At 37.9% G+C, this 57,671-nt stretch carries 55 protein-coding genes (1 of these 55 running past the window's edge); 18 read left to right on the forward strand and 37 right to left on the reverse strand.

All coding sequences use genetic code 11. The features are described from left to right. The 9 genes from AOB46_RS11445 to AOB46_RS11485 form a co-directional block, all read left to right on the forward strand. Positions 1-236, forward strand: a 236-nt coding sequence (locus AOB46_RS11445) for a hypothetical protein (RefSeq protein ID WP_131724359.1), incomplete at its 5' end; no start/stop codon positions are given. Positions 237-343: 107 nt separating this feature from the next. Further along, entirely contained in the window at positions 344-1,828 is a 1,485-nt protein-coding gene (locus AOB46_RS23840; protein WP_062699414.1) for a hypothetical protein, read from the forward strand. 73 nt (positions 1,829-1,901) lie between these two features. Beyond that, entirely contained in the window at positions 1,902-2,426 is a 525-nt protein-coding gene (locus tag AOB46_RS11455) for a DUF1697 domain-containing protein (protein WP_062699416.1), read from the forward strand. A 7-nt stretch (positions 2,427-2,433) separates the two neighbouring features. Then, the gene (locus AOB46_RS11460) at positions 2,434-2,763 is read left to right on the forward strand and encodes a hypothetical protein (protein WP_062699418.1); all 330 of its coding nucleotides are present in this window, start codon (positions 2,434-2,436) and stop codon (positions 2,761-2,763) included. Between the two features lie 66 nt (positions 2,764-2,829). Continuing rightward, positions 2,830-3,639 carry a 3-deoxy-8-phosphooctulonate synthase gene (gene kdsA / locus AOB46_RS11465; protein ID WP_062699420.1) on the forward strand — a complete coding sequence of 270 codons (810 nt, stop codon included), beginning with the start codon at positions 2,830-2,832 and terminating at the stop codon, positions 3,637-3,639. Positions 3,640-3,683: 44 nt separating this feature from the next. Next, positions 3,684-5,888 carry a TonB-dependent receptor plug domain-containing protein gene (locus tag AOB46_RS11470; RefSeq protein WP_062699422.1) on the forward strand — a complete coding sequence of 735 codons (2,205 nt, stop codon included), beginning with the start codon at positions 3,684-3,686 and terminating at the stop codon, positions 5,886-5,888. Positions 5,889-6,015: 127 nt separating this feature from the next. Then, on the forward strand, positions 6,016-6,396 hold the full coding sequence (locus AOB46_RS11475) for an HYC_CC_PP family protein (RefSeq protein WP_241489196.1): 381 nt from the start codon (positions 6,016-6,018) through the stop codon (positions 6,394-6,396). Between the two features lie 119 nt (positions 6,397-6,515). After that, on the forward strand, positions 6,516-6,989 hold the full coding sequence (locus AOB46_RS11480; RefSeq protein WP_062699424.1) for a DUF3347 domain-containing protein: 474 nt from the start codon (positions 6,516-6,518) through the stop codon (positions 6,987-6,989). Positions 6,990-7,078: 89 nt separating this feature from the next. Further along, positions 7,079-9,868, forward strand: a complete 2,790-nt coding sequence (locus tag AOB46_RS11485; protein ID WP_185113865.1) for a multicopper oxidase domain-containing protein — start codon at positions 7,079-7,081, stop codon at positions 9,866-9,868. Between the two features lie 159 nt (positions 9,869-10,027). Here AOB46_RS11485 and AOB46_RS11490 read toward each other — a convergent pair whose 3' ends face one another. From AOB46_RS11490 to AOB46_RS11515, 6 genes are all read right to left on the reverse strand, one after another. After that, positions 10,028-12,058, reverse strand: coding sequence for an alpha/beta hydrolase family protein (locus AOB46_RS11490; protein ID WP_062699426.1), 2,031 nt, complete (start codon positions 12,056-12,058; stop codon positions 10,028-10,030). 68 nt (positions 12,059-12,126) lie between these two features. Next, complete coding sequence (locus AOB46_RS11495; protein WP_062699428.1) at positions 12,127-13,242, reverse strand: FAD-dependent monooxygenase; 1,116 nt, start codon at positions 13,240-13,242, stop codon at positions 12,127-12,129. Between the two features lie 10 nt (positions 13,243-13,252). Beyond that, a complete protein-coding gene (locus tag AOB46_RS11500; RefSeq protein WP_062699430.1) occupies positions 13,253-13,747 on the reverse strand; it encodes a GNAT family N-acetyltransferase in 495 nt (164 codons plus the stop codon). An 11-nt stretch (positions 13,748-13,758) separates the two neighbouring features. After that, a complete protein-coding gene (locus tag AOB46_RS11505) occupies positions 13,759-14,358 on the reverse strand; it encodes a hypothetical protein (RefSeq protein WP_062699432.1) in 600 nt (199 codons plus the stop codon). A gap of 160 nt (positions 14,359-14,518) precedes the next feature. Next, positions 14,519-15,385, reverse strand: coding sequence for an RNA polymerase sigma factor RpoD/SigA (locus AOB46_RS11510; RefSeq protein WP_002979276.1), 867 nt, complete (start codon positions 15,383-15,385; stop codon positions 14,519-14,521). 211 nt (positions 15,386-15,596) lie between these two features. Next, positions 15,597-16,388, reverse strand: a complete 792-nt coding sequence (locus tag AOB46_RS11515) for a S1/P1 nuclease (protein WP_062699434.1) — start codon at positions 16,386-16,388, stop codon at positions 15,597-15,599. Positions 16,389-16,764: 376 nt separating this feature from the next. Here AOB46_RS11515 and AOB46_RS11520 point away from each other — a divergent pair, with 376 nt between their 5' ends. The 3 genes from AOB46_RS11520 to AOB46_RS11530 are packed head-to-tail and all read left to right on the forward strand — an operon-like array spanning position 16,765 to position 19,830. Beyond that, positions 16,765-17,706: a type VI secretion system baseplate subunit TssG gene (locus AOB46_RS11520; RefSeq protein ID WP_062699437.1), complete on the forward strand. Its 942-nt coding sequence runs from the start codon at positions 16,765-16,767 to the stop codon at positions 17,704-17,706. A gap of 54 nt (positions 17,707-17,760) precedes the next feature. Next, positions 17,761-18,663, forward strand: coding sequence for a TssN family type VI secretion system protein (locus tag AOB46_RS11525; RefSeq protein ID WP_062699439.1), 903 nt, complete (start codon positions 17,761-17,763; stop codon positions 18,661-18,663). 27 nt (positions 18,664-18,690) lie between these two features. After that, a complete protein-coding gene (locus tag AOB46_RS11530; protein ID WP_062699441.1) occupies positions 18,691-19,830 on the forward strand; it encodes a hypothetical protein in 1,140 nt (379 codons plus the stop codon). 130 nt (positions 19,831-19,960) lie between these two features. Here AOB46_RS11530 and blaIND read toward each other — a convergent pair whose 3' ends face one another. Further along, positions 19,961-20,680: an IND family subclass B1 metallo-beta-lactamase gene (blaIND, locus tag AOB46_RS11535; protein ID WP_062699443.1), complete on the reverse strand. Its 720-nt coding sequence runs from the start codon at positions 20,678-20,680 to the stop codon at positions 19,961-19,963. A gap of 378 nt (positions 20,681-21,058) precedes the next feature. Next, positions 21,059-21,712: a metal-dependent transcriptional regulator gene (locus tag AOB46_RS11540; protein ID WP_062699445.1), complete on the reverse strand. Its 654-nt coding sequence runs from the start codon at positions 21,710-21,712 to the stop codon at positions 21,059-21,061. Between the two features lie 85 nt (positions 21,713-21,797). Between AOB46_RS11540 and AOB46_RS11545 the strand changes: the two genes are divergently transcribed. Continuing rightward, positions 21,798-22,832, forward strand: coding sequence for a threonine aldolase family protein (locus tag AOB46_RS11545; RefSeq protein ID WP_062699447.1), 1,035 nt, complete (start codon positions 21,798-21,800; stop codon positions 22,830-22,832). 88 nt (positions 22,833-22,920) lie between these two features. On the opposite strand, the gene AOB46_RS11550 is transcribed toward AOB46_RS11545, so the two are convergent. From AOB46_RS11550 to AOB46_RS11585, 8 genes are all read right to left on the reverse strand, one after another. Then, complete coding sequence (locus AOB46_RS11550; RefSeq protein ID WP_062699449.1) at positions 22,921-23,421, reverse strand: hypothetical protein; 501 nt, start codon at positions 23,419-23,421, stop codon at positions 22,921-22,923. Between the two features lie 223 nt (positions 23,422-23,644). Beyond that, positions 23,645-24,202 (reverse strand): DUF4256 domain-containing protein, encoded by a 558-nt coding sequence (locus AOB46_RS11555; protein ID WP_062699451.1) that lies wholly within the window; start codon positions 24,200-24,202, stop codon positions 23,645-23,647. A 34-nt stretch (positions 24,203-24,236) separates the two neighbouring features. Next, the gene (locus AOB46_RS11560) at positions 24,237-24,638 is read right to left on the reverse strand and encodes a DoxX family protein (protein ID WP_062699453.1); all 402 of its coding nucleotides are present in this window, start codon (positions 24,636-24,638) and stop codon (positions 24,237-24,239) included. A gap of 16 nt (positions 24,639-24,654) precedes the next feature. Beyond that, positions 24,655-25,233, reverse strand: a complete 579-nt coding sequence (locus AOB46_RS11565; RefSeq protein WP_062699455.1) for a YdeI/OmpD-associated family protein — start codon at positions 25,231-25,233, stop codon at positions 24,655-24,657. A gap of 110 nt (positions 25,234-25,343) precedes the next feature. Beyond that, entirely contained in the window at positions 25,344-25,802 is a 459-nt protein-coding gene (locus AOB46_RS11570; RefSeq protein ID WP_062699457.1) for an SRPBCC domain-containing protein, read from the reverse strand. Positions 25,803-25,865: 63 nt separating this feature from the next. Then, positions 25,866-26,198 carry an ArsR/SmtB family transcription factor gene (locus AOB46_RS11575; RefSeq protein WP_062699459.1) on the reverse strand — a complete coding sequence of 111 codons (333 nt, stop codon included), beginning with the start codon at positions 26,196-26,198 and terminating at the stop codon, positions 25,866-25,868. A gap of 141 nt (positions 26,199-26,339) precedes the next feature. Continuing rightward, complete coding sequence (locus AOB46_RS11580) at positions 26,340-28,457, reverse strand: tail-specific protease (protein WP_062699462.1); 2,118 nt, start codon at positions 28,455-28,457, stop codon at positions 26,340-26,342. Between the two features lie 511 nt (positions 28,458-28,968). Beyond that, the gene (locus AOB46_RS11585; RefSeq protein ID WP_062699464.1) at positions 28,969-29,364 is read right to left on the reverse strand and encodes a VOC family protein; all 396 of its coding nucleotides are present in this window, start codon (positions 29,362-29,364) and stop codon (positions 28,969-28,971) included. 168 nt (positions 29,365-29,532) lie between these two features. Here AOB46_RS11585 and AOB46_RS11590 point away from each other — a divergent pair, with 168 nt between their 5' ends. Further along, positions 29,533-30,057 (forward strand): hypothetical protein, encoded by a 525-nt coding sequence (locus AOB46_RS11590; protein WP_062699466.1) that lies wholly within the window; start codon positions 29,533-29,535, stop codon positions 30,055-30,057. Between the two features lie 76 nt (positions 30,058-30,133). Here AOB46_RS11590 and AOB46_RS11595 read toward each other — a convergent pair whose 3' ends face one another. The 7 genes from AOB46_RS11595 to AOB46_RS11630 all read right to left on the reverse strand — a co-directional run bounded on the left by AOB46_RS11595 (position 30,134) and on the right by AOB46_RS11630 (position 36,279). Then, positions 30,134-31,813: an AlwI family type II restriction endonuclease gene (locus tag AOB46_RS11595; RefSeq protein ID WP_062699469.1), complete on the reverse strand. Its 1,680-nt coding sequence runs from the start codon at positions 31,811-31,813 to the stop codon at positions 30,134-30,136. A 6-nt stretch (positions 31,814-31,819) separates the two neighbouring features. Next, a complete protein-coding gene (locus AOB46_RS11600; RefSeq protein WP_062699471.1) occupies positions 31,820-32,731 on the reverse strand; it encodes a DNA adenine methylase in 912 nt (303 codons plus the stop codon). Next, positions 32,709-33,038: a helix-turn-helix domain-containing protein gene (locus AOB46_RS11605; protein WP_062699472.1), complete on the reverse strand. Its 330-nt coding sequence runs from the start codon at positions 33,036-33,038 to the stop codon at positions 32,709-32,711. Before AOB46_RS11605 ends, AOB46_RS11600 begins: the two co-directional genes overlap by 23 nt. A gap of 832 nt (positions 33,039-33,870) precedes the next feature. Then, positions 33,871-34,155, reverse strand: coding sequence for a bacteriocin-like protein (locus AOB46_RS23210; protein WP_062699476.1), 285 nt, complete (start codon positions 34,153-34,155; stop codon positions 33,871-33,873). A 428-nt stretch (positions 34,156-34,583) separates the two neighbouring features. Beyond that, the gene (locus AOB46_RS11620) at positions 34,584-35,174 is read right to left on the reverse strand and encodes a TlpA family protein disulfide reductase (RefSeq protein ID WP_062699478.1); all 591 of its coding nucleotides are present in this window, start codon (positions 35,172-35,174) and stop codon (positions 34,584-34,586) included. 13 nt (positions 35,175-35,187) lie between these two features. Next, complete coding sequence (locus AOB46_RS11625) at positions 35,188-35,724, reverse strand: TlpA family protein disulfide reductase (RefSeq protein WP_062699480.1); 537 nt, start codon at positions 35,722-35,724, stop codon at positions 35,188-35,190. A 150-nt stretch (positions 35,725-35,874) separates the two neighbouring features. Next, positions 35,875-36,279, reverse strand: a complete 405-nt coding sequence (locus tag AOB46_RS11630; protein ID WP_062699481.1) for a hypothetical protein — start codon at positions 36,277-36,279, stop codon at positions 35,875-35,877. A gap of 183 nt (positions 36,280-36,462) precedes the next feature. Here AOB46_RS11630 and AOB46_RS11635 point away from each other — a divergent pair, with 183 nt between their 5' ends. Next, the gene (locus AOB46_RS11635) at positions 36,463-37,251 is read left to right on the forward strand and encodes an XRE family transcriptional regulator (RefSeq protein ID WP_062699483.1); all 789 of its coding nucleotides are present in this window, start codon (positions 36,463-36,465) and stop codon (positions 37,249-37,251) included. A gap of 186 nt (positions 37,252-37,437) precedes the next feature. Here AOB46_RS11635 and AOB46_RS11640 read toward each other — a convergent pair whose 3' ends face one another. Together AOB46_RS11640 and AOB46_RS11645 are read right to left on the reverse strand one after the other, a co-directional pair. Beyond that, positions 37,438-38,448 carry a phosphotransferase gene (locus AOB46_RS11640; protein ID WP_062699485.1) on the reverse strand — a complete coding sequence of 337 codons (1,011 nt, stop codon included), beginning with the start codon at positions 38,446-38,448 and terminating at the stop codon, positions 37,438-37,440. Between the two features lie 179 nt (positions 38,449-38,627). Further along, on the reverse strand, positions 38,628-39,239 hold the full coding sequence (locus AOB46_RS11645) for a class I SAM-dependent methyltransferase (protein WP_062699487.1): 612 nt from the start codon (positions 39,237-39,239) through the stop codon (positions 38,628-38,630). Positions 39,240-39,410: 171 nt separating this feature from the next. Here AOB46_RS11645 and AOB46_RS11650 point away from each other — a divergent pair, with 171 nt between their 5' ends. Continuing rightward, the gene (locus AOB46_RS11650; RefSeq protein WP_062699489.1) at positions 39,411-39,902 is read left to right on the forward strand and encodes a hypothetical protein; all 492 of its coding nucleotides are present in this window, start codon (positions 39,411-39,413) and stop codon (positions 39,900-39,902) included. A gap of 67 nt (positions 39,903-39,969) precedes the next feature. On the opposite strand, the gene AOB46_RS11655 is transcribed toward AOB46_RS11650, so the two are convergent. From AOB46_RS11655 to AOB46_RS11710, 12 genes are all read right to left on the reverse strand, one after another. Further along, positions 39,970-41,490: a TSUP family transporter gene (locus tag AOB46_RS11655; RefSeq protein WP_062699823.1), complete on the reverse strand. Its 1,521-nt coding sequence runs from the start codon at positions 41,488-41,490 to the stop codon at positions 39,970-39,972. A gap of 5 nt (positions 41,491-41,495) precedes the next feature. Continuing rightward, positions 41,496-44,372, reverse strand: coding sequence for a TonB-dependent receptor (locus tag AOB46_RS11660; protein ID WP_062699492.1), 2,877 nt, complete (start codon positions 44,370-44,372; stop codon positions 41,496-41,498). Between the two features lie 395 nt (positions 44,373-44,767). Further along, positions 44,768-46,444: an assimilatory sulfite reductase (NADPH) hemoprotein subunit gene (gene cysI, locus AOB46_RS11665; RefSeq protein WP_062699494.1), complete on the reverse strand. Its 1,677-nt coding sequence runs from the start codon at positions 46,442-46,444 to the stop codon at positions 44,768-44,770. A gap of 39 nt (positions 46,445-46,483) precedes the next feature. Further along, positions 46,484-48,196 (reverse strand): sulfite reductase flavoprotein subunit alpha, encoded by a 1,713-nt coding sequence (locus AOB46_RS11670; RefSeq protein WP_062699496.1) that lies wholly within the window; start codon positions 48,194-48,196, stop codon positions 46,484-46,486. Further along, complete coding sequence (gene cobA / locus AOB46_RS11675) at positions 48,186-49,031, reverse strand: uroporphyrinogen-III C-methyltransferase (RefSeq protein WP_062699498.1); 846 nt, start codon at positions 49,029-49,031, stop codon at positions 48,186-48,188. Before cobA ends, AOB46_RS11670 begins: the two co-directional genes overlap by 11 nt. 23 nt (positions 49,032-49,054) lie before the next feature. Beyond that, entirely contained in the window at positions 49,055-49,966 is a 912-nt protein-coding gene (cysK, locus tag AOB46_RS11680; RefSeq protein ID WP_062699500.1) for a cysteine synthase A, read from the reverse strand. A 25-nt stretch (positions 49,967-49,991) separates the two neighbouring features. Next, positions 49,992-50,822: a serine O-acetyltransferase EpsC gene (gene epsC, locus AOB46_RS11685; RefSeq protein WP_062699502.1), complete on the reverse strand. Its 831-nt coding sequence runs from the start codon at positions 50,820-50,822 to the stop codon at positions 49,992-49,994. A 5-nt stretch (positions 50,823-50,827) separates the two neighbouring features. Beyond that, positions 50,828-52,066 carry a sulfate adenylyltransferase subunit 1 gene (locus tag AOB46_RS11690; protein ID WP_062699504.1) on the reverse strand — a complete coding sequence of 413 codons (1,239 nt, stop codon included), beginning with the start codon at positions 52,064-52,066 and terminating at the stop codon, positions 50,828-50,830. A gap of 99 nt (positions 52,067-52,165) precedes the next feature. After that, positions 52,166-53,074, reverse strand: coding sequence for a sulfate adenylyltransferase subunit CysD (gene cysD, locus AOB46_RS11695; protein ID WP_062699506.1), 909 nt, complete (start codon positions 53,072-53,074; stop codon positions 52,166-52,168). A gap of 12 nt (positions 53,075-53,086) precedes the next feature. Continuing rightward, the gene (locus tag AOB46_RS11700) at positions 53,087-53,800 is read right to left on the reverse strand and encodes a phosphoadenylyl-sulfate reductase (protein ID WP_062699508.1); all 714 of its coding nucleotides are present in this window, start codon (positions 53,798-53,800) and stop codon (positions 53,087-53,089) included. Between the two features lie 81 nt (positions 53,801-53,881). Continuing rightward, the gene (locus tag AOB46_RS11705; protein ID WP_082377081.1) at positions 53,882-54,298 is read right to left on the reverse strand and encodes an RrF2 family transcriptional regulator; all 417 of its coding nucleotides are present in this window, start codon (positions 54,296-54,298) and stop codon (positions 53,882-53,884) included. Positions 54,299-54,427: 129 nt separating this feature from the next. Then, positions 54,428-54,916, reverse strand: a complete 489-nt coding sequence (locus tag AOB46_RS11710; RefSeq protein WP_062699510.1) for a GNAT family N-acetyltransferase — start codon at positions 54,914-54,916, stop codon at positions 54,428-54,430. 144 nt (positions 54,917-55,060) lie between these two features. Here AOB46_RS11710 and AOB46_RS11715 point away from each other — a divergent pair, with 144 nt between their 5' ends. Continuing rightward, complete coding sequence (locus tag AOB46_RS11715; protein ID WP_062699512.1) at positions 55,061-56,455, forward strand: aminopeptidase P family protein; 1,395 nt, start codon at positions 55,061-55,063, stop codon at positions 56,453-56,455. Positions 56,456-56,468: 13 nt separating this feature from the next. Continuing rightward, positions 56,469-57,671, forward strand: partial view of a S9 family peptidase gene (locus AOB46_RS11720; RefSeq protein WP_062699827.1) — the 5' portion only. It continues 969 nt past the right edge of the window; only the first 1,203 of its 2,172 coding nucleotides appear in the window; it begins with the start codon at positions 56,469-56,471; its stop codon lies off the right edge, out of view.

Here is a 57,671-nt window from a genome sequence, read left to right on the forward strand (position 1 = left end):
AAAAAGCATATGCTTATCTGGTGAAATCCATAGAGCCTATTGATAAAAAATTCAATGTTTTCATCAAAGAGCTTCAGCAGATGGGTAAAGAAAAGGCGATGAAAGAGTCTGAAAACGTACAGAAAATAACCCCTTTCTACCAGTATTTATTTGATGTAATGGAGCCTTTTGATTCTACTTATTCCAAAGAAAAAGAAGAGCAGATCACTACAGCGATCATCAAAGCAACTCAATAAGATTTTTGCACTATAACATCATACTTTAAAACGGAACTTCGGTTCCGTTTTTTTATTATTGGCATTCCTGATTTTTAAGATTATATTTGTGACGCTAAAAATACACGATGACCGAGACTAAGAACAAACTTCCCATCTATGCCGCAGCTTTTACGGTAGTTTTTAAAATCTTTTTTTTACTGACCCATTATATTCAGGAGGATGCTTTTATTACCTGGAGAGTAGCACAGAACTTATTGGATTATGGCGTTATAGGCTTTAACGGAAATACGAAGATCTCGGCTTCCACAACACATCTGTATGTTTTTGTATCGTATTTATTCAACCTGATCTTTGGTAAAGAGAATTTTATTGAACCTATTTTAATCTTCAATTCATTACTCTTTACAATAGGGACAGTACTGCTTTCCCATCTGGTTCTTAAGAATCCGGTGCATAAAGCTCTTTTTATATTTCTGATTGGAATTTTGCCCCCTTCCATTAAAATTTCAATTTTAGGAATGGAATACGGTATCCTTTTCTTCCTTGAAATGGCCCTTCTGTACTATGGTTTCAGCAAAAATAAAAGATGGGCCCTGATTCTTCTGCCCATCCTCATCATGTTTACAAGAATAGATACGGTGATCTTCCTGGGAATTGTATTTTTAGTAGATGTTTTCTGGAACAGAAAGCTAAGATGGAGCTATGTACTGGGAGGAATTTTGGGACTTGCATCTGTGCTGTCTTTCAACTGGTTTTATTTTGGTGAACTGGTGAATAATACCATTACTGCCAAAAAGCTTCTGTACGGGCATGATTTTACTTTTCAACAGCATCTGGAATATTTTTGGGTAAGTTTCGGAAACTTCTGGGGAATGCTTAAGCTTCCCGGAAACTTTAATCCGATAACGATTATGATTCTTATTTTTGAGCTGCTTTGCTTTATTTACCTGATCAGACAGCGGGAAAAAAGAAACTACTTTTTGTGGATGATTTTCATTTTTGGATGGGTGAAGCAGATTATTTTTATTTCTCAAAAAAGTTTATTCGACTGGTATTACTGGGTTCCGCAATTGCTGCTTTTTGTTCCGGTTCTTATTTTTGTTTTGGAGCAGAAAGAGAGAAGGAAGTTATGGTTATCCCTGTTTATTATATTTTATATCCTTCCGATGTTTGCTTTTCAGACTGTACATTCTATAGCAACAGGAAACGGAGAGTGGTATTACCGCAGAACAATCGGTCTGTATTTGGGAACTTTTGAAAAAGATAAAAAACAATGGATACTGCTGGAGCCGGCAGGATATATCCCTTACTTTTCAGGATTAAAAACGATTGACGAAGTAGGACTGGTGGATAAGCAGATTCAGGAAGAAGTTAAAAAAGACAGGGCTAATTATTGGGTGAATACCGTTAAAAAAAGAAAGCCTAAATACCTTCTTTCCTACAAGAATCTGTTTGAAGGCAAAGATGCAGCCTATTATCAGGCTCATTACAAGCTGATGCAGGAATTCAGGGTGAAAGATCACCTGAAAAGCCAGAATAAAATCCTGGAAAAGATCTACAGGCTTAAACCTTCAGGAACAGATTATAATTTGTATATTAGAATTGATTAAAATATTGAAAAAACAGATAGGAGCTCATAAGCTCTGAAAGCCCGTTAAAACGGATAACCTAAAACCTGAAACTATGAAATACTGTGCTTTTCTCCGTGGCGTCAATGTAAAAGGAACCAATATGAAAATGGCTGATGTATGTCGGGTTTTTAAAAATGCAGGAATGGCTGATGTAAGCTCAGTGCTGGCTTCAGGAAACATTGTTTTTTCTTCAGATAAAGACGCCGCTGAACTGAAGCAGGTATTGGAAAAAGCCATGTCTGATCACTTTTCTTATGAAGCTTTTTTATTTATAAGATCTGTTGAAGAAACAGAAGCTTTCTGGAACGGAAAGCCTTTTGAAAAAGATGACAGCCTTCACCTGTATGCTTTTGTGGGAAACCCGGGTGTAGAAAATACCCTGATGGAAGAATTTGAAAAAGCATCCAAAACAGAAAATGAAAAAGCGGAAATTGTAGACGGTACTTTTTATTGGCAGGTTCCAAAAGGGAATACCTTAGACTCTACATTCGGAAAAGTTTTGGGAAAGAAAAACCTGAAAGATCAGTTTACCAGCAGGAATATCAATACGTTTGAGAAGATTTTAAAGAAATTCTAACTCAGCAATGGCTCTTTTCCTTTTTCTCACAGGAATGTTTGCCATTGCAAACTTTTATTATTGGGTATTTCGGAGCCCTTTGAAGACGTATAAGCTGTTTATTATATTCTTCATCGTTATTTCGCTGATGGCTGCAGTGATAGATCCTCACAACCTGCTGGAAGTATTTGTTACATTCTCAGGATATTATACTTTGCTTTTTGGGGTTCATTTATTGTTGACCGGGACATTCAGGATAAACAGATATTTTCCCTATATATTTGCTTTTTTCCTTATTTCACTTTTGGTGACCGCTTTTTTCGGAGCATTGATGCAGGATATTTTTAAGTATTCTTAAGTGCAAATAATTTCCTATTCTGAAACTTTCTCAGTATTTTTACTGAACTTTTAATTCACATAAAAAATGATTCAGTATTTAGATAATATCCATCACAAAGATTCAAAAAACTTTTTTCTTATTGCAGGTCCTTGTATTATTGAAGGAGAAGATATGGCTTTAAGAATAGCTGAAAAAGTAATCAGTATTACAGATAAATATAACATTCCTTATATCTTTAAGGGAAGCTTTAAGAAAGCCAACAGAAGCCGTGTAGATTCTTTCACGACGATTGGTGAAGAAAAATCCCTTGAAATTCTTAAAAAAGTGGGAGAAACGTTTAACATTCCTACCACTACCGATATTCACGAAAATGAGCACGCAGCATTGGCCGCTCAGTATGTGGATGTATTGCAGATCCCGGCATTTTTAGTGCGCCAGACCGATCTTCTGGTAGCAGCAGCCAAAACAGGAAAGTGTGTAACCCTGAAAAAAGGACAGTTCCTTTCTCCGGAAGCCATGAAGTTTGCTGTTCAGAAGGTAACCGATTCTGATAATCAGAAAGTAGCCATTATTGAAAGAGGAAACTCGTTCGGATATACGGATCTGATTGTAGATTACAGAGGAATTCCTACGATGAGAGAATATGCGCCTGTTATTCTGGATGTTACCCATTCATTGCAACAGCCCAATCAGAGTTCCGGTGTTACAGGCGGAAGACCTGATCTCATTGAAACCGTAGCCAAAGCCGGAATTGCAGTAGGGGCCGACGGAATTTTTATTGAAACCCACCCAACCCCTGAAACCGCATTATCAGACGGAGCCAACATGCTAAGACTGGATTTATTAGAAGATTTATTGCAAAAATTAACAAGAATCAGAGAATCGATTTTGTAATTGTTAAAAAATAATTAATTTTAGAAATTCTTAAAATATTTCTTTTGAAAAAACTAGTTTTACCACTAAGCCTTATGGTTCCTGTACTGATTTTCTCCCAAAACAGAAAAAAAGATACAACCACAAGAGTAACCGATATTGAGGAAGTTGTTTTCCAGAAAAAAGTGATCGGAAGAACTTCTGATATTACCAATATAAAGCTCTCAGCAAAAGATACCAGAGGAGTGCCTTCCATAGGAGGAGGAATTGAAGGGCTGCTTAAAACACTGCCTTCCGTAAGTTCCAATACCGAGCTTTCTTCACAATATATGGTACGTGGCGGAAACTATGATGAAAACCTTATTTACATCAATGATATTGAGATTTACCGCCCTTTCCTGATCAGAAATTCTCAGCAGGAAGGGATGAGTATCATCAATCCCGACATGGTGTCAATCGTAAACTTCTCTCCGGGAGGTTTTGAAGCAAAATACGGCGACAAAATGTCCTCAGCATTGAATGTATATTACCGTGAACCTGAGAAATTTGAAGTTTCAGGAGAAGCGAGTCTGATCGGAGGCAGACTGACAACCGGTCTGGCTTCAAAGAATAAAAAACTGACTGCATTATTCTCCGGGAGATACAGAAATACGAACCTTGTTCTGAACACCCTGAACGAAGATACAGATTTCAATCCTACTTACTGGGATTTCCAGTCGTATATCAACTATCATGTTAATGATAAATTTTCCATGTCGTTCATCGGATATTATTCCAAGAATGACTACGAAATGATTCCTAAAGCAAAAAGTGTTACTTTCGGAAGCCTTCAGCAGCCTATTACTGTAAATATCGGATATGGCGGTAAAGAGCAGGATATGTACAAGAACATGATGGGAACATTCTCGCTCAACTATAAGCCATCCGATAAATGGAGGTTTACTTTAGACAGCTTTGCTTACCAGAACAGGGAAAAAGAATATTATTCTATTGCTTCAAGCTATGAACTTCAGACTTTTGATCCTGTAACGCAGGCTCCGGTATCAAGCTTTGATGTTGGAGGGCAGATAGAACACGCAAGGAACGACCTTTTCGTGAAAACTTACGGGACCCAGTTCAGAGCCCGTTTTTCACCGAATGTAAATACCAATATAGAATTAGGCTTCAAATACGAAAAAGAAAACCTGAAAGACCTTACCAATGAATGGAAGCTGGTAGATTCAGCAGGATACAGCCTTCCGGTACCTATTGTAGATCCAAGAACGGGAGGTACAGGTGATTTAAGACTGTTTTACCAGATCGCTGGAAAAAATAATATTGAGCCTTCAAGACTTTCGGCATATGCACAGTATACACAGAAATTCTACTGGGGAGCCAGCAAAGTATTATTAAATGCCGGGGCCAGAGTCTCTAACTGGAGCTTCAATAAAGAAACCATATTTTCACCGAGAGCTCAGTTTGCCATAAAGCCGGACTGGGAATCGGATATGACCTTCAAGCTTTCCGGGGGAATCTATTACCAGGCACCTTTCTACAAGGAGATCAAAGATCTTGACGGTAACTTCAATTCCGACATAAAATCACAACGTTCCATCCAGGTAATCCTTGCCAACGACTATGAATTTTATATGTATGACAGGCCCTTTAAGCTGACTACAGAAGCCTATTATAAAAAAATGGATAACCTGATTCCTTATTATATGGATAATGTGAGAATCCGTTATTCAGGCAAAAATAATGCTTCAGGATATGCTTACGGAATTGATACCCGACTTTTCGGGGAATTTGTTCCGGGGGTTGATTCGTGGTTATCTGCAAGCTATTCCAGAATCTATGAAAATATAGATGGAAGAGGAAATATCCCAAGACCCACAGACCAGAGATTCAGGTTTGCCATGTTCTACCAGGATTATATGCCAAAATTCCCTTCAATGAGGGTAAACCTTACTTTGATATACTCAATGGGACTTCCTAACGGAGCTCCTGTATTTACCGACCCTTATCAGTACCAGAAAACTTTACCTGCCTATAAAAGGGTTGATTTAGGTCTTTCCAAAGTATTTATAGATTCCAAGGATAAGAAAAAAAGATATGGTTTCTGGGGCAATTTTGAAGAGCTTACTTTAGGGGTACAGGTTTTCAATGCATTCAATATCAATAATACAGTGGCCAATCAGTGGATTACAGATTATAATTCCAACCTGATGTATCCGGTTCCTGTTCGTCTTACAGGACGTTTTTTCAATGTAAAACTTGAGTTTAAGCTGTAGAGCCGGTTATCAATAAAAAAACAGAAAGCTTCTGAAATTCAGGAGCTTTTTTTGTGCAGAATTTTATAACAAGTATACCGAATTTTATAACAGCGTTTTCAAAGATATTTTTAACTTTGCTGTATCAATGAAAAAGATTCTTGCCATATTTTTCTCTGTTTTCTACTTCGGATTTTCTTCCGGAGCAGCTTTCAGCGTTCATTACTGTATGCAGGAATTTGTTTCTATAAGCCAGAAAACGGACGATATCTGTGGTAAATGCGGAGTAAAAAATAAAAAGAGCTGCTGCAAGACAGAAATCAAGGTGGTGAAAGTGGATGATTCTCAAAAATCAGATTTTCTGAAGATCAATTTTTTGAATCAGATCCCGGAAAAAGCATCCAGCCATCAGTTTTTTGTTACAGACCTGACTTTTTCAGCTTCAAAATTTACCCAGATAAGAATTAATGCACCACCTGAGTACAGGCCGGTTCCTATCTACATCAATCATTGTAATTTTAGAATTTAGAATCCGTCTGTTGTCTGGTATTATCCGGGTGATCGTACTTTCGCGGACAACACGGTTCGGCGCACTACGTGCGTTTTTCAACAATTCTTTATAAAAAATTAATTCTAAAATTTAAAACAATGAAAAAGTATATCATTACAGCAGCCTTATCTTTATTTTCAATCCTTTCAGTTTCTGCACAGTCTAAAAAAGATGCCAAGGTATCTAAACTGTATCAGAACTATATTGCCATTAAATCTGCCCTGGCTTCTGATGATGCTGACAAAACATCAAAAGCAGCAGCCGAGTTTATTAAAACCGCTTCTACAGTTGATTATAAATTGGTTTCTGAGGGTAATCTTAATATCCTGAGAAAAGATGCTACCGTTATTTCTGATGCGAGAAATATTGCCGCACAAAGAGAAACATTCATGAACCTTTCAGAAAATATGATTGCTTTGACGAAAGAATTTAAACTTTCTGATAAGCCCGTTTATGTACAATACTGCCCGATGGCTGACGGAAGCTGGCTGAGCGATGAAAAAAAGATAGCCAATCCGTATTACGGAAGCTCTATGCTGTCATGCGGAAGTGTGAAGTCAGAAATTAAATAAGTATTGTATCTATCTTTAAAATAACAGGTTGCATGGTTTAGGTTATGTGTAGCTTTAATCCGTGCAACTTTTAAAAAGTTCGGAATATTATGAAAAAAATAATCATATTTCTGGTGCTTTTGTTCTCTGTTTTCACCTTTGCCCAAACAACAAAAACATACTATACCTGTCCGATGCATCGTGAAGTGGTTTCTTCAAAACCCGGTGACTGCCCGAAATGCAAAATGACGCTGGTAAAGAAAACAGTGGCCATAAAACCCAAAGTAACAGCAAAGCCTCAGGAAAAACCTGTACAGAAAACTGAAGTCAGAACAAAACCTACAGAAACTAAAGTAAATAAAGCAAAACCTGAAACCAGGAAGGTAAAAATTGTAAAGGATACAGAAAAACCCAAACCTGCTAAACCTGTTCAGACTGCCAGAGCACCAATAGCTTCTCAACCTAAAGTTCATACTCAGTCTCATTCTGCTTACACCTGTCCCATGCACCCTGAAGTAATTTCTGATAAACCGGGAAAATGCCCGAAATGCGGAATGGAGCTGGTAGAAAAGGAAGATCATCAGCATACAGTGGCTGTAGAACCCCAAAAAGAAGAGAAATCTGTTTTAAGAAGAAACTCTGAGAACGGGAAAGTAACTTTTGGCGGAAAAACAGTCAGATATGATTTGTATGTAAAAGATACAATCGTGAATTTTACGGGGAAAAACAGGAGGGCACTGGCCATTAACGGAAAGCTGCAAGCCCCTACCTTATATTTTACAGAAGGGGATACAGCAGAAATTTACCTTCATAATATGCTGAAGGAAAATACCGGACTGCACTGGCATGGGGTAATTCTTCCCAATGAGCATGACGGTGTTCCATATCTTACGACAAAGCCGGTAAAACCAGGAGAAACGCATCTGTATAAATTCAGGGTTTCCCAGAACGGAACCTATTGGTATCATTCCCATGAAGCCCTTCAGGAGCAAATAGGGATGAACGGAATCCTTGTTTTCAGAAAAAGAGAAGGAGAACCGGCACCACAATACAATGCGGAAATCCCAGTGCTTTTAGGGGACTGGAGTGATGAAGATCCGATGCAGATCGCAAGAAGACTTCACATGGCCAATACAGACTGGTATGCTATAAAGAAAAATGCAGTTCAGAGTTACTGGGAAGCGATTAAGTCAGGAAATTTCGGAACAAAAGCCCTGAATGAATGGAAAAGAATGGAAGCGATGGACGTAAGTGATGTATATTACGATAAGTTCCTGATTAACGGACTTCCAAGCTCTGATTACTCCAGTTTAAAAGCGGGAGATAAGGTTAGACTGAGGGTTGCCAACGGTGGATCATCTACCTATTTCTGGCTGAATTATGGCGGCGGAAAAATAAAAGTCGTTGGAAATGACGGAAATGATGTGGTTCCTGTGGAAGTAGACCGTCTGATTATAGGGGTTTCTGAAACTTATGATATTGAAGTAACAGTTCCTGAGAATAAAAGTTTCGAGTTCCGGGCTACTTCCGAAGACAGAATCGGGCATGCATCTTTATGGCTGGGTTCCGGTGATAAGGTTGAAGCTCCAGATCTTCCAAGACTGATGCTGTTTGAAGGAATGAAAATGATGAACGGAATGATGGAAATGAGTGGAAATATGAAGCCGATGAACATGACGATGGGCAACCAGATGATGGATATGAACGAAGTGATGTATCCTGAAATTCCTGAAAGCCAGCGTAAAATGACGGCCAAACACATGAATGAGATGATGGGCGTGAAAACGAAAGAGAAAGAACAGAAAGAAGAAGACCATTCACAGCACTCAGGAATGAATATGAAGGAGGAGAAAACAATCAAAAGACTGTCTTATAATCTGTTAAAATCTCCTGAGAAAACAATTCTTCCAACAGACAGTATCCGTGAAATGAAGTTTACCCTGGAAGGAAACATGAACCATTATCTGTGGACACTGGATAATAAAACGGTAACAGAAACCGATAAAATTCTGGTAAAAAAAGGGGAAGTTCTCAGAATTAAGCTGTATAATAATTCTATGATGCGCCACCCGATGCACCTGCACGGGCATGACTTCAGATTAATCAATGCAAAAGGAGAATATTCTCCATTGAAAAATGTGGTAGACATCATGCCTATGGAAACGGTAACGATAGAATTTGCTGCCAATCAGGACGGAGACTGGTTCTTCCACTGCCATATCCTGTATCACATGATGGCCGGAATGGGAAGAATCTTCAGCTATGAAAATTCAAAACCCAATCCACAGCTGCCCAACAGGAAACTGGCCTGGAAAAACTTTTTAAAGGATAACAGAATGATCAGCTCTATGGCAATGCTTGATGTGGCCAGCAATAAAATGCATGCTGAGACAATGACGATGTTCGGGCCGAGATGGGCAAACCTTAATGAATTTCATTCCAACTGGAATTTCGATCATTTTGAAGGAAATGTAAAGGTTGGTAGGTTCTTAGGAAAGTTCCAGTGGGCGCTTCCATATGCCGGTTTCAGGTTCCAGAAGAATCATGAGATCATGGAAAGACAGATGGCCGAAGATATGGGCATGGATTTCCAGGGAAAAAAATCCTGGTTCGGACAGCAGAAAGCCTCCAAGACAAAAGCGTCTTTCATTGTCGGTATGCAGTATGTTTTACCGATGCTTATCACCGCTGATGCAAGTGTAGACCAAAACGGAAAAGTATTACTGGAGCTGAGCAGGGAAGATATTCCCATCTCCAGAAGGATAAGAGGAAACTTCAGTGTTAATTCTGACGGGGAGTTTACAACAGGAGTACGGTATATCCTGCAAAAATGGCTTTCCGTTTCCGGAAATTATGATAATGAAACGGGCTGGGGTGCCGGTATTACCCTGACTTATTAATTATAGAATAAAGGCTGTCCAATGGATAGCCTTTATCATTAACCGTCTCCTGATACAAAAGCTTACCTGGAGTTTTTTTGAGTAAATATATCTTGCCCTACAAAACAAAAAAACCGCCCCATTTAAAATGAGGCGGCTTTTCCTGAACCTAATCAGCTTTTATTTCTTGGCTTTATCAGTTTTTGCGGCTGGAGTATAAGTTACTTTTTTAATATCAACAGTCATTTCTTTCAGACGTTTAGCTACATCTTCAGGCATTTCTTTCTGGTATCTTCCCCCAATGACTTCTGACAGGAATTTCTCTGTCTCAGCATACATTGCCATATTATTTACCGGTTTTCTGAATCCGTGTCCTTCATCATCAGCAAGAATATAATTTACTTTTTTCCCTCTGTCACGAAGAGCAATCACAATCTGATCAGCTTCTGCCTGCTTTACTCTTGGGTCATTGGCTCCCTGGATAATCAGAAGAGGCTTTACAATTTTATCAACACTGAACAGTGGACTAGCAGCGCGGATGGCCTTTTTACCTTCTTCCGTATTCGGATCACCAATCATTCCATAAAGAGAAGCACGGGCTGATTCCCAATAAGCAGGAACAGAGTCTAAAAGCGTAAACAGGTTGCTTGGGCCCACGATATCTACGCCCCCGGCATACAGATCAGGCGTAAAGGCCAGACCTGCCAGTGTTGCATAGCCGCCATAGCTTCCTCCCATAATCACAATTTTGTTTTTATCAGCGATGCCATTATCAATCAGGTATTTTACACCCCACGTGATATCGTCCTGCATCAGTTTCCCCCATTGAAGATCCCCGTCATTCTTAAATTTCTTACCATAACCTCCACTGGCTCTGAAGTTAGGCTGAAGTACTGCGTAGCCTCTGTTGGCTAAAAACTGAACTGTTGAATTGTATCCCCAGTAATCTCTTGGTCCTTTTGGGCCTCCATGTACTAAGACCACCACCGGAATATTCTTTCCTGAAGAACTTGTAGGTAAGGTCAGATAAGCAGGAATTTCAAGCCCGTCACTGCTTTTATAAGAAATAGGAGTCATCGGAGCCAGATATTGTTCTACTTTCTTTAATTCGGTTCTGGGGGTGTACTGGAAAATCAGCTGTTTGGTTTTAGCATCGAAGAAGTATGCTTCAGGAGCATATTTGTCACCCCAGACTGAGATCAGGAATTTTGAATAATCTTTAGTAGGGCTGGCAAAATTAACTTCTCTTCCCAGGAACTTATTTTGTAAAAATTTATAGTTAGATTCCCATGTTTTATCTTTCCAGTACACTTCTGTTTTATCTCCTGTATACGAAGTAGAGATTATTTTTCTGGTATTTCTGTCTATAAACAATCCACCGAAATCAACTTTTCCTTTAGGGTCTTCTTCTACTTTAGTGATCTGTTTGGTTTTCGGATCCATCAGGAATAATGCTGATTTATCCAGATTTCCTTTATCAGTTACCAGATAAAACTTAGAGTTACTCTCATTCCAGTCTGAAATATAAGCTTCTTCAGTTACCAGAGTTTCGTAAATAGGTGTAAGTTTATCACCGTCTCTATATAAAAACTGAGTGGTTCCTTTTTCATCCGTTCTGTATAAAACCCTTAGCTTTTCATCCCAGTCGAAATTGTAACTTGTGATACGGTCTTTATTTTCGAAGATCTTTTTCAGTTCCCCGGTGGATATTTTTAATGAGTAGAGATCATGCCATGCTTTATCACGGTTGTTCAATCCAATCATCAGCAGATCAGGGTCTTTTCTGCTGACCATGTAAATCTGGGCGGTTATATCTTTAAGCGGTGTGATATTTCTTGCTTCAGGCACTCCGCTGGTTACTTTTGCCATTGGATCTACCGCGAAAATATTCATATTTTCATCACCGTTATTATCTTTCACAAACAGGATGTATTTTCCATCTTCAGACCAGAAATAGCCGTTTAACGGGCGTTTACTGTCTGTTAATGGGCGTGCCTTATCAAAGGGTTCATCAATTTTTTTCACCCAGATATTCATGATTCCTCCGTATTCTTTGGTAAAGGAGATCCATTTTCCGTCCGGACTAAGCTGTCCGCCGGAGATTTCAGGATTTCCAAAAAACAATTGTCTGTCAAGCAAAGGAACCTGTTGCGCTCTTGTCAGCTGTAGCCCTATCGTTAAGAGGAGCGCGAGATAAATGATTTTTTTCATTATTGCATAAGTTTAGTTATATCTTGAAGCTGTCTGCCTCGTTTCTTATAATGGTTTCAGCAGCAGTTTTATAATTCCAGCCGAATAATTTTTTCAATGGTTCTTTGATTCATGCTGTCAGGGACTAAGCGCATTAAAAAATTACGAAGCTTATTTCCGTGTTCCCATTGTGAGATTTTCCCAATGGTCCGGCTTGTACTGACGATGTAGTCTGTTTTTTTTCTTCTGATTCTTTGAAACTCTTCAAAAACGCTGTTGAAATCCTTATTTTTTTCCAGCAGTTTACCGATAACATATGCATCTTCAATGGCCTGGCAGGCTCCCTGACCCATATTGGGAGTTGTGGCATGAGCAGCGTCTCCGATAATACAAAGACTTTCGGAATACCATTTGGAAATAGGAGAGAGATCAGCAATTTCGTTACAGATGATACTTTCTTTGGGAGTAGCCTTAATAAGGTTGATTACTAAGAGATCAAAATCATTGAAAACTTCGGCTATATATGGTTTTTCGTGAAAGTCCTTTTCATTGATGCAAGCGTACCAGTATACTTTTTTCTGTGAGATCTGTACAAATCCAAAACGTTTTCCTTTTCCCCACATTTCAAAAGCTTCATGAAGAAATTTTGAAGGGAGATCAAAATCTGTAACTCCTCGCCAGCATTTTTGCCCCGCATTTCTGATGGTTCCCGTTTTCAGAATCTGTTCCCGGACTTTTGATTTTATACCGTCAGCTCCAAAAACAATTTTGCTTTCTTTTGAATATCCTTCGAAATGCAGTACATAATTTTCTTTCTTTTCAATCTGAAGGAGAGAATGATTAAGCTTAATGACTTCAAAACCAATATTTTCTGCCATAATTTTTTGCAAATCGGCTCTGTGTATGGCTACATTACAGGAGTTATATTTTTTTTCAAATGCGGTAATATCTGTCTTTGAAATTGTTTTAAAAAAAGGATCTGTAATAGAAATTCCATGGATTTTATTTCCTGCATTTTCAATTTTTTCTTTAAGACCGAGCTGATCAAAGATCTGCATAGCGTTGACGGCCATCATGATTCCGGCTCCTACAGGTTTTATCTCTGGGGCAGACTCATAAATAGAGAAATCATATCCCTGCTGCTTCAGGATATTTCCCAATGCCAGTCCGCCAATTCCTGCTCCTATGATTGAAATAGTATCCATAAGGGATATATTACAGATTTATTATATAATTCTCGGATATCTTTTTAAAGCCATATTTTTTGAAAAAATGATGAGCTCCTGCATTGTTTACACCGCTTTCAAGCAGTATAAAACTGATATTCCAGCTTTTTGAATCTTCTACGGCTTTTTCCAGCAGCATACTTCCGATAGACTGCCCCCTGTAAGATTGGTCAAGCAGCATATCTTCCAGGACGGCATACTTTTTAAAGCCATTAATGAGATGAAATACCAGTATTCCGATGATCTCACTTTTATCATTTTCTGCAATCAGGATCTTTAATTCAGTTCCTGACTCTTTAAAATCACCCGAAAACTGGGCTTGTAGCACTGTTTCAAGATCCGGGCTCCACTGTTCTGGGCTTAAAGCTCTTCCGGAAATGATTTCCCCGTGAGAAATATAAGAATCTGTTTTATGGGTAATAAAAAAGCTGATCAGCTCTTTAATCCGTGTACTGTCTGTAAGCCATTGTGTAGTATATTTCATTTCTTTTTATCTTACTTCATATTTTTTAACTCGTTCAGCAGGTTTTGCTGTTTGCTAATAAAATGTTCCAGACTGTCTGTTTTCAGCGGATGGGCATTCTGATACTTCTGAATTTCCGGAAGGGTTTTCCTGATTTTAAAAGCAGTATACTGGTCTGTGATTACCCCGGTATTGGCATTGATTTTTTTTATCAGTTCCTTTATATTTCTGATTTTGAGACTGTACTGGTCCTCACTTATCTTAATCTGTTGTTCAACTTCTTTCTTTAAGAGTGAATCTTTAATAGCCTTTGTTTTCTCATGAGCATTCTGGTAATATGATTCAGATTTATAGATAACGGGTTCATAGGAGGCGAGGACTTTTCCGCTTTCCTCATAAATTTTGGTCACCCTTTCATCCAAAGCTTTGAGATGAGTATCGGTTTTAAGAAGTTCCCCATAAATCTGATCGATCATATCATCGGCGTGGTAACTTTCTTTAAGGGAACGGGAAACTGATGATTCCTCAGCATTGTCTACAGCATTGGCAACGATTGGAGGATTCTTAGGTCGGTTTTCTTTACAGGCTATGAAAGATAAGGCCAGTGCAGAGGCGAAAAGTATTTTTCTCATAGTAATTTGTATTGGGTAAATGAAAGCTGTTCTCTGATGAAAAATTTATTTCATCCTGTCAAAACTTTAATTTTTCTATTAGTTGATAGTAAGCAGGCATTTGTTACAAAAAAACGGAGCCTGAAAACAGACTCCGTTGAAATACGTTATTACGTTAAAATTATTTACCTAAATAAGATTTTAAGATCTTGCTTCTGGTATTGTGTTTTAGTCTCTTGATCGCTTTTTCTTTGATCTGACGAACTCTTTCTCTTGTAAGATCGAAAGTTTCCCCGATTTCCTCTAAAGTCATCGGATGTTTTCCGTTCAGTCCGAAGTATAGTCTTACTAAATCAGCTTCTCTCGGAGTAAGGGTGTTTAATGCTCTTTCAATTTCAATCTGAAGAGATTCAAGCATCAGGTCTTTATCCGGGCTTGGAGATTCTCCTGAACGTAAAACATCATAAAGATTAGAATCTTCACCTTCTACTAAAGGTGCATCCATAGACAGGTGTCTTCCGGAGTTTTTCATTGATTCTTTAATATCTTCTTCACTCATGTCAAGAACTTCAGCCAATTCTTCCGGAGAAGGTGGTCTTTCATTTTCCTGCTCCAGGTGAGCATATGCTTTGTTGATTTTGTTGATGGAGCCGATTTTGTTCAACGGAAGCCTTACAATTCTGGACTGTTCTGCTAACGCCTGTAAAATTGACTGACGAATCCACCAAACCGCGTAAGAGATAAATTTGAAACCTCTAGTTTCATCGTACCTTTTTGCCGCTTTCATTAATCCTAAGTTACCTTCATTAATTAAATCGGGTAAAGAAAGACCTTGATTTTGGTACTGTTTGGATACGGAAACCACGAAACGAAGGTTGGCTTTGATTAATTTCTCCAGTGCTGCTCTGTCGCCCGCACGTATTCTTTGTGCCAATTCTACTTCTTCGTCCGCAGTGATCAGTTCCACTTTACCAATTTCCTGCAAATACTTGTCTAATGAAGCAGTTTCCCTGTTGGTAACCTGCTTAGTGATTTTTAATTGTCTCATCTATTTTTATCCTCAAAAAAGAGTTACTATATAGTATACGTATAAGATGATACAAAGGTTACACCAGTTTTACTTTTTTATGAAATTATTGTATCAGGCAGTTGATGAAATAGGGAAGAAGGGGTTGGAAGTTACTTTCAGCTTTAACCTAAACAAAAAAACGGAACTCAGGTTCCGTTTTATACTTTAAGTCGTTGATCTCAATTATTTCTTAAAACAAATCATTCAACAGTTTAGCCAGCCTTAATCCTCCGTACAGAAGCTGTCTTTCCATTGTATCATTGAATTTATACTGGTAGTCGTACGATAATTTTGAGCCATCCGGCGTCTGTGCATAGATTTTGTTGGCAATTTTATGAGAATCATACAGCCAGTCTTCTACGGTTCCGGTCTGAATCTGTTTTACTTCATCCTTAGATTTGATGTCTAAAAGTTTTGCATATTCTGTATAGCTGTACTTCTGGGAATCTACCAGTTTTCCATCCCATACAGAGTGAAGATTGGTTTTGTCTCCGAAGTAGGTTACATTAATCTTATTCCCTCCAAGATCATCAGCCCTTCCTACGTGCAGAGGCTGTGCCAGATCTCCCATGATGTGGATCAGGAAAATCAGGGCAATTTTTCTGTCTTTTTCAGATGTTTTGGCATCTTTGATCTGGCTGGACAGGGTATTGATCTGAGTGTAAAGGCTTGGACCTGCCTGAAGCTTTAAATTCTGGTCAAATGTTTTAAAATCAACCTGCGGATCAATATTTACGTAATGCCATGATGAAGCCTGCTTCCAAACCCCTGTAGTATCAGACTTAATAAAATCCGGCCAGTTAGCCCAGTACGCAAGCCTTTCCTTTCCCATTATTTTTTTTATCTCCCTTCTTGCTTTTCCCGACAGATGGTTTTGTGCGATCTCTGCAATAACCCTGTGTCCCGTTAGCCCCCATGCATAAGAATAAAGCGAAGAGGAGATGAATGCTAAAATCAGAATTTTAGAATAAATACTTTTCATTATAAATAACATTTTACAAGCTGCAAAGATACGCCCCGCTTTCCGAATGACCATCAGGTATATCCTGATTCTTGCCCGGAAGAATGTTAATAAAATTTAATCTAAATAAAAAAGGTGGGAGCATGCTCCTTATGATCTGTTTTGCCAGTGTGGTTTTTACTGCTTAAGCTGTTCACTATCAGATTGAAAATTTATTGATTAGATTTATACGCAGTTCCCTGTTCAAAAGCTATTCACCGTATTTTTACGGATTTTGTTAGAGATTATTCCGTTTAATGTCAATAAATTAGTATTTTTAGGATAAAATTATTGGGAAAATATTTTTTCAAACTTACGAGATATATTATCTTTACCAGTCATAATCACAGGAAACACTATGTATGAGAATAATATTGTAGACATGAATTACAATAAGCTGCAGACGGACTTCAAAGCGGAAGCAGTGGCTGTAAACCTTTTGAAATACCACCGCGCGGTAAGCAATATATTTATTGAACGGATCGGGATTAACGACCGTGCTTATCTGAAAGACATCAAAAGTATTTCAAGCAGTTATTTAGGATTTGATGAGGAAGTATTTACGATAGAAACCTATAGGGAAGGTGTTTATGATTATCTTCCTGAAGGATTATTTCATCCACCGTCATTGGGTGCTTCCCGGAAAAATGTAGATACGGTGGTCCGTGAGATCCGTAAACAGAAAAGGGTAGAAGAAGATGCCCGTAAGTTTTTCAAACCTTTTGAGCTGGAAATATTCTTTACGGAAATCAGCGCTTTGCTGAAAGAGTCTGAATTTGATATCACCAGCAATACCGATGCGCTGCTGGAAACGGTGAGTGAACTCTGGCCCCTGGTGAGAATGCTTGATAGGCAGAATGCCTATATTTTCATTCATATTCTGCCGTTTTTCCATCAGATAAGAGGGGATAAGAGATGGTTTGAAAGATGTATGACCGCTTTTCTTCAGGTTCCTGTAGAAGTTACTTTTACGCCCAATGTTATAGATAAAATTGAGAAAAATGACGACTCTATGTTATTGGGAAATTCAAGATTAGGAGTAACCTATATTCCGAGCGGAAAACATATGGACGGACAGCGGAACTGGGTGGTGAATATTGGCCCGATTCCTTATAATGATATGGAAAGATATATTCCGGGCAATCCGTTCAGAAAAGTACTGCAGGCGCTTTATGATTATTTTCTTCCTGTAACCGTGGATGTGGAAGAGAATTTTATTACAGAGAAGCAGGAATATTCATTCAGTCTGGAAGATAGTGAAAGAAATGCCAGCCGTCTCGGATACTCCACATTCCTCTAAAATAATTTATTATATTTACAGTTACCAACAAAGTATAAATTCGAAAAGAAACAAATGGAAATTTCTTCAGTAAAAGGTATTTTTTTAAGGTATATACTAATGCCTTTAATAGCAGTTATTATGATGGCCATACTCGGGGTGATCAGAAGAAATAAACCTGCTATCAAAATTAAAGTAATTATTGTATACGTTCTTCTGTGCAGTTTATGCCTGGCTCTTCCCGGAATTTTCGGATTTGCCGGAAATCTTTTTAATCCGTACTGGTATCTTATTGCACAGGTTATTTTCCTTATTTTAGGTATTATTCATGTAAATTTAATGCACAGATATTTCAGAAAGCACATTGATTCTGTAGGAATGAGCATTTTGTTTGAATCAATTCTTTCATTAACGTGTATTGCCTTCGGAGGATATTTATTTACCCTTATTTTTAACCTGATCAGTAAGGGGAACGGAAATGCCGTGATGTCTGCCACAAGTATAGCGATCTTTGTGGTTCCTATGGTATTTTATTACTGCTATATTCAGTTTATCAGTATTCCTTTTGATATTTATAAAACATGGAAATATTCACCGGACCAGAGGCTTCCCGATTTTGAAGGGGCTGATTTTGACCGTTTAATGGTTCTGAATGTGGAACTGAGCAAAAACTTGGAAGATGCCAACCGTTTCAGAATTAAAGCCAAAACACTTCCTACAGGAATTACTTTCGGAGACTGGTTCTACAGGGTGGTAGATGATTACAACCATAAAAATCCGGGTTCTATCATCCACCTCTCCGATGTTGAAAAAGAACCTTATTATTGGATTTTTTACACTAAAAAATCGTTTTTCAGCTTTAGAAAATATATTGATTTCGACCAGGATATCTCTACGAACGGCATTTCAGAAAATGAAGTGGTGATCTGCAAAAGAGTGATCCAGCATGAGGAAGAAGGCGTTATAAGAAGATCATAATCACAGAAAATTTAAAAAGTATTAACTATGATACAACCTATCAAACATTTTGCGATCAATTGGGTAGACGGGATGAAAGTATCCCAGAGGCACCTTAATGATCAGGATAATTTTTTAATTGATACCATCAGAGATTCCAATTCACTGGGAATTTCCACCTATAATTACGGGCTTTTGCCTATCTCTAAAGAATATACGGATAAAACCATTTTTGATGTTCATAATACGGCAACAAATGATGTACAGCTGGTGATTAAACACTGCAGTGCTATTACAATGGCGGGATACCGTATTGATCTGAACGACAGGAGAGTGAGCGTGAAGTCGCTGGCAAAATCTATGAATGAGGAGCAGGCAGATGGAGAATACTATATTCTGATCTCTGTAAACCCTTTTGATAAGGTACCTTTCGGAGATATTGATCCGGAGGAAATACCACCACGCCACCCGAATGCACAGCCCAACCATTTTATAGAGCTGCTTCCGGTAACTTCACTGAACAGCAGTTATTCAGGAGGAAATTACCTGATCATTGGAAAAGTGGATCTGAGAGCTAATATTGCACAGGTAGACTCCAATTTTATTCCGCCATGTACATCCATTCAAAGTCATCCGACTTTAGTAGATTATTACAGCAGCTTTGCCAAGTCTATCGGAAATCTTCAGCAGTATGCATTCAAAATCATCCAGAAGGCATCCCATAAGAATCAGAATACAGCATTGGCACAAAATGTAAAATATCTGTGTACAACCATGGTCAATACTTTTGGTGATGTTTATTTCCAGTTCAGGAATGTAATCCCATGGCAGCCACCGGTATTTCTGATTGAAGTATTTGCTAAACTGGCTCTTCACCTGTATAATGCAACCCAGATCTTAGTACCTGCCGAACTGGAAGAAATGCTGAATTACAGTCTGGAATGGAGTGAAATTGCTCCTCATACTTTACTGAACCAGCTTTCTATTGTAGCGGAAACCAATTATGACCACCACAACTGCGGAGAACCGCTTCTTTATATTCAGCAGATGTTGAGAAGCCTTGAAACGATTTTCTCCAAGTTGAGCGAGCTGGATTATATCGGTCAGAAAAAAGAGAATATCATTGTTAACGAGCAGGAAGTATCCTCGAACAACAACCCGAAGAGAGGCTGGAGTGTTTTAGATTAACAAAAAGATTTGAAAATACAGATCCCGGATGAAATGTCCGGGATTTTTTGTACCCCTGATTATTTGTGAATTCAGGGGCAATTTTAACAGTAAAAAAAAGACCTGCCAAGAGATTGCAGGTCTTTCTGATTTATTTCTTATTCAGGAGTTCCAGGGTATGTTCTACATGTCCGCCTCCTTTCCATTCATCATGTCCGGGAACAACTAAAACGGCCTGCGGATATTTTGATTTCAGTTTTTCCATGGTATGAGGCCATTGTTCTACATTAGCTTCTCCGGTATAGCCCAAATCTGTGGCAGCTTTACTTTTTACGAGACATCCGCCATCCAGTATATTGTATTTAGGAAACCATACCACTACATTATCAGCAGTATGTCCCTCTCCAAGAAAATCCATTACAAATTCTTCTCCTCCTATACGATACTTTTTTCCTGTTTTTATAATAGTGTTTGATGTTGCTTTCCCTTCTTTCTTCAGGAATTCGTTAGTTTTTGCAGTAGCATAGGTTTTGATCCCTTTGCTGTTATAAAAACTAAGGTCTCCGGCTCTGTCTGCATGGGAATGGGTGGCAAATACGGCAATAACAGGCAGATTATGGCGTTTTTTTATCGTATCCATCAGACTTTGATATTGTGTTTTCTGCCATGGGACATCAAACAGAACAACACCTTTTTTGGTAACAAGATACATGGCATTGGTAGAATATTCTTTCCCTCCAAATACGCCGAAAGTTTTATAAATATATAAGTTGGGTTTTATAGGAGGCTCAATAACAAAATCTCTTACCTGAGCACCGGCAAAAGGGCTTAACAGCATTGAAACGATAAAAAACTGAATGGTTTTTTTCATAATTTTCGGGGGGCATTAAAATGTTAGTACTTGCCAGAAAGTAAAATCTGAACAGAATGTTTTGCAAACCTAGGGAAATTTAAAATTCTGACTTTTGTGTAAGGAGGAGTTTAACCGTTTTTTAACAGTTGCTGGTTTGTGCAAAGAAACAATTATATATTACCCGCTGTGGGCTGAAATCCTTTATTTTAGATGGATTTTGGATTCCAATCCTTAGTATGCGAATTTTTTATTAGTGTATCAGTAACAAAAGGACTTAAGTTATTTTAAGTAAATACTTTGCGCATAGAAGTTTATAGAAACTTTTAAAAATCGTAGATTTTTTATTGATGAGTAAAATATACTATCAAAAATATCAGGTATCAGCCGTTAAGGAAATTATTTTTTAATTAATATTTTTTCTGTAGCCTTTTTGCTGAGAATTTCTTTTCTGCCACCTATTTCTATGGTCATCGATTTATCAAAGTTTTCAATTTTGATAATCTTTACTTTGGTATTAAGGAGAAGCTTTCTGTCATTTAAATAACTTAAAAAAGCATCATCAGAAAGAGTAACGGAGGCGAAAATTACGGTTTCTCCCACGTCACAGCTGCTTAATTTCTGTAGGTCCTGTGCAATGATATTTCCGTCTTTGTCCGGAATAGGCTCTCCATGCGGATCAAATTTCGGGTAATCCAGAATCTCATCCATCTTATCGAAAAAAATCTGAGAATGTACATGTTCCAGCTGCTCCGCGATTTCATGAACATTTTCCCATCCGAAATTCATTTTCTTAACCAAAAACATTTCAGTAAGCCTGTGTTTTCGTACAACCAGGGCAGCTTCACGTTTTCCGCTCGCAGTGATCAGCAAAGGTTTATAAGTTTCATAAATGACCCATTTTTTCTCTGCGAATTTCTTCATCATGTTATTTACACTCGGCATTTTTACGTTTAAAAATTTGCTGAGTTCGTTAATCGTTACTTTCCCTTCATTGTCAACTAAATGAAACAAAGCCTTCAGATAATTTTCTTCTGTTAATGTTGTTTTCAAAATGTTAGATGATTTTCACTACAAATCTAACAAAATAAAATTAAAAGTTGTCTCTTGTTATTTTAACTTTTTATAATTTTACTTTATGAAATTTTCATTCAAAAACGACTATTCTGAGGGATGTCACCCGAATATTTTACAGGCACTTTTACAATATAATCTTGATCAGCAGGCAGGCTATGGTGAGGATGAGTATTCCCGGCAGGCTAAAGATTTAATTAAAGAGAAAATTAAGAAACCGCATTCGGATATTTACTTTATTTCCGGAGGCACACAGGCTAATCTTATTGTTATTTCTTCGATTCTGAGACCTTATCAGTGTGTGATATCTGCTGCTTCAGGGCATATTCTGAATAATGAAACGGGGGCTATTGAAGCTACGGGACATAAAGTATTAAGTATTGAAACAGAAGACGGGAAACTCCGTCCCGGAGATATTATTCCTGTTCTTGAAAGCCACAGGAATATTCCGCATCAGGTGATGCCGAAGCTGGTTTATATTTCTAATTCCACGGAGCTTGGAACGGTTTATCTGGCTGAAGAACTGGAAACCCTTTCTTCTTTCTGCCGGCAGAACGGACTGTATCTTTTTATGGACGGTGCAAGAATGGGGCACGGTATCACTTCTGAAATCAGTGATCTGACGCTGGAAAAGGTTGCAGAACTTACAGATGTTTTTTATCTGGGAGGAACCAAAAACGGTGCTTTAATAGGAGAAGCTGTCGTCTTTAATAATCCGGATCTGAAAATTGATTTTGCCTTCAATATCAAACAAAAAGGCGCTCTGCTGGCGAAGGGAAGGCTTCTTGGAATTCAGTTTCTGGAACTGATGAAAAATGATCTGTATTTTGATCTGGCAAAACATGCCAACAACCAGGCAATGAAGATGAAAAATGCAATGAAGGAAAGGGGAGTACAGTTTCTTTCGGACACCTATACCAATCAGATATTTCCCATTCTGAGTAATGAACTGATTGAAATTTTATCTGAAAGTTTTGAATTTTATGTCTGGAAAAAAATAGATGAAAAAAAGTCGGCAATACGGCTGATAACCTCATGGAATACCGGAGATAAGCCTGTAGATCATTTTATTGAAATCATCACAAAAGAATTGTCATAAGATTTTATTGATGCAGCTGTTTTTTCCCGCAGTTTATTCAAAATAAAAGGCTGTCTCAAATTATTGAAAACAGCCTTGTTTATAGGATTTATTTTAAAGCTTTGGCAACGGTTTTACAATCTGCAGCGCTTAGCTTTTGACCGTCTTTATAGCTGATTTTTTTCTCATCTGCATATTTTGACTGGCCGTCTTCTTCTTTATGTCCGCCGATTCCTTCAATTAAGGTATCGTCCTGCTGTAAGAAATAAATGTCTCTTTTACTTTTTGTTCCTTCAGACTGGAATTCATAAGTCAGCTTTAGAGTATCTCCTGATTTAAAACCTGTTACATCACCTTTTGAGCTGTCTTTTTCGCTGTTTTTATAAGCCATCTTTCCGGTAATGGTTCCCAGGTTGTCATCAATGGAGGCAAAAACGGTGTCTTTTCCGGTAACTCCCATATAGCAGAATGATTTAGGTCCCAGTGTATCTACCACAGGTTCAGTTGCTGTGATAGTATCTTTTTCAATTTTTTGAGCCGGAGCATCTGCTTTTTTATTACAGTTGATCAGAAACATGGATAGTGATCCCAGTAAGATTAATTTCTTCATACCTTAATTGTTAAATTCAAATTTCAGCGTACTAAATTAGCAATAGTATTTCAATATGAAAGAAAATAAGATACAAAAGGCTAAAGATCTTAACTAAATTTGTGTTACAGCTTTTTATTCTTGTGGATTTTGCAGATGGCAGTTATTTTGGGAAGTGAATAGGATGTTAAGTGATGATTTAAATTCGAATCAAAAATCTGCCGGATTACAAATTACCTATTACTCATACTTTCAACGCTCCTCTGAATCCCCGTGCGGCATAGTATGAATCTGCACCATTATGGTACATGAAAACCGTGTTGTAGCGGCGGTCACAAAATATGGCTCCTCCTAATTCCCTGATATGGGCAGGTGTTTTTACCCAACTAGATGTTTTCTGATCAAATTTTCCAAGCTCCTGAAGGTTGCGGTATTGCTCTTCAGTGAGGATTTCAATGCCCATTTCAACAGCCCTGTCTATAGCATTACTTTCCGGTTTGTTGGCTTTTCTGGATTCCCAGGCCGGATAATCGTAACAAAGGCTTCTTCGTTTTGGACTTTCAGGAGAGCAGTCTGCGAACAGGTATTCATCTGTTTTTTTATCATATCCTATAACATCCGGCTCACCTTCTGTTTGTTCCATTTCATTTAAAGACCAGAGTTTTTCGGGATTGACATATAGTTTTGTCTCTATTTTTTCCCACGCAAGGTCTTTATGGCGGGTTTTGTTTTTTTCGAAACGATTTTTCAGTATTGTTAAAAGAGATTCAGTCTGTTCGGGAGTTAATGCTTTCTTTTTCATATCATATTTTGCTTTAAAAATGTAGGGTTTAAATTTAATGATTGTTAACGGAAATTTTTCTGCTGGCAGGTCTGGAATACCAGGAAATAACGACTAAGGCAAGAAGCAGGACAGCGGGAAAAGTTCTCTCGGCTGAATCGCCAACTATAAGATGAGAGGTCACGGCACCTGCCATAATAAAAAAGAATCCTGCATAAGCCCATTCTTTCAGAATCAGGTATTTTGGAATAAGAACTGCGATAACTCCGAGAAGTTTACACACTCCTATGATGCTCATAAGATAGGCAGGATAACCAAGGTTGGTGAAATTAGCAAGTTCATCCTTATTTTTCATAAGCTGGACAATAGCCGTTGAGACCATTCCCAGTGACATCCATATGGTAAAAATCCAGTAGATGATTTTTTTTGTTTTTTGTGACTGAGCTGATGTTTCCATTGTTGTGGTTTATATTTTAATCATTAAGGCCTTTTCCGTCAAGGATTAGAGGGATATATTTTTCAATTCTTGCTTCCCGGGTTTTGGATTGTCTGGCTGAAGAAAAGTGAAGGAGATAGGCTCTCTGCCTTCCGGGAGTCAATGATTCAAAAGATTCCTTCAATACAGGATCTTCATCCAGTTTATCCTGAAATTCCTGTGGCATTTCAAATTCCTTAGTTTTCTTCATTTCAACTTTAGCTCCGGACTCTTCTATTTCAACGGCTTCAAACATGTAAGCCCTAAGCTCTTTTTCTAAATCGGCAATTTGCTGTGCCTCTGTAAAGCGGATCTGTCTTGCGGCCTGTACATTTCTGCTTTGCTGAATTAGAATATGATCCGGGTCTTTCATCAATGCTCCTTTAAAAAAGAGTAGGGCACAGTATTCTTTAAATCCGTGAATTAAGAATATATTTTTTCCTTCGTAGGTATAACAGGGACAGCCCCATTTCAGATCTTCTGTCAGTTCGGTACTTAGAGCTATTTTCCTTAATTTTTCAAATTCTTTTTGCCACTGTCCGGCATTTTCGAAAAAAAAATCAACTTTAGGATTCATGGGAATTCAGGGTTTAAAATTTAACGTTCATGGTTCAAGGTTGTTATCCTTTCAATGGTAATGAAGATCAACATTTGATGTGTCTTATCTTCCATATTTTTTTTCTCTTCTTATTTAAATATCTCTTCTAAACGATTATGCGCCGTATTAATACCCTGGGCGAATGGCATTTTCAGGTGCTGGTCTCTGAAATCTACAGATCGGTAAATAGTCTGGATCGTAATTTTGCTGGTGTTATCCGTTAATTTTTCAAATTCTAAAAACTCAAGCTGTACAGGGAAAGGGGTGTTTTCCATCTGAAAAGTCCGTATAATTTTTTCATTCTGAACAATATCATGAATGGTTCCATTGGCACTGAACACGACATCACCCTGAGGATTTAAGGTTTCAAAACGGTAACTTCCATGCTGTTGGTTTTCAAATTTGGTTACTTTTGTTCCCATCCATTGTTCGAAAAGCTCAGCTTCTGTGTAGGCTTTGAAAAGAAGTTCAACGGGAAGATCAAATTCCCTGATGATGAAAATCTCCTGTTTTCCGTCTTCTGCGTGGATTTTTGTTTTAAGTTCCATGGTATATTTTGAGTTTGAGGGTTTTAGATTGATACTATCTGATGTCTATTAGCCATTCAGCTTTTATCTCTTATTATTCATATTCTGGTATGCTTTCATCACGTTTTCCAGTTTATTGAATTTCTCGTCCCACATTTTGCGGAACGGCTCTATGAAGTCGGCAATTTCTTTCATCTTATCGGGATTGAGGTGATAAATAATTTCACGGCCGTTTTGTTCAGATCTCAGCAGCTCACATTCTGTAAGGATCTGAAGATGTCTTGAAACGGTAGGCCTCGCGGTATCGAAATTAGATGCAATGACCCCGGCAGTCATAGATTGGGCAGCCACCAGCACTAATATGGATCTTCTGGTAGGATCTGCGATTGCCTGAAATACATCTCTTCTTAAATTCATTATGTAGTTATTTGACTACAAATATATGTGTAGTTATTTAGCTACACAAATTTTTTAACTAAAATTTTCATTTCCATAAAAAAAACAGCTCAAAATGTATGCAGAATACTTTTGAGCTGTTTATAATTTTAAGAAGCCTGTTTAAGATCTTTTAATATCTCCAATAATGTTTATTGCTTCCTGTAGGTACAAATCTTTTTGCAGGTTTTTAACCCATACTTCTGATTTATTTTTGAATGCGGCATCATTTTTTTCCCTTTCAATATCCTTTGGATACATTGTAAATTTAAGACCGCTTTCTAAGGTATTTAAAGATTTGAATTTTTCAGTCTGGATTTTTCTCTCCTTCATAAGATCATTGAATTTCCGGATATTCAGAGGAACTGTTTTTTCTTTATCCTGATTTTCTCTCCATTGGGCATATTCAAGTAATAACTGATAATTATTATTTTTAGCGATCCTTTCTGTACTTAGTTTCTGTAAAGCCTGAATATTGAAAAGAGCCTGCCTGCTGAAATTTGTTCCCGGTATTTTATCCCAGGCTAATGCAAAATCATTATATTTTTCACCTACTTCGGCATAGGAAAGCATATCTTTCATAGGAATATCCGAGCTAACTCCTTTTCTTTGTGTAGACTCTCCGGTGATTCTGTAATATTTCTGAATAGTTAATTTTATAGCGCCAAAGTCTTCCTGAGTATTCAGAAACTTGTTCAGATCTACAAACACCTGCACGGTTCCTTTTCCAAAAGATACGGGAGAACCCATGATTACTGCTCTTCCATAATCCTGCATAACACCGGATAAAATTTCTGCGGCAGAGGCTGAAAATTCATTCTGCAGAATCACAAGCGGGCCGTTCCAGACCGGGGTTTCATTTTTATTTTTTAAGGTGGTAATCTTTTCATTTCCATCTTTTACCTGTACATAAGGACCTGCATTCATAAAAAGCCCCATAATATCACCTACTTCTGTTAAAGAACCGCCGGAATTGTCTCTGAGATCAAGAACAATTCCCTGAATATTCTGTTCCTTAAGCTTGATAATTTCTTTTTTAATATCATCAGATGCATTTCTTCCGTCTTTATCTTCAAAGTCTGCATTAAACTTTGGTAAATTAATCAGTCCGTATTTTTTATCGGATGCATTTATAATAATACTTTTTGCAAAAGTATCTTCAATGGCTATTTCTTCGCGGATCATGGTTACATCTTTAATGGTTCCGTCTTTCTTCTGTACCGTTAAAGTTATGGGCGTTCCCTTTTCACCTCTAATTAATCTTATCGCTTCATTAGAAAGCATATCAATAACATTTACGGGATCATCATCTGGTTTAGATTTTATTTTTAAAATTTTATCACCTTCTGTCAGTTGTTTTGATTTCCAGGCTGGAGCGCCCACTGTTAAAGTGCTGATATAAAGATTTCCTTTCTTCTCCTGGATCATTGCGCCTATTCCTGTTATTTTCCCTTTGAATTCCGTATCATAATCTTCTTTTCCCTGCGGTGAATAATAGTTGGTATGGGGATCGAAAACATGAGTGTATGAATTCATATATAAAGTAAACCAATCCATTTTTTCCCTCTTCTTGAACCTCTTAAATTTTTCTTCCAGAAAATCTTTAACATTTTCTGTGGCTTTTTTAATTTTCTGGTCCTGACTCAGTACTTCAGGTTTATCAGTATCCGTGCTTTGGTGTATAGAGTCTTTCTTTTTGACTTCAGCTTCATTTTTACTGTTCATTGATTCTATTTCCTGCAGAATAGCGTATTTAATAAATTTTTTCCATTCATTATACAGTTCCTGTCTGGTGGCGGGGGCTTTTTTCAGTTTAGGTTCAAGGATTAATGTTTCATCTTCTTCCAGATTGATGGGTTTACTGAAAATATCCTGAGTAATCTTATCAATTTCATTCATTCTTTGATAAAGTTTATCAACCGTAATTTTATAAAAGGTAAGATCTCCGCTATTCAGATAATCATCCAGTTTTGTTTCGTGTTTATAGAATTCATCCATATCGGACTGGAGAAAATATTTTTGTGTAGGGTCTATCAGTTCAAAATAATGTTTATAAACATCTTTTGAATAGGCGTCATTAATAGGTTTTGGACTGTAATGCAGATAGGAAAGAATGTTCTTTGTATTTACCATAATAATCTGCATTTTTTCGTCTTCATTTTTGGGTGAACTGAAGCCGAACATTAAAAATGTAAGTGGAAGCAGAAGTAAAAAGTGTCCGGATTTTAAATTTTTCAACATAAATCTAATGGTGTTTTTTAACAGAGAATTGTAGTTAATTTACGTTAACCTTATTGGTCTATTAGCTTTTATTTTATTATCAATTGAAAATAGAGTTTCATCGGGATTTTTAATATGTTTTAGATAAAAATCATGTGAATGTAAGAAAAAAATATTGATCTGAATGAAAAGCAGTTTTTTGGTAGATTAAGATTTAAAAAAAAGCTTTACTGAAGGCTTTAGTCATTATTATTTCTTTGCTAAACCAAGTAGAAAAATCAGCTAAAAAAGTAGTATTAATATCAATTAATGTGATACTTTCTAGGTGCCATTTTCATCAACATAATGTTCTGAATTGATACATCTATAAATAAAAACGGAATTAATCTGAATTTCAGAATAAATCTCAAAAATAAATGCTTTTATACGAAAAAACGTTTAGAAGCTCATATACGGCGTTCTTTTTCATCCTGTAACTATGCTATTTACCTGAAAAAAAAGGGGCTATATGGGAGAGAATATTTTTCGGGTTTTACATATGAAATACATTAAATTTATGCCCATCCGGGTCTGCAAAAACAAAGCCGTAATAATGCGGACCAAAGCTTTCCGGCGGCGAAATAATTGTTCCTCCTGCCTTTTTAACTTCTTCCGCCCATTGATCGGCCTGATCTGAACTTTCAGCTGAAAGGGTGAAGATTATTTCGTTGACAGTCCTGGAGTCACCAAATTTCATCATTTTCAGGTTGTTTTCTATAACTTCTTTCAGAAAGAAATGAATAACAAAATCTTGTTCGCCAAAGAAAAAGCTTACCAGCTCATTAGAACTGTGCGGATTGTTGGGTTTAAACCCAAGACGGGTATAAAATTTCTGTGTGCGGTCCAGATCGGCTACAGCCAGATTGGCCCAGATCATTTTAGGTTTCATATTATTTTATTTTTTGATTATAATAAAGGTATTTCATTTCATCAGGATAGAACTTGTCATGGGATAAGTTTTTGTAATTTTATCGGCAGAAGGCACTAGATTACGAACAGTTTCCTTTAGAGTAATTTAACATAATATTCGGATTAATAAAGAAGAAACAGGAAAAATATGAAATTAAGGAAGGAAATAGAGCCAGATTTTGAAACGGCAGAAAAACTGTATCCGGATGTTTTGAAGCTTATTTCAGAATATGCAGCATATTGTGATGAGCATGGAGATGAAGGTTGCGTTGAATATAAAAATCTGGAAAACAAACTTCATAGAATAACGGGTAAAGATATGTCATTATTTAACCTTTGGGAATGGTGGGAAGGCAGTGGAGCTGAAAACCTGGCTTTCGACATATGCCTGCCGGATCCTTACAAGGTTGAACATCTCACCAAAAGTGAGCTGGCTGAAGTTGTGAAACGGATGAAAACCTTTGAAATTCCGGATTTGGAGGATGAATCCTTCAGGTCGCTGTTTTACAATTATACATGTTTTGGAAGCGATTATTATCCCGGATTTTTAAAAGCAAACTGTAAGGCTTATAATATCAGTCTGTTTCAGAGACATAAAAATAAAGACGGAGAATATTTCGAATACAGTGAGGAAGACATAACAGACCATCTTTGGAACGGAGGTATGATTTAATATTCTTCAGCCCTGATCTGATAAATAATCGAAAAGGGCAGGGGCTATTAGTAATCCTGTTTAAATTAAAAAACTCCTATTGATTCAGCCAGTTTAAAGCTTCTTTTGTTATGGCATTATACCAATCTGTTTCGTTGTCCAGAGTGTTGGCTAATTCGTTGGAGCGTTCAAAAAAACGTTGAACATGCTGTGGTTCCGGAATATAATGCGCTTTATGTGAATCTTCAACCATCTTTAAAAATATATTCAATGGAAGGGGAATGATGGTAGACGTACCTCCATAATAGGTAATATTCATTCTGTGTAATGCGTAAAAATGTGCAATGCAGGCTTCATTTATTTTTGGAGCAATAAAAAGGCAGTAGGCGGGTTTATTGATTTCGCGTTTTAATTTTGCAAGATGCCGGGTTACTGGTTCACCTTCTGTTTCATATTGCCGCTGGCCGCTTTGCATGGTAACTTCTACGGTTAACCCAAAACTTTCGTAATCACAGACAATATCTGCCATATTTCCCTGGGCAGTAGACATAGGATTACCGAAATCGTCAAATTTTAAATTCGCTTTAATATGGCCACCATCCAGCATTGTCATAGCCCGCCATGTGTTCCATTCCAGCATTAAAGGGGTGTCATACAATGAATTGGCAAGTATCTGTTCAAAGGTTGTACTGATGTCTTCATAAAGACGATAATCTTTTATGGCTGAAATCTGATCGGTCAGTATTTGTTCTTTTCTGCTTTCCAGCTCGTCAGCGAATATGTTTTTAAGATCCTGTAAAGTTGCGTCAGCGGGTATTGTAAATTCAGGAAATTCACTGTGAATTTTTTCTTCAAGTAATTCCCGGTTGTCAGTTAATAGGGTTGGAATCGTTGGATTTCCAAGATACTCTATATACTGTTTTTCGTTGTCAATAAAGCAGGGATTTCTATCGGTATGTTCTAAAAAATAATCCACTTCCTCCATTTTTTCAGGAACAATGGAAACTGTTCTTCCTAAATGTGAAATATTAACTAATCCGGTTGCTCTCAGATAACGGATACAGGCATCAGCATAATCCCGCATATTGCTGGCTTTTGTACTCAAAAATTTTGTTACTGAAGCATCAGCTGTTTCTCTTGTTTTTGTATTGCCGGAGCTAATTTCCGAGTGATAAATTTCTCTTAATTCCTGGTTGAGATATTCGGCACGGAATTGTTTATAATTACCTTCATTCTGCGCTTTGGCTGCTCTGAAACTATCAATTTTCTGAGCAATTCTATCAAAATTCCGATAATCAGTTAACTGTAAACCGAATATCATCAATTCATCAAATTTCAATGATCCAAACTGTCTGATCAGCCTGAAAAGCTCCAGATAAGGTTTCACCCAAAAATCAGCAGAATTTTCGCTAGGCTTATGAAATGGGGAAGGGACCTGGAACTTAAGCAGCTGCCTTAGAAATATTTCATCTTTCCGCCTTGAGCTGACTAGCTCTTCTCCTGCCGGCGTTAGCTGTATTGTTGGGGAAAGAACTATAAATCCAAGTGCTTTTGGGGCTCTGTTTATCCGGTCCCTGGCGCTGAATGCAGGGTCATTTGCTCCTTCTCCGTTGAAAAAATTTTCCTCCTTCAACAGTTCCATAAATTCTCTCTGCGTCTCTACATTCCATTTTTGTCCTGCAAAATGAGTATTTAATAACTCAATTTCAGGAATCATTTTGCCAGGAGTTCGAGGAGAAGTTGTAACGAATATTACTTTACTGTTGATGCTTGCCATAGAAAGTTAGAGCGTTAATTCTTTATTTAATTTTAATGTTGCAGCCTGTTGCTCAGCAATGTTTCCATAATTGGAAATTAAAATGTGGGAAGCTGAAGTCTTGAAACGGTTCCGGATGTTTACAGCATATGATTTCCCGTATTCATCCACAATCATATCTCCGTATAGCTTTTCGGTTAACGGGGTCCGGCCAATCACCATCAATGCTTTGCATTTTAACTTTTTGTATGCCTTAGCCAATTCGGTGTGATTTTTTTCATCAAATCCTCCGTCCTTATATTCTACATTTCCATAATCGGAAAAAGTACAGTCGTAGGGAGGATCCAGAAACATAAAATCATCTTCATCCGCCATTTCAAAAATAGCCTGATAATCAAGATTATATATATCTGTATTCTTCAGCAACTGGCTGTGAGCTTCTGTTACCAGCGAGGTATTAAAATTGACATATCTGCCATAAGGAACATTAAATTCTCCTCTCGAGTTGTAGCGGATCATACCTGAATAGGCTGTTTTATTGATAAAAAAGTACAGTAAAGCATCTGAATATCTTTTTTCTGCCAGATCATTAAACATATCTCTAAGCTGGTAATAAAGCGCTTCGTTATGATCTGTAACCCTTTCAGTGGGAGTTAAAGCTTTTAATTCTTCAAATTGTTTCCTGTTCGCGCGGTAGATAGCCTCAATTTCTGAAAGTTCGCGTTGTAAAGTCTTAAAATCCGTTCTTACGCCTTCATAAAATGTCATCAGCTTTGAGTTGATATCATTAATGATAGCTTTTTTGGGCTCCAGATGGAAAAACAGGGCTCCGCCGCCAAAAAAAGGTTCAATGTAGCGGCCGTTAAATTCCGGAATATGTTTTTTTAAGTGTGGAATTTCCTTTGATTTTCCGCCTCTATATTTTACTAATGGTTTCATGTTTTGTTTTAGAATGTTGGTAAATAGCGATGTTTTCAGCCACAACACTAAGAATTTGTGCTGCTTCATCTTCTTCGGCAATAATGTTGTAAACTTTGTCTGCTGACCACAATCGTAGGAGTTCTTTTGCATCAGCCTGGAGTAAGTTTGCGAGAACGATAACCTGTCCGCGCTTTGCCTGTCTGTCGCCTTTTTCGATTTTACAATAGGTTGCTGTGTCAATTTCCAAAATGGAAGCTAACTGTCTTTGGGGAATGTGTTTTTGCTCCCTAAGCATTCTGAGTTTGGAACCAAATATACTTGACATTTTTTATCTTGACATTATTTGGCAAATATAATGATTAATTTTTCATCTCAGGAATCTTTCGGGAGTGTAAGAATAGTATTTGTTCAGTTTTTAGGATAAATTTCAGTCTATTCTTCAGTATAAATATTTATCCTATAATTTATATTATGTTAAATTGTATTTTTTACTGAAAAGATTTTTCTTTTGAGTTTTTGGTACTATTCCTTTTTTTTATTAATTATTAGATTATTTTCAGAATCTCCTGTACGGTCCAATGTAAAGCTTAAAAATTTATATCCGATTCTCAGCGATTAGAAAATTAAAGATTCCGGAACTTAAATTTAGGGTTTGACATATTATGATCAGCGACACAAAAAAATAGTTTCTTAAAAATTTTATTTCCCGGGTTTCTGTAAAACAATTCTTAAAAATAATAAGCCTATAATTATCAGTAAAAAAATCACCAGATAACTTTCCCATGATTTGTTGTTCTCCGAATTTTGGGTGTCGCCATAGAAACTTTTCTTTTCAGATAAATTCACAGATGAATGATGATCTCCTCTGTCGCCGCCTCCGCAAATTCCGCAGCTGCCACCATTTTTAGCACAATGTTTACAATAATTACAGGTTTCACAGGCGCTGCAAAATTCACTGCCTGTACATTTCCCGTGTCCGTAGAAAAATTGTATACTGAGTATCAGGGTTAAAAGTAAAAATAAAGGTCTCATCGAATGCAGTCATGATTATATTATGTTAAAAATACAAAAAGAACTGTTTTCCTTAAATACGGGAAACCGTAAAAAAACCGCTCTGAAAAGAGCGGCATAATTTTTAATGTCAGTGCTTTTGCTTCTTAGCAGGTAGATCCGCACTCAAGTAATTTGATATGAACAACACCATTAATTACACACTGAGTCTGGCATAGAGCGTTTCCAACAACGGTACCAACACCGCCAACTACTCCACCAACGGTAGAGCCTACGCCACCTACTACTCCGCCAACGATGTTTCCTACACCGCCAACTACTCCACCTACAACTCCGCCTAATCCGCCAATTAGTCCTCCGATTGGATCAAGAAGTCCGTTTCCTGAAATAGCCTTTAATTCGTTTCTGTCTAGTTTTTTTAGATTTTTCATGATATAATTTTATATGATTAATACATCACTAAAATATGAAAAATAACAATACATCAAAATAATTTTTGATAAATTAATTATATTTTTTTATTATTTAATATTTCATTAATATAACTCAAATTTATTGAATTATTCGTTTTATGATTTATCTGATTGATTTTATTTATGTTAAATGCCAACATGTGCAGATTGAAATGTTGAATTAATATTAAGCGTTTTGTAATAATAATATAAAATTGAAGTTTTCCTGAGACAATTTCAGGCAAATACCAACTTTATGGAACCCTATCTGAATGTCAAAAAGTGGCGCTGAATTCAAAATCTGAAAAAATATTGAAAAATAATGATGCTTTTTATGATTTTATATACAATAAATAAAGACCTCTCCTATTGCAGAGAGGTCTTCGTAAAATTAATAACAGCATTGATTATTCCTTTAAAAGCTGCTCCATCTGATCATAAAACGAAGCTTTACTGTAATCTGCCATTCCTGTATGATGCAGCCTTACTTTTCCTTGTTTATCCAAAACAACAGTAGTTGGCAGTGATCCGCTGTAATATTCTTTTGGAATATTTTGTACAGGCGTCAGAAACGGAATGGTAAACTGATTATCCGATAAATAAACTTTTCCAAGTTCAGGATTATCATCAAGGTTTATGGTAAGAAATACCATATCAGGATGAGCTTTATATTTCTCATACAGTTTCTGAATAGAGGGAAATTCTGCCCTGCACGGTGGACACCATGATGCCCAGAAATTAATAAAAACAACTTTCCCCTTCAGCTGTGAAGTATTGATAATCTCCCCTTTTTCATCTGCTACTTTAAAACTGACAGATGTGGCTCCTGTTCCATCAGCTATTGCAGTGTCTTTAATACTGGAATTAAAGATCCCGGTTGCTATCATCTGCCGCATCAGCCATGCTTTGGCATCCGGACTCACCAGAAGAACGATAAATAAAACTCCTAAGATTAAAGTAACCCCGTTTTTCCTGATCCATATTTTCGTAGTATTCATATCATAATGTCTTTTACTTTTCAGATAATTCTTTTAATGCCTCATAGATTTTATCATCTCCAAAGTCTCTCATCCCCTGAATATTGGCTTCCAGTTTTCCCTGCTTATTATAAATAAGTGTAGTGGGAACTACATTTTTGAATAATGATGAAGGCACCGGGCCTCCTGCAATATGAACGGGCAGATCCAGATTACGCTGTTTCATAAACTTTTTTGCTTTTGTAAGATTTGATTCTATGTTCAGCATAATGAAAACAATTTCGTCGTTCTTAAATTTATTTTTAAGGTTCTGTATAGATGACATTTCTTCAATGCACGGCCTGCACCAGGTTGCCCAGAAATTAATGAATACAATTTTGCCTTTTAAATCGCTTAATGATATTTTCTTTCCGTTTTCCTGTACGAAAATAAGATCATCGCCTGAATTTACTGTTATTTCACCCTGTAAAAACCTTTGTGAAGATATTGGAATTTTTCCCGGAACAAGATGATAAGAAGTTATAAAAATAAAGAATAAGGCGATGGATTTTATAGTATGAATATTTTTCATTTTTTTATTGTTTGATTTCTTATTTATTATAGTGTAAAGCACCTTTGTACAGCCGGATACAAAGATTTCTTTTCCTGATGGAAATTAAGTCTGTAAAGCCGGAAAAAAAATACTGCTGATTTGTTCCAGCTGGATATATAAATCAGGAAATCAAATGATGAGCTTACGGTACTTCAGGAAAATAGGAAGATTATTTCCTAGTTTGGAAGTACTATAAGAAGGGTGTTTTTGAAATTTAGTCCATAGAAAAGCTCCGCAAAATACAATAAATGCAAATGCTGTTAGCTCAGGAAGATCAGAAAAAGAAAAATTTTTATGATTCTGTTCTTTGGTAAGAATTTCCTTTTCTTTACAGATTTTGCATGCAGACGGAGCAGGAATCTGGTATTTTTTTTCTTTGGGAGATGAAGACTTGGAAACGGGTGCACAGCCAGAATTCAGTAATTGCCTGATGCTGTTTTTTATAGCACACGAAGAGATCAGGATACAGAAGGTAAAAACCATTGCTAAAATGGTTCTGAACCTTTGGGGTATATGCTGCTTCTCTAAAATCATCAGGCAAATATTATATTATTTGATATAATGGCCAAAATATTAACATAATTTATCACCTTATTTTTACGGGAATATCAAATCTGGGAAAAACAGGGGAAATTTCTTTATATCCTACGGTAAAACCTGCCATAGGCATTGATAAACGAAATCAAATTTTGTATTTTTGCCTACATACTTTTATCAATGTCAATTTTTTCAAATAATATACGCTTCTTAAGAGCTAAAAGAAAGCTCTCCCAACAAAATGTAGCTGATGAACTAACGATTTCAAGAGTCCGGTATTCCAAATATGAAAACGGAATATCTGAACCTCCTATTGAGCTGCTGGTAAAAATCTCCAAATACTTTCATGTAAGTACTGATTTATTGCTTTCGGTAGATATTGAGAAATATCCGACAGATGAAATGCTGAAACTTCCGGATAACAGGATTGTTCTTCCGGTTGCTGTGGATACTCATGGAAATGATACGATTGAAATCATTCCCCAGAAAGCATCTATGGGATACCTTGAAGGTTACAGCGACGTAGATTATATCGAAAGTCTCCAGCGTATAGCCCTTCCTTTCCTCACCAACGGGAAATACAGAGCTTTTCCTGCAGACGGTGACTCTATGCCGCCTTTCAGGAATGGTTCTTATATTGTTGGGAAATATGTGGAAGGGATCAATGAATTAAAGCCCGGAAAAACCTATGTTTTTGTTACATTAAATGACGGAATTACCTATAAACGTTTTAAGGAAAAGAAAGAAAATGCAATCTGCGTAAGTGCAGATAATTCGTTTTATGAGCCTTATGATATTCCTTTTGAGGAAGTTGTGGAAATATGGCAGTATGCTTCAGGAATTTTCCCTGAAGATTTTGAGCCGGGAGATTATGAAAGCTATAATTTTAAGGAAATGTTCCGTGAACTGAGGCAGGATATCAGGGAGCTGGACCGTAAGGTTTCTGCCCGCCGACGTAAGCAATCATAGATACCATATATTTTTGCCGGCCTGTTTCATGAAGCAGGCCGGCATTTATTCAGACCTTATCATAAGCATATCAATGTTATGGTATCTGCATCACTTATTTTGGAACTGGAATTACATGGATACTGATGAATACTGCGTTTCCAGAGTTGTGAAAACATATAAGTGACACTTCATTGTTACTTCATTTTAGTGTGTTGAAAGTTGGCTGTTAACCTCAATTTTGTTGTAAGCAATCCATCGTCTGAGATTTCCAACCATTCTTTTTAGATGATCTTCATTCATGAAAATATTGGTCCAATATTCAAATCTGTCGCACTGAACACTAATGTAATAGGTCATAATAGCTAAACATGCGTAGGGTAAAAATTCCTTTTCTTCGTTACTTATTTTAGTTACAGTCTCGTAACCTTTTATGAAGCTATCTGCTTTCACCTGATATTCCTCTTCGTTCAGATGGGTTGAAAATAACTGAAACAGGAAATAAGAAATGTCAAAGCATAAATAACCGTTGCCACAAAAGTCAAAGTCAAAAAATGTTATTTCTTTTTCGTTGTCAATATGCAGATTGTCAAACCAGACGTCAAGATGAATTGCTCCATATCTCATTTTATGCTTATCAATACCTTCCATTTTCAGCATTAAAAAAGCCGAAAGGGTTTCTAGAAATTCAATTTCACTACTATTTTTGCTATAGAATTTTTTTGTTCTTAAAACAGGATTCTTAAGCAAATTCTGCGCATCGTAAAACATTCTCATCAGTTCGACATTTTCTGTGGACTGATGAACCTTTGCTAATGCCTGTCCAATCAGAAAGCTCGTTTGGTGTGAAAATTTTGCGGTTTTTGTACCTTTAGCATACGAAAATAAAACGCCCAGTCTTGTGCCTTCCGGAGCTTCAATTTCCTGAATGAATTTATTGGATTTATCAGCTATTGGAAAAGCAACTTGTCGGTCAGCTTCTTTTAGAATAGTTAAAAGCCTTAACTCTTCTTCAATTTCTAATTTCGTCCGCCAATTATGAGTATAAACTCTAAAAACGTATTGGTTCTCATCATCATGAACAATGTATAAATGGTTCATAGCAAGCCGAAATATATGGCATTCCGTTTTGTCAGTTAGTCCGTATTTTTGTTGAATAAGTTTACCAAGTTCACCTGGTGAAAGTGTACTGTTTATTGTAGGAAATTTCACTGTCATTAATTTTTAGCTGTAGTGGATTATAAAATATAGGCGAATCGTTAACACTTTTCGTTTTCACATATGAAATGGTTTGTGAGACTTTTTAAAAAGAATTTTTGTTAAGGCTGTCCTAATTTCCAGGAAATTCATCATTATAAACCTTTCCGAAATCATAACAGGATCAAATGGCACGGTAATTATATTTTTTTAAATCCGCAGAACTGAAAATTCTGTATAGTGTCAAAAGGTGTATGATGATCTTCCTTAAAACATTTTACAGCCTGAAAGCTCTGGCTAAACCTTTCTTTCATTGCTGCTTCTGAATATTGTCTGATTTCCAGTCCGCTGCACTTCAGAGGACCGTTTTCTGAAAATGTTCCTAATAAAAAATGACCGTTCTCGGGAATCGATCTGTTAATTAAAGCAACGTATTTTTCAATATCTTCTTCCTCGGTAAGGAAATGAAAAACAGCCCTGTCATACCAGAAATCAAAAGGTATATCATTCCTGAATTCCGTAATGTCTGAAACAATCCAGTGGATTTTTCCAGCTTTATTGCCTAACCGTTGTTTTGCTTTTTCCAGGGCAGTTTCAGAAATGTCCAGTACCCATATGTTTTCATATCCCTTTTCGAGCAATGCATCGGCAAAATTACTTTCACCGCCTCCAACGTCAATAATATTGGCTGTTTTGGGCAGCTGAAGCTCTTCCAGATATTTCATGGCCGTTTCAGGATATTTCTGTGTCCAGCTTACCTCTTGTGGAGATTTGGTTGAAAATACCTTTTCCCAATGCTCTTTATTTTTCATTTCTATGGAATTTGTTGATGAATAGCTTTGCAATATTAAGTTTAAAAACTGTAAAAACATCTAAATATCTCGTTTTTATGTTCCCATCCGGATGTTATTCGGTAAACATTGCATTATCATTTGGAATACAAGTAATAAAAATATTATTTTTGGCACAAGAAAAGACCCATTATGCTGAATGACGCTTCCCATAAGCTGATCCCGATGACCGATTTTGTCATTGAGTACTACTCAAATGAAGGATATGCCGATCTTCAGACATTGAAAATGATGAAAAACTATGCCGGTTTTTTACGTCAGCGTCTGACGCTTGGCATGTTTGTACCTGTAGATCCTCAGGGAAACGTTTTGAAAGAACCTAAAAATTATGCTGCATGGAAATCACTTGAGCATAATGACGGCAAAAGAAGTGATACTGCAGGATTTGAAGAACAGGTACAATATCAGGCTGCAGAGAGAAAATGCTTATTTGATGGCTTTAAAGTTGATTATAACGGCTATTCAAAGGTTAGAATTATTGCAGTGTATGATCCTTCCATAGAATTATCTTTTAATAAAAATGACCTGTTGCCCGCAGGATTCAATGATGTTGAATCTTTGACTGTTTTCGATGATATTTATCTTACAGAAAGCGCTTTACAACTCATCGGAATAAGGGGGTAAATCAATTTTTCCGGTCAATAAATCAATATAAGCACCTTTATCCCAACTGATAATAACGCTCTTATTATCATAACAGTGATTTCACTATCGTTATAAGACTCATCAGAATAACCACTATTCCAACAATCACAAACATTTTCCTGGTAGGTAGCTTTGAAGTAAGCATAGCAGAAAACGGGGCTGTAAAGACACCTCCCAGCAATAATCCCAATACAATATTCCAGTGGTGAATACCAATGGTAAAGATAAAAGTAACAGCACTGGTAACGGTCAGTAAGAATTTAGCCACGGTAGAGCTTCCTACAACATAACGAGGAACTCTTCCTTCTTTAATCAGTGTTCCTGTTACTAATGGTCCCCATCCGCCTCCTGCGAAAGAATCTATAAAACCTCCTGCCAGACCTAATAATCTGAGGTTGGTTTTTCTCTGCTTTGCCTTAGGCTGGCTGGAATCCTTGCCCTTAAAAGCATTTCTCAGGATATTCACTCCCAGATATAAAGTATAGCAGGCAATAATAGGCTTTACAATATGAGCATAATGTTCACCATAGTGAGAAAGCGTTAATGCTCCGATAATAGAACCAACAATAGCTAAGGGAAACAATACCCACACCATTTTTTTATTCACATTTCTTAATTTGTAATGGCTGAAACTTCCTGCTGCAGTAGTAAAAGATTCTGCGGAATGAATACTTGCACTGACAACGGGAGGCGGAACATTAAGCAGTAAAAGTATAGTAGTACATATTACGCCATATCCCATCCCCATTGATCCGGCAACAATTTCGGCAAGAAATCCGGCCAGGAGCATCCAGTAAAAGATATGTCCATCCTTGTTCAGAAAATACTGAATATCTCCAGAAAGGTTGAATTGATAGAAAACCAGGCCTAATATTCCGAACAGAAGCAAAACCCCAATGATCCCCAGATAGATATTTGCTTTTCTTTGGGCAGTTTTGGTAATATGGATGAGCTTTTCAATTTCCATATTGGATTTTGCAGGATGAATTGCCTCACCAGAAATATATTGAGTGGTTATTTTGTTGAGTTCCGCAACTTTATAATCGAAATCGCCTTTTAGCTGATTGCGAATGTCCTGCATATTATCCAGCACATCATCTATTTCATCAGGGATAGTTTCTGTAAAGGTTTCTCTTAATCTTTTTGCAATTGTTGGAGACTTTCCGTTAGTAGAGATCGCAATTTTCAGATTCCCTTTCCTGACTATGGAACCCAGGTAGAAATCGCACAGATCGGGCTTATCAGCAATATTAACCAATACATTATTCTGATGGGCATAATCCCGGATCTGTGCTGCTAAATCTATATCATTTACGGCAATAACAGCAAGATCGATACTGGTGAAATCATGGATATGGTAAGGCCTCTCATGCAATATGATATTCGGGAACTGATGCTGTAAAGCTCTGATCTCCGGAATGATTTCTTTGGCCACCAGTTTTATAGAAGTTTCAGGGGAATTTCCAAGTACTGATTCTAATTTTTCAAGAGAAACTTTGCCACCACCAATGATGAGTAATGACAATGTTTCAAGTTTTAAGAATATAGGATATAATGAATTGCTCATGCTGATCATAGTTTTAAATCATATGTAAAAGCGAGATAATACAGCCCTCCAACCTCAGGACCGGCTGCATACTGAAGATAACGGCGGTTCAGTAAGTTCGTTGCTCCAATTTTCACATGGGTATTGATTTCCGGAATCTTCCATGTTGCCTGTGCATCAATCGTATAATAGGCCGGAATTTTACCCGAAGCTAAGGGGCTTTCCCACATAAAACTGTTCTGCCATCTTACTACAACCGTAACTCCGATATTTTTTACGATTTCCCTGTTTCCTGCGCTTACATTCACCATCCATTTCGGGGTATTGAAAGCCGTGATGAAGAGATCTGATGTGTTGTTGGAAGCAAGGTTGTTATAAGAGACATTTGTATTGATGTTATAATTTCCCGCTATGTTATAGCGGATTCCCAATGAAGATCCATAGCTTTTATAGGAGCTGTTGCTGTTGGTGTACACTCTGTAACGATCCTGCTTACTGCGGTCAAGCATTGCAGCAATCGCTGCATTACTTCCTACCTGGCTGTTTTTGGGTACAGCAACTTCTACCTGTCCGAGAAATCCTTCGTAGATATTGTAATAAAAATCCCAGTCCAGAACCAGTTTGTTATTGAAAAAAACAGACTTATACCCTACTTCAAATGAATTGATTTTCTCCGGCTGTAATTTTGGAAGGCCGGCAACGGTTAAAAGCTGTCTGTTATCCTGGGCTGCCTGGCTCTGTGTTTTTCCTCCGTCTATATCAGCATTAACGGCAGCGGTGAATTTATCGATAGAGGCTAATGTATATGAATTTTCAAGATATCCTAATCCTTCATTCACTTTTGAAAGACCTCCCACTCTTCTTACATTTCCGTTATTAACGAACGAAAGAGCCTCAAATAATGAAGGGAAACGATATCCGTTTTGAAAAGATGCCCTGAAATTATGCTGATTAACCGGCGAATAGACTACACTTATTCTAGGATTCAGCTTGGCGTCAAATTCCGGGTTTCTGTCGATACGTAAAGCGGCGTTCAGCTTTAATTTGTCATTAAAGAATACCTTGGTTATCTGTGCAAAAGCTCCATATTTCTGATAAATAACATCCTTTCCGAATGTTCCGTCAGCTAAAGGAATATTTCTTTCATTAACAGGTCTGTTGAAATCAACAAAGTTATTTCCGTCGGGAGTGATGCTGTACAGGCGGTAATCAACACCAGCCAGAAGGTTAAATATTTTTACCAGTCTGCTGAAATCATAGGTTGCCTCGCTCTGATAAAATCTGGATTTTTGTTCAAGTTTAGCGCCTCCTGTTGCGGGAGCACCTGCCACTCCTCCATTGGCAGAATCCCAATTATTAATTCCGATAATGGTATTCTTTAACAGGTCAAAAGCAGGAGTTCCGGGTACTGCTCTGTTTTTATCGGCTTCTTTGCGGGCAAGGATAAAAGCGTCATTAAGATTCACGCCTGCATTGAGGTTATTCTGTAAAGCCGTCTGAAATATATTTTTCCAGTTACTGTTGGAAAGATTGGTGAGATCCAGATTATCAGCCAAAGGCTTTAAATTGTAGGAATCCCCGGTATTTTCAACAGATACATAGGTTCTAAAGGTAAATTCTTTCCCTGTAAGCTCTGCTTTATGGTTCTGAACGGTAGCGTTTTGTAAACGGATCTTGTTTCCTCTTTGAAAGGTTCCGTCCAGCAAGCCGTAGCGGTATACATAGGATGCTTTCCAATGATCACCGAAACGGTAATATAATCCTGCATCAAATTTTATATTTTTTACTTCCGGACTCACCAGATCCTTTTCCAAGTATCCTGTTCTGGAAACATTGAATGTGGTGGGTTTCCCGTTATAATCCACTTTTACAGCGACCCTGTTGTTTCTTTCATCTCCGTATTTATTCCAAAGGTCTTCCGCGGGATTATTGGCTAAAGAGAAATTAGGATTAGCCGTAATGAGTGAATTGGGATTCTGATCTGTCAGGTTGTTGGAAATCCAGTCTGTTCCGGTGAAATAGGAAGCATTAATTTTTACGGCAAAATTTTTATGGATCACTTTGGCAAACCGTAGTGCACTTTCTCCCAAAGAACTTATTTTATGATTGACATTGTCCACATGGTTGATTCCACCGCGGAAATACACACTTAATCCTTCAGAAGTAAAAGGGTCTTTCGTCTGGAGGCTCGCCAGTCCGTTAATGGCATTCATTCCGTATAATGCAGAGGCCGCACCGGGAGTAACTTCCATAGACTGAATATCCAGTTCTGTAGGTCCGATAGCGTTTCCAAGCGGAACCCCCAATGTTGCAGATTGTACATCTACTCCGTCTACCAGCTGCATAAACCTGAAATTATTGGGTGAATTGAATCCTCTGGAATTAGGGATTTTCAACGTAAGGCTGGATGTTAAAAGCTGTAGTCCTTTTACATTTTCCAACGTTTCATAAAAAGAAGCGGCAGGACTTTCCCGGATGGTTTTGATATCAATTTTTTCAATGGCAATTGGTGACCGTAATATTTTTTCCGGAACTCTTGAGGCTGAAATCACCACAGCATCAATAATGGTATTCTGGGGATTAAGTCCCACGGTTATTTTACTGGAAGGAGAAAGAACTTCCACGGTTTGATTGGTAAAGCCTTCTTTATTAATAACCATACGAAATGGAATGGTGACTCTCGTTCTTATCTTAAAGTTTCCGAGCCGGTCTGTTAATGCAGTGTCTTCCGTGTTTTGTATCTGTACTTTTACAGAATCGAGGCCTTTGCGTGTGGCTGTATTTTTAATGCTTCCGCTTAATTCTATGAGCTGCTGTTGTGCTTCTGCCAGATTAAAAGATAAGAAGGTAAAGGCAATAATACTGGCTTTTGGTAGAAATTTTCCCTGTTTTTTGTTTTTCATTTTTTCTTCATTTTTTAGGTTGGGAATGAAGCTGCCTGAACTTTTAAATTCTAATTTTTTTCAACTACAAAAAGGCACTAAATTTTATTATTTTTAACACTTTAGTTCACGTAAGAAAATTTAAAATAGCGTTCACGTAAGATGAAAATCAAAGATTTTCATAAGACTACAGTGTACTTCATATACACAAAGCCTTTCACTTAAAAAATACTTAAGTGTTTAAAAGTCTTTGTGACTTTAGAATTCATCGGGCTTTGGTTTGAGGTTGAATAGAACAGTTGAGACAGCTTGATGTATTGTTATCGGAGAATCAACAACACATGCACATTCGCTGGCCTGAAAGAAGAGGTTGGTTTTTGTTTTTTATCAGATTATATTGAAAATCAGCCATATCTTTAGTTTAAGGTTTGTAAATAGCGGTATGAAAAATCACCAAATGTTTCTCCTGCGAGCCTTTTTTGTACATAAATCCCGAAAAGTTTATCCAGTATGGTAAGAATTTCTTCTTCACCTATATTTTCTCTGAATTTTGTATTAAGTCTCATTCCTAATCGGTCTCCGCCAATATGAAGGTTGTATTTACCATATGCTGTACCCACAAATCCGATTTCAGCATTGGGAGACCTTCCGCAGCCATTCGGGCAGCCGGTCATACGGATCGTAATGTCTTCATTTAAAAGACCGTATTTTTCAAGAACCGGTTCTATCTTGGTTACCAGAGACGGCAGATACCGCTGTGCTTCTGCTAGCGCCAGTGAGCAGGTATTTAAAGCAACACAGGCAACAGAATTCTTACGAAGTGCACTGGCTTTTTCTGTGTATTCTGAGATACCGTACTCCTTCAGAATATATCCAATTTCTGCTTTGTCTGTTTCATTAATATCAGCGAGAATAAGATTCTGATTACAGGTAAAACGGAAATTAGCTTTTCCGGTCCGGGCAATCTTTAGTAATCCTGATTTCAATGGATATTCTTTGGTATCGAGAACTCTCCCGTGTTCAACAAACAGGGTGTAAAACCATTTTCCCTCATGGTTCTGTATCCATCCGTAACGGTCTTTTCTCTGTTCAAATTTAAATTCCCTGGCTGGTTCAAAGCTGAAACCCGTTCTCTTTTCCACTTCTGCTCTGTACTGGTCAATTCCGAGTTTGTCAATGGTATATTTTAATCTTGACAATTTTCTGTCACTTCTGTTTCCGAAATCTCTCTGTACGGTAATAATTTCATAGACTGCCTTTAAAACTTTTTCTTCAGTATCTACAAATCCAAGTACAGAGGCCAGACGGGCGTAGGTTGCTTCGTTTCCGTGGGTGGCTCCCAATCCGCCTCCTGCCGCAATATTGTAGCCGGCGATTCTATTGTTTTCAATAATGGCAATCAGGGCGATATCGTTGATGAACACATCCACGTCATTATTGGGCGGAACTGCTATTCCGATCTTTAATTTTCGTGGAAGATACCGGTCCTGATAAAGAGGATCTTCCTCCGCCTTTCTGTCCACAATTAATTCGTCATCAATCCATATATCGTAATAAGACTGGGTTTTAGGAAGGCACATTTCACTGATCTTTCCTGCCAGCTCATAAGACTGCTGATGTAAAGGTGACTCTGAAGGATTGGCGGTGCAGGTAACGTTTCTGTTGACATCTCCACAGGCGGCAATAGAATCAAGATGCTGAAGATTAAAACTTTGAATAGTTGGCTTTAAATGGGATTTCAAAATACCATGCAGCTGAATGGTCTGTCTGGTAGTGATTTTTATCGTTCCTGTAGAGTGATCTTCTGCTGTTTCATTCAGTCCGATCCATTGTTCCGGAGTTAAAAAACCGCCAGGCAGCCGCAACCGGATCATATAAGAATATAACCATTCCAGCTTTTTGGAAACCCGTTCTTCTCTTCGGTCTCTGTCATCCTGCTGGTACATTCCATGGAATTTAATCAGGGTCTGATCATCTTCTCTGATGGCTCCTGTAAAATCATCAGAGAGGCTTTCCTTCAAAGTACCCCTAAGTCCGTTACTGCCTGTTTTTATTTTTTCTACCGGTGAAAGATTGCCTTTATCATTGCTCATACTTATTTCTTTTAATTTTTTTGATATTTCTGATGGAGTTTAATAGACATCTTTAGCATATCTTCCGTTAAGCTCCATATCTTCAAGGTATTGAAATGCTTCTTCTTTACTGCGTTTTCCTTCGTTTTGAATAATATTCAGAAGAGTTTGCTCCACATCACGGCTCATAGGTTCTTTGGCTCCGCATACATAAACTGATGCACCTCCTTCAAGCCAGTAAAAAACTTCCTGAGCTTTTTGTTCCAGTTTATGCTGGACATATACTTTTTCGTCTGTATCTCTGGAAAAAGCCAGATCTAAATTGGTTAAGCTCCCTGTTTTAAGGAAATCCTGAATCTCAGACTGATAAAGAAAATCTGACACAAAATTTCTATCCCCGAAAAAGAGCCAGTTTCTTCCTTCTGCGCTCACTGCATCACGTTCCCAAAGGAAAGATCTGAAGGGCGCAATTCCTGTTCCCGGCCCAATCATAATGATATCTTTACTGGTCCCGGGAAGTTTGAAATGTCCTGCTTCCTGAATGTAGAATTCAATATCTTCTCCTTCCTTAAATCCACTGAGAAATCCACTGCAGAGGCCATTATGTTTCTCATGGTCAATAAAGAATTCCGATTTGGCAACTGTAATATGAATTTGATTTTCGCCATGAGCTTCGGGCGATGAGGATATGGAGTACAGACGTGGAGCCTGGCCTGTTAATATCTGAATGACTTCTTCAAATTCTCCGGAATTTTTCACTGGATAAATTTTTAAGAGATCGAGAAGGCTTAAGCGCACTTCCGGAATGGAATGTCCTGTGATCTTTCCATATTGGGCAACAACAGATTTAAGCAAATAGCTGATGTTAAGATGCTTACGTAAAAGCTCTGCGGCTGTGTCGGTAACTTTTGAGGTTTCAATTTGCTTTTCAGCATCAATTCCTGTCAGGCTGATAATTTCATCCACTACTGATTTTGAATTCAACGGCACAATTCCCAAAGCAGCACCAGGGCGATAAACCAGAGATTCTTCTGTTTCTATTTCGATATGATAGGTTTCCTTTTCAGAGGTAATATCATTGAGGTTGATCACGGATGAAACTTTACCCTGATATTTTTTTCTGCCTGCCGGAACCTTTGATACTGAACTGTTTTTTGTCCTGCTATCTGCGCTTTTACTGACTGTTTCGAATACCTGCTCTATCCATTGAGAAGCTTCTTGATCATAATCTGTATCACATTTTTTTAATGGGATAATCCGTTGTCCGCCCAAAGTTTCAAAACGGAAATCTATATCTTCTCCTGTTTTACAAAACAGCGGATAGCTGCTGTCTCCCAAAGCTAATACCCCAAACCTGAGATGACTGAGGTTAATTTCATTTTCATAAATATAATCATAGAATTTCCTGGCGAGTGCAGGCGGTTCGCCTTCTCCCTGTGTACTGATCACAACAAAAAAGAATTCTTCTTTGGATAAATCTTTAGGCTTATACTGGGATAAATCGGCCAGTTTAACCTGAATTCCTTTTTTCTTAATAACCGAAGCTAAACCTGTCGCCAGCTTTTTACTGTTACCTGTTTCGGTACCGTAAGCCAGCGTAATTTTTTCCACAGCATCCGGGCCTGTGATTTCAGTTTGCTGAGGAGGCTTCACAGCAGTCGTTAGGGTTCCTCCGGCAAGACCGGCAAGGTATCCGCTTGCCCAGATAGCTTCATCTCTTGAAAAATCACCTGAGATCTGTTGCAGAACATTTAATTTACTTTCAGACAGCATATTCAAAGAAATTTTGTGGGTTGGATATAAGACTTCCGTTTTCAACAGATCTGAAGTACAGGCCATCCTGTTCTGCGTTGTCCAGCCAGGAAAACTCTTCATGCAGATTCACAACTTTACCAATGACCACCAAAGAAGGGGAAGCAAAGTTTTTGTTTCCGAAATTGGTGCTAAAATCTTCCAGTGAAGATGTATACACTTTTTGAAAAGGGGTTGTAGCCTGCTCAATGACTGCCATTTTTTTCTCACCGGAAATTTCATGCTGCCTGAATTTTTCCACAAGCCGGGTAAGGTTTCCTTTCGACATATAAAAGACAAGCGTATCGTTGGTTGCAGCCAGTTCTTTCCAGTATTCTTCGTTCAGAATTTCAGACTTGTAGTAAGTCAGGAAACGCACTGATGTTGAATATCCCCGAGCAGTTAAAGGCATTCCTGCAAAGGCTGCTGCACCTGAAGCCGCGGTAATCCCTGGGATAATCTCATAAGGAATATGGTTGTGTTTCAAAGCCTGCAATTCATCCAATATATTAGAAAATATGGAAACATCTCCTCCTTTAAGCCTGACCACTGTCTTATTCTGACTGGCATATTCCACCATTAAAGTATTGATATGAGATTGAGGTGTAGAAGCATTTTTACTGCATTCTTTGCCTACATAGATTATTTCCGTATCCTGACGGGCATATGTGTCCGTAATTTCCGTGCTTACAAGGCGGTCACAAAGAATGACGTCTGCTTTTGTAATGGCTTTTACTGCTTTTATGGTGATCAGCTCAGGGTTGCCGGGTCCTGCACCGATAAGGTAAACCTTTGGTGATTTTATGATTGTTTTCATTGAAGTCGGTGTTAGTTAAGGATTTAGAAGAGGCCTTCTACTGACAGGTACCTCTCTCCGGTATCGTAGTTGATGGTGAGAATTTTAGCGTTAGATGGTATTTCCGGTAAATGTTTTGCGATGGCCGCCAGAGCTGCTCCCGTAGAAACGCCTACAAAAAGGCCTTCTTTTTTCGCCGCATTGATGGCATATTCGTAAGCTTCTTCTTTACCCACGGTAATGACTCCGTCCAAAAGAGTAATATCCAGAATAGAAGGTACAAATCCGGCTCCCAGCCCCTGTAAAGGATGGGGTGCGGGACTTCCTCCGCTTAGTACGGGTGATAGCTCCGGTTCTACAGCCAATACTTTAACATCCGGAAATTTTTCCTTCACCACTTTTGCGATTCCGGTGATATGCCCGCCGGTTCCTACTCCTGTGATGATATAATCAAGGCCGCCCGGGAAGTCTTTTAGTATTTCCTGTGCTGTAGTTTCAGTGTGTATTTTTACATTGGCAGGGTTGTCAAACTGTTTTGGAATCCATGAATTGGGTGTTTCTTCCGCTAATTCATTTGCTTTTTCAATAGCGCCTTTCATTCCCTTTTCTCTTGGAGTCAATACGAATTCCGCGCCATATGCTTCCATAATTTTGCGGCGTTCTATACTCATGCTTTCCGGCATTACAAGAATAAGTTTGTACCCTTTTACGGCAGCAACCAGTGCCAGGCCTATTCCCGTATTTCCACTTGTAGGTTCTATAATGGTGCTGTCTTTATTTAATACTCCTTTGCTTTCTGCATCTTCAATCATTGCTAAAGCAATTCTGTCTTTAATGCTCCCTCCCGGGTTGTTTTTTTCTAATTTGATCCAGATTTCATGGTCTGAACTGAATAATGTATTGATTTTTACGACAGGGGTATTTCCAATCGTTTCTAAGGTATTCTGAAATTTCATATCAATATTATTTTTATCTTTTTGTTTAGATCACAAAGGTTAATGATTCCGGTAATGAACTGTTATCCTTTATTTTTATTTCACTTTTATGGTAAACGAGAGAGTTGGCCGGTACATCCTGGGTAACCCAGACATTTCCTCCAATAATACTCTCTTTGCCTATGGTTGTATCTCCTCCTAAAATGGTTGCTCCCGAATAAATAATTACATCATCTTCAATATTGGGATGCCTTTTCTGGTTGGCCTTTTCTTTGGAAACATTCAACGCTCCCAGGGTTACTCCCTGATAGATTTTAACGTTATTTCCTATCACTGTAGTTTCCCCAATGACAATTCCGGTTCCGTGATCAATGAAAAATGACTTTCCGATTACCGCTCCGGGGTGAATGTCAATTCCTGTTTTACTATGAGCATATTCTGAAATCACACGGGGTACTATTTTTACATCCTGGCTCCAGAGCTGGTGCGAAATACGGTATACATAAGTGGCAAAAAAGCCGGGATAGGCAAGGTATACTTCTTCCGGAGAATCAGCGGCGGGATCAAATTCCAAAATAGATTTTGCATCCAGAACCAGCTGATCGTACAATTCAGGTAAAGCTTCAAAAAACTGATGGATGTGAGAGTCGGTCTCGTCTTTACTTCCTGTTACCGTATGGATTATGTCAGAAAGTGTTTCCTGCAATGCTTCAAAACTTCTTTTCAGCTGATCTTCAGAATTATCTTTTTGAGGAAGAAAAAGAGCTTCGTAGAGATCTTTAACCCATCTTTTCGTTTTTACCTTATCAAAGAATCCATGAGTGTTATTTTGCTTAGTCTGATGAATTCTCTCCATTAAATGATTGGAAATTGCCATTGTTTCTATTGAATTATACAGGCCGCAACAGTTGAATTAGAAGTTTCATCTACCAAAATTGCAGACCCTGTTGTTTTATTATGGATAAAACTATCATAGACCAAAGGCTGTGCCGTTCGTAAGGTAACTTTCACAATTTCATTCAATTTAATTTCATCGTCAGCCTGTTCCCGGTTAAGCGTATTCACATTAATCTTATACTCCACTTTTTTCACAATAGCTTTTACGAGTCTGCTATTCTGCTGTACCAGATATTTATTACCGGTCTGCAATGGTTTTTGGTCAAGCCAGCATAAAAGGACTTCCAGGTCTTTTTCAACGGCCGGAAGATGTTCTCCGGTGGCAAACAGATCTCCTCTGCTGATATCCAGATCGTGAAGGGTATGAATAACGGCCGGCTGGCCTTCAGATGCTTCCTCTTTTTCTACACCGTTGATTTCAATTTTAGAGATTTTAGTAGTTAAGCCTGCCGGAAGAACCACCATGGTATCTCCTTTTTTGAATTTCCCGCTGAGTATTTTCCCGGCATACCCCCTGTAATCATGCAGTTCTTCTGTCTGGGGACGGATCACATACTGTACCTGAAAACGGTTCCCTGTATTATGTTTTTCATTCAGAGCTGCCTGTTCCAGATATTCCAAAAGGGAGTCTCCTTCATACCAATCCGTTTTTGATGATTTTGAAACAATATTATCTCCCTTCAACGCAGAAATCGGAAAGTAAGTGACATCATTCAGGCCAAGGTTTTCTGCAATGGCGGCATAATCAGATTTTATGGTTTCAAAAACATCTTCAGAATAATCCACCATATCCATTTTATTAATTGCTACGGCTACTTTTTTCAGCTGTAACAATGAGGCAATGATAGAATGTCTTCTTGTTTGCTCAATAACCCCCTTTCTTGCATCGATCAGAATAACCATCAGGTCAGAGTTAGATGCTCCGGTAATCATATTCCGGGTATACTGTACGTGTCCCGGAGCATCTGCAATGATAAATTTTCTTTTGGGGGTTGAAAAATAACGGTAAGCCACGTCTATAGTGATTCCCTGTTCTCTTTCTGCCCGCAGTCCGTCTGTCAGCAATGCGAGGTCTACCCCGTCTTCATTTTTGTTTTTAGAATGTTTCTCAAGCACTTCCAGCTGATCCTGTAAAATGCTTTTGCTATCGTAAAGCAGTCTGCCGATAAGGGTACTTTTCCCGTCATCTACACTTCCTGCCGTTATAAATCTTAATATATCCATTGATTGTGATGATAAATAATGAGTATTGGGCAATGAGTTATATTGGGGTGAGAATGGCTAAAAGCTGTCTGTTATTCCCATTCATTGCTGATTGCTTGTCTAAAAATAGCCTCCTTTTTTACGGTCTTCCATCGCTGCTTCGGTTACCTTGTCATCAATACGGGTTTCTCCGCGCTCTGAAATTCTTGTGGCAGTAATTTCTTCAATAACAGCATCTATAGTTTCTGCATTTGACTCTACTGCCGCGGTACAGGTCATATCTCCTACTGTTCTGTAACGTATTTTTCTGGTAGTAACAATATCACTGGATTCCAAAAAGACATGTTCCGAATTGGCCAGCCATTGCCCGTTAAAGTCTACCACTTCCCTTTCGTGCGAAAAATAAATGGACGGCAATGCGATTTGTTCTCTGCGGATATAGTTCCAGATATCAAGCTCTGTCCAGTTGCTGATTGGGAAAATTCTTACATTTTCTCCTTTATGGATTTTTCCATTGAAAATGTTCCACAATTCAGGGCGCTGAAGTTTGGGGTCCCACTGTCCGAATTCATCACGAACAGAGAATATCCTTTCTTTGGCCCTGGCTTTTTCTTCATCTCTCCTCGCTCCTCCAATGCAGGCATCCAATTCAAATTCCTCTATTGTATCCAGTAAAGTATAGGTTTGCAGCCAGTTTCTGCTGGGAAATTTGCCCTTAGCTTCAGTCAGCTTTTTACTTTTTATGGTATCTTCAACCTTTCTAGCCACCAGATCCACATTCAGCTGACGAACCAGTTGATCCCTGAATTCCAGAACTTCCGGAAAATTATGCCCGGTATCTACATGAACGAAGGTAAACGGTATTTTCCCGTGGATGAATGCTTTCCTTGCCAGATGAGCCAGAACAATACTGTCTTTTCCCCCGCTGAACAGCAGCGCCGGACGTTCAAACTGCCCCGCAACCTCCCTTAATATATAGATAGATTCGGATTCCAGCTGATCTAAATAGTTTAATTGATGTTTTGACATTTCTTTATTTTTTTATTGATGAATATGCAGTCCGCATTCCTTTTTATCAGCATCTTCCCACCACCAGCGGCCCGCTCTGAAATCTTCCCCTTCCTTAACAGCTCTGGTACAGGGCTCACATCCGATACTTACAAATCCTTTTTTGTGTAATTGATTATATGGTAAATGATGCGTTTTAACATAATCCGCTACCTGTTCAGAGGTCCAGTGAAGGAGAGGATGAAATTTGATGATCTTATTATCAGCATCCCATTCCAGCTGCGGCATATTTTGCCGGTTGGCAGAATGTTCCGATCTAAGCCCTGTAATCCAGATGTCATATCCTGCCAGTGCTTTTTTTAAAGGATGTACCTTACGAATATCGCAGCAGGCTTTTCTCTTCTCCACCGACTGATAAAATGAGTCCGGTCCGTTTTCTGATATGAATTGTTTGAGCTCTTCTGTATCCGGATAATACGCTGTAATATTTTTTTTGAAAAAAGCCCTTGTGTTCGTCCAGGTTTCATAAGTCTGTTCAAAAAGTCTTCCCGTATCCAACGTGAATATTTCAATATTCAGATCTTTTATCAAATGAGTGATCACCTGATCTTCATAACTGAAACTTGTAGAAAAGATTACCCTGCCCGGAAATCTGTCTGCCAATGCCTGTAAGCCGTTATTGTGAAACAAGCCTGAAGAAGCCTCTTTCCGTAGCTGATCAAATTCATTTTTCAGATTGTTTTCCATATCCCATTAAAATTAAGTCCTGCAAATATATACAAAATTCTATAACTCCCATCAAAATAGTAGAATTTAAATTAAAAAAAATTAATCTTTGGTAATAAACTTAGTCAGAGTAGCCTCCATCATGCTTTTTCTGGTCTTTTCCCGAACGATAATCAATTCTTTTCTAAGATAGCACACGGCTTCATCTACACAGTCATCACAGGCTTCATAAAAATTTAGGGAAACGCAGGGAGTAAGAGCAATTGGACCGTCAAAAATGCGGTAAATATCAGCCAATGAAACTTCATCGGGAGATTTCAAAAGATAATAGCCGCCTACTTTACCCTGTTTACTGTTGACAAGCTTGGCTCTTTTAAGTTCCAGAAGGATTTGTTCTAAAAATTTTTTAGGAATATTTTCATCCTGTGCAATAACGGAAGTGGGCAGAAAGCCTTGATTGTAATTTCTTGCCAGTCTTACCATTGCTTTTAACGCGTATTTGCATCTTTTGGACATCATAATTCCTGCAAGTTATAACAAATAATCTGATAAATGAAATATCGCCTCTGAAATAGGGGTATTAGCAGAATGAAATTTTCTGAACCTCACAGGCTTTTGAAACCTGCAAAACTGTATTCTTCAATTCAATTACTGTAACAGAAAATAAGCAAGCTCTTCTTCTCCCCGCATTAGATTTTCTATTCTTCTGAATCCGTTTTTCATAAGTACTTTCTGAGATCCGATATTATCCAGGTTGGTTATGGCAACAATATCTTTTTCTTTGGATAAAGAGCGGCAGTAATTCACAAGGGCTTTACAAATTTCAGTTCCAAGACCTTTCCTCCAATAATTTTCGCCCAGTGTATATCCTATTTCTATCTGGTCCGGATTATGGAAAAAAGTTCTGGCCAGGCACATTCCTATAAACTTATTATTGTGTGCATCAAATATTCCCCATCTGCTGAAAGGTCCATTTTTATAACCAGACAGTGCCGTTTCAAACATTTCTTTGTATTCATCACGGGTTTTATAAGGCAAATAACGGGTTACGTTTTCATTTTCAAAAAGACCTGAGAACAGGGGGAATTCCTGAGGAGTAAATTCTCGGATGATTATTGTATCGTTTTTGTAACGCATGAAGATAATTTGAAATTACTCAGTAAATATACCTCAATAAAGTAAGAATTAAGAAACATATGCTATCTTTATTTTAATGAATAAAGAACTATCAATACCACAAAATCGTAACTTTAACCTTTTAAATAAAAAGTAATCATAAATATGTTTTCAGAACAAACTTATCAGGATAGAAGAGCTGTATTACAAAGCCGTGTTACCAACGGAATTTTATTGTTTTTAGGAAATATAGAGAACCCTGTCAACTTTGAACACAATCCGTATTATTTCCGCCAGGACAGCACTTACTTATATTATTTCGGAATTCAGGAGCCCAAGATTGCTGCTGTTATTGATATTGATGAAAATAAGACTATCGTTTTCGGAAATGAACTGAGTATTGATGATATTGTATGGATGGGCAGACAGGAAACCCTGAAAGAAAAAAGCCTGAAATCCGGAGTACAGGAAACTTTACCTTACGCAGAGCTTTCACAATACCTTCTGAAAGCACAGACCTCAGGCAGAAAAGTACACTATCTTCCTCCCTACCAGTCTTCCAATAAAATTTTATTAGCCGATCTCCTCGGAATTAAAATAGGAGAACTGCGGCCTTCTGTAGAGATGATCAGGGCAATTGTAAAACAACGTTCTGTGAAAGAGCCTCAGGAAATAGTACAGATAGAACAGGCGGTGAATGTATCCAATGAGATGCATCTGCTGGCAATGCGTATAGCCAGACCGGGTGTTAAAGAATATGAAATAGCCAATGCCATTCAATATCTCGCGGCTAATAAGGAATGCCAGATGTCTTATCCTCCTATTGTAACGATAAACGGAGGTATACTTCATAATCATTACCGTCTTAATATGCTGAAAGAAGGAGATCTTTTCCTGAATGATTCCGGTGCTGAAACCGCGATGGGATATGCCGGTGACCTCACAAGAACCTTCCCTGTCAACAATACTTTTACTACAAAACAAAAGGAAATGTATGAAGTGGTTTTGAATGCTTTTAATAATGCTCAAAATATGCTGAAACCGGGAATCCGATTCAAAGATATTCACCTGAAAGCTTCCCGATTTTTGGTGGAAGGGCTTATTGACTTAGGGCTAATGAAAGGGGATCCCGATGAAGCCGTAAAAAATCATGCCCATACTCTATTTTTCCAATGCGGTTTGGGGCATATGATGGGACTTGATGTGCATGATATGGAGGATTTGGGAGAACAATACATCGGCTACACTGAGGAAGAACCAAAGGATACGCAAACATTCGGACTTAAATCATTACGTTTAGGTAAAGAATTAAAATCAGGATTTGTCGTAACGGTTGAGCCCGGTATTTATATGATTCCTGAACTGATTGATATCTGGCAGTCCGAAAATAAAAATGCTGCCTTTATTAATTATGATAAAGTGAATGAATATCGAAATTTCGGAGGAATCCGTATAGAAGACGACTTTATGATCACAGATGAAGGGTACAGACTTCTGGGGAACGGACTGATTAAAACCGTTGAAGAAATTGAAAATTACAGAACAGAACATTCAGCATAATTCAAATAGATCTATGAAGAACATAAAAAGATTAACCGCCATTGCATTATTTTACCTGTGCCTGTCACCGCTAGCTGCACAAAAGACCCAATGGACTCCTGACGGCAATGCTTATTACTCATTTACTAAAAAAGGCGTTGAAATTGTTGATGTACTGAATTCGGGAAAAGATCAGGCTTTTTTAAGCAACTCCGAGCTAATTCCTCCCGGAAGCTCTACTCCGTTAGAAGTACAAAGTTTTCAGGTCTCTCCGGATGGAAAAAGTTTACTGCTCTTTACCAATACAAGGAAGGTATGGAGAGATCATACACGGGGAGATTACTGGATCTTCAACAGGAGCAATAAAAAGCTTACTCAGCTTGGGAAAAGTCTGCCGGCTTCATCATTGATGTTTGCCAAGTTTTCTCCGGACGGTAAAAAAGCAGCTTATGTATCCAGGCATAATATTTATATTGAAGACCTTTCCAGCAATCAGATGACCCAAATTACCACGGATGGTACAGACAGGATGATCAACGGTACTTTTGACTGGGCATATGAAGAGGAATTTGGCACACAGGATGGTTTCAGATGGTCTCCGGACGGGCGCAAAATTGCTTACTGGAAACTTGATGCAAGAGACACTAAGAACTTCCTGATGATCAATAATACCGACAGCCTGTATTCATTCACTGTTCCTGTAGAATATCCGAAAGTAGGTGAAAACCCTTCCGGATGCAGCATCTGGTTTTATGATCTGGCTTCTGAATCTTCAAAGAAGGCAGATATAGCAGGCGATGAGATACAAAACTATATTCCGAGAATGGAATGGGTTCTGGACTCAAAATCTGTTATTTTGCAACAATTGAACAGAAAGCAGAATCAAAGTAAAATTATTGTGGCGGATGCGGCTTCAGGAGCAAGCAGAACCATTCATACAGAAACAGATCCGGCCTGGATTGACATCAAATCCCGATGGAACGACAACGATCCCAGCGGCTGGGACTGGATTGATAACGGGAAAGAATTTTTATGGCTTTCTGAAAAGGACGGCTGGAGACATATTTATAAAATAGATCTGAACGGTAAGGAAGCACTGATCACAAAAGATAATTTTGATGTTATAAAGCCGGAATTTTTTGATGTTCCCAACAAATTGATCTACTTCCTGGCTTCTCCCGATAATGCAACACAGAAATATCTGTACAAAGTGAGCATGAAAGGCGGAAAAGCACAA

This window comes from Chryseobacterium indologenes, assembly GCF_001295265.1.
GTDB classification, from domain to species: domain Bacteria; phylum Bacteroidota; class Bacteroidia; order Flavobacteriales; family Weeksellaceae; genus Chryseobacterium; species Chryseobacterium indologenes_A.

Coding starts and splice junctions, on each gene's coding strand:
- AOB46_RS11480 (WP_062699424.1), top strand. CDS start 6,516: ATGAAAAAGTATATCATTACAGCAGCCTTATCTTTATTTTCAATCCTT.
- AOB46_RS11655 (WP_062699823.1), bottom strand. CDS start 41,490: ATGAGCAATTCATTATATCCTATATTCTTAAAACTTGAAACATTGTCA.
- AOB46_RS11625 (WP_062699480.1), bottom strand. CDS start 35,724: ATGAAAAATATTCATACTATAAAATCCATCGCCTTATTCTTTATTTTT.
- AOB46_RS11525 (WP_062699439.1), top strand. CDS start 17,761: ATGGAAATTTCTTCAGTAAAAGGTATTTTTTTAAGGTATATACTAATG.
- AOB46_RS11530 (WP_062699441.1), top strand. CDS start 18,691: ATGATACAACCTATCAAACATTTTGCGATCAATTGGGTAGACGGGATG.
- AOB46_RS11580 (WP_062699462.1), bottom strand. CDS start 28,457: ATGTTGAAAAATTTAAAATCCGGACACTTTTTACTTCTGCTTCCACTT.
- AOB46_RS11460 (WP_062699418.1), top strand. CDS start 2,434: ATGGCTCTTTTCCTTTTTCTCACAGGAATGTTTGCCATTGCAAACTTT.
- AOB46_RS11555 (WP_062699451.1), bottom strand. CDS start 24,202: ATGAAAAAGAAAGCATTAACTCCCGAACAGACTGAATCTCTTTTAACA.
- blaIND (WP_062699443.1), bottom strand. CDS start 20,680: ATGAAAAAAACCATTCAGTTTTTTATCGTTTCAATGCTGTTAAGCCCT.
- AOB46_RS11645 (WP_062699487.1), bottom strand. CDS start 39,239: ATGAAAAATAAAGAGCATTGGGAAAAGGTATTTTCAACCAAATCTCCA.
- AOB46_RS11715 (WP_062699512.1), top strand. CDS start 55,061: ATGTTTTCAGAACAAACTTATCAGGATAGAAGAGCTGTATTACAAAGC.
- AOB46_RS11495 (WP_062699428.1), bottom strand. CDS start 13,242: ATGGATACTATTTCAATCATAGGAGCAGGAATTGGCGGACTGGCATTG.
- cysD (WP_062699506.1), bottom strand. CDS start 53,074: ATGTCAAAACATCAATTAAACTATTTAGATCAGCTGGAATCCGAATCT.
- AOB46_RS11475 (WP_241489196.1), top strand. CDS start 6,016: ATGAAAAAGATTCTTGCCATATTTTTCTCTGTTTTCTACTTCGGATTT.
- cobA (WP_062699498.1), bottom strand. CDS start 49,031: ATGAAAACAATCATAAAATCACCAAAGGTTTACCTTATCGGTGCAGGA.
- AOB46_RS11590 (WP_062699466.1), top strand. CDS start 29,533: ATGAAATTAAGGAAGGAAATAGAGCCAGATTTTGAAACGGCAGAAAAA.
- AOB46_RS11550 (WP_062699449.1), bottom strand. CDS start 23,421: ATGAAGAAATTAATCTTACTGGGATCACTATCCATGTTTCTGATCAAC.
- AOB46_RS11635 (WP_062699483.1), top strand. CDS start 36,463: ATGTCAATTTTTTCAAATAATATACGCTTCTTAAGAGCTAAAAGAAAG.
- AOB46_RS11575 (WP_062699459.1), bottom strand. CDS start 26,198: ATGAATTTAAGAAGAGATGTATTTCAGGCAATCGCAGATCCTACCAGA.
- AOB46_RS11640 (WP_062699485.1), bottom strand. CDS start 38,448: ATGACAGTGAAATTTCCTACAATAAACAGTACACTTTCACCAGGTGAA.
- AOB46_RS11485 (WP_185113865.1), top strand. CDS start 7,079: ATGAAAAAAATAATCATATTTCTGGTGCTTTTGTTCTCTGTTTTCACC.
- cysI (WP_062699494.1), bottom strand. CDS start 46,444: ATGAGCAATGATAAAGGCAATCTTTCACCGGTAGAAAAAATAAAAACA.
- AOB46_RS11570 (WP_062699457.1), bottom strand. CDS start 25,802: ATGGAACTTAAAACAAAAATCCACGCAGAAGACGGAAAACAGGAGATT.
- AOB46_RS11660 (WP_062699492.1), bottom strand. CDS start 44,372: ATGAAAAACAAAAAACAGGGAAAATTTCTACCAAAAGCCAGTATTATT.
- AOB46_RS11565 (WP_062699455.1), bottom strand. CDS start 25,233: ATGAATCCTAAAGTTGATTTTTTTTTCGAAAATGCCGGACAGTGGCAA.
- AOB46_RS23840 (WP_062699414.1), top strand. CDS start 344: ATGACCGAGACTAAGAACAAACTTCCCATCTATGCCGCAGCTTTTACG.
- kdsA (WP_062699420.1), top strand. CDS start 2,830: ATGATTCAGTATTTAGATAATATCCATCACAAAGATTCAAAAAACTTT.
- AOB46_RS11600 (WP_062699471.1), bottom strand. CDS start 32,731: ATGAAACCATTAGTAAAATATAGAGGCGGAAAATCAAAGGAAATTCCA.
- AOB46_RS11515 (WP_062699434.1), bottom strand. CDS start 16,388: ATGAAAAGTATTTATTCTAAAATTCTGATTTTAGCATTCATCTCCTCT.
- AOB46_RS11670 (WP_062699496.1), bottom strand. CDS start 48,196: ATGCTGTCTGAAAGTAAATTAAATGTTCTGCAACAGATCTCAGGTGAT.
- AOB46_RS11690 (WP_062699504.1), bottom strand. CDS start 52,066: ATGGATATATTAAGATTTATAACGGCAGGAAGTGTAGATGACGGGAAA.
- AOB46_RS11560 (WP_062699453.1), bottom strand. CDS start 24,638: ATGGAAACATCAGCTCAGTCACAAAAAACAAAAAAAATCATCTACTGG.
- AOB46_RS11650 (WP_062699489.1), top strand. CDS start 39,411: ATGCTGAATGACGCTTCCCATAAGCTGATCCCGATGACCGATTTTGTC.
- cysK (WP_062699500.1), bottom strand. CDS start 49,966: ATGAAATTTCAGAATACCTTAGAAACGATTGGAAATACCCCTGTCGTA.
- AOB46_RS11490 (WP_062699426.1), bottom strand. CDS start 12,058: ATGAAAAAAATCATTTATCTCGCGCTCCTCTTAACGATAGGGCTACAG.
- AOB46_RS11510 (WP_002979276.1), bottom strand. CDS start 15,385: ATGAGACAATTAAAAATCACTAAGCAGGTTACCAACAGGGAAACTGCT.
- AOB46_RS11630 (WP_062699481.1), bottom strand. CDS start 36,279: ATGATTTTAGAGAAGCAGCATATACCCCAAAGGTTCAGAACCATTTTA.
- AOB46_RS11700 (WP_062699508.1), bottom strand. CDS start 53,800: ATGGAAAACAATCTGAAAAATGAATTTGATCAGCTACGGAAAGAGGCT.
- AOB46_RS11500 (WP_062699430.1), bottom strand. CDS start 13,747: ATGAAATATACTACACAATGGCTTACAGACAGTACACGGATTAAAGAG.
- AOB46_RS11620 (WP_062699478.1), bottom strand. CDS start 35,174: ATGAATACTACGAAAATATGGATCAGGAAAAACGGGGTTACTTTAATC.
- AOB46_RS11520 (WP_062699437.1), top strand. CDS start 16,765: ATGTATGAGAATAATATTGTAGACATGAATTACAATAAGCTGCAGACG.
- AOB46_RS11710 (WP_062699510.1), bottom strand. CDS start 54,916: ATGCGTTACAAAAACGATACAATAATCATCCGAGAATTTACTCCTCAG.
- AOB46_RS11505 (WP_062699432.1), bottom strand. CDS start 14,358: ATGAGAAAAATACTTTTCGCCTCTGCACTGGCCTTATCTTTCATAGCC.
- AOB46_RS11595 (WP_062699469.1), bottom strand. CDS start 31,813: ATGGCAAGCATCAACAGTAAAGTAATATTCGTTACAACTTCTCCTCGA.
- AOB46_RS11605 (WP_062699472.1), bottom strand. CDS start 33,038: ATGTCAAGTATATTTGGTTCCAAACTCAGAATGCTTAGGGAGCAAAAA.
- AOB46_RS23210 (WP_062699476.1), bottom strand. CDS start 34,155: ATGAAAAATCTAAAAAAACTAGACAGAAACGAATTAAAGGCTATTTCA.
- AOB46_RS11545 (WP_062699447.1), top strand. CDS start 21,798: ATGAAATTTTCATTCAAAAACGACTATTCTGAGGGATGTCACCCGAAT.
- epsC (WP_062699502.1), bottom strand. CDS start 50,822: ATGGCAATTTCCAATCATTTAATGGAGAGAATTCATCAGACTAAGCAA.
- AOB46_RS11705 (WP_082377081.1), bottom strand. CDS start 54,298: ATGATGTCCAAAAGATGCAAATACGCGTTAAAAGCAATGGTAAGACTG.
- AOB46_RS11585 (WP_062699464.1), bottom strand. CDS start 29,364: ATGAAACCTAAAATGATCTGGGCCAATCTGGCTGTAGCCGATCTGGAC.
- AOB46_RS11455 (WP_062699416.1), top strand. CDS start 1,902: ATGAAATACTGTGCTTTTCTCCGTGGCGTCAATGTAAAAGGAACCAAT.